Genomic DNA, 55,852 nt, shown 5'->3' with positions numbered 1-55,852 from the left:
TTCCCAGTCGGCGCGCCGGGACTCCAGCTCGAATCCGGCCAGTCGGCCCATGAGATCGAGCTCGGCCGGCCAGATGTAGCGGTGCGGGCTGCGGAACAGCCGCGCGGTCCCGTCCTCGCCGAACCGGAAGTGGTGGGAGACGAGCCGTTGGCGCACGACGTCGTAGGTGTCCAGGCCGATGTAGCCGGCCTCGGCGGTGAAGACCATCGCCTGCTCCCCGGGGGGAAGCCGCCGCAGGTCGGGGATTCCGAGCTCGACGACGAACCGTCCGCCCGGGACGAGGTGGCGGGCGGCGTTGCGGAAACAGGCGACCTGCCCGTCCTGGGTGAGCAGGTTGGAGATCGTGTTGAAGACGAGGTAGACGAGCTGGAACGCGCCGGGGGCGCGGGCGGTCGCCATGTCGCCGAGGACGACCGGGATGGCCGCGTCGTCGGCCTTGGTGCGCAGCCGGTCGATCATCGGCCGCGAGAGTTCGATGCCGGTGACCGGCACCCCGCGCCGCGCCAGCGGCACGGCCACCCGGCCGGTCCCGATGGCGAACTCCAGTGCCCGCCCGCCGCCGGCGAGTTCGGCGAGGCGGTCCACCGTCGGTTCCAGGACCTCGGGCGCGAACATGCCGACGCCGGGGGTGTCGTAGTTCCGGGCGGCCTCGGCGTTCCAGATCTCGTCCTGTCGCATGCGGCCTACGATCGCCGAAGCGCGCGGCGGTGTCGACGGATTTACGAGGCCGCGCACCGTGCTCCCGCGGTGGCGCCCACGCGCAACGGGCGCGGCGCGCGCCCGGCCCACACGATGGCGGGCCGCGTGGCACCGCGCTTCCGGCCGTCGGATAGCTTCACTCCGTGCATGCACGCGAACCGGGCGAACGCGGAGCCGGGCCCGGCGACGCCGTCGCCGGTACCTCCGCCGCGCCCCACCCCGCCCAGCGGCGCATCCTGGCCGTCCTGGTCACCGCCCAGATCTTCAGTGGAGCGGGCCTGGCCGCCGGCATCACCGTGGGCGCCCTCCTCGCCCAGGACATGCTCGGGGGAGCGGTCTGGGCCGGGCTGCCCAGCGCCCTGTTCACGGTCGGATCGGCCGCCGCGGCGGCCCTGATCGGCCGTACCTCCCAGCGCACGGGACGCCGCGCCGGCCTGGCCGCCGGATACGCGGTGGGCGCGGCGGGTGCCCTGGGGGTGGTCGCCGCCGCCGCGATCGACGACGCCGTACTGCTGTTCGCCTCGCTGTTCCTCTACGGCGCGGGGACCGCCACCAATCTCCAGGCCCGTTACGCCGGGGCCGACCTGGCCCCGGCCGAGCACCGCGGCCGGGCCCTGAGCACGGTTCTGGTGGCCACCACTCTGGGCGCGGTCGTGGGCCCCAACCTGGTGACCCCGCTGGGCGGTCTCGCCCGGTCCGTGGGCATCCCGCCCCTGGCCGGACCCTTCCTGCTGGCGGCCGCGGCCTACGCCTCGGCGGCGACCGTCCTGTGGCTGCTGCTGCGCCCCGACCCCCTCACCACCGCCCGCTCCCTGGCCGCGACCTCCCGCGGCCCCGTCCCGGCCGCGGCGGACCCCGCCGGGGGCCCGCACACCCGGATGCTCGCCTTGGGCGCGACCGTCATGGTCCTGTCCCAGCTCATCATGGTCGCGATCATGACCGTGACCCCGATCCACATGACCGGCCACGGGCACTCGGTGGGCGCGGCCGGCCTGGTCATCGCCGTCCATGTCGGGGCGATGTACCTGCCCTCCCCGCTCAGCGGCATCCTGGTCGACCGGGTCGGGCGGCTGCCCGTGGCGGCCGCGTCGGGGCTGACCCTGCTGGCCGCCGGGCTCGTGGCCGCCCTGGCCCCGCCCCACTCGGTGGCGCTGCTGGCGCTGGCCCTGGCGCTGCTGGGCCTGGGATGGAGCTTCGGCCTGGTGTCGGGGACCGCGATCATCACCGACGCCGTCCCCCTGGCCACCCGCGCGCGGACCCAGGGGCTGGTGGACGTGGCCATCTCCATCGCCGGCGCCGGCGGCGGCCTGGCCTCCGGAATGGTCGTGGCCGCGGGCGGCTACTCCGTCCTCTCGGCGGCCGGCGGCGTGCTCGCCCTGGCCGTCCTCCCGGCCATCGCCTGGTCGGCCCGCCCGGGCCGGGGCTAGGCCCTGTTTTTTGGATCATTCCGGGCTCGCGACCACCAGACGCCGCCTCGCTGCGCCGATTACGCTCGAACAGCCAACCAGGCTGAACTTCGCGAATCGTCTTGCGACGCGACGCCTGGACGGCCGCTCGCTTATCCGAAAGCATCCAAAAAACAGGGCCTAGGTGACGCTGATGGCGCCGGTCAGCACCGCGAAGGCGATGTAGGCCAGGGAGACCGGGACACCCCAGCGGAGGGCGTGCTTCTGGAAGTCGCCGAGTTCGGCTTTGACCAGGCCGAGGAGTACCCACAGGGGCGCGGAGGTGGGGCCCATCATGTGCAGGATCTGCCCGATGGCGCCGGCGCGGGCGATCTCGGTGGCGTCGATGCCGTAGTGGGCGGCGGATTCGGCGAGGACGGGGACGACGCCGAACCAGTAGGCGTCGTTGGACATGAAGAAGCCGAGCGGCAGCGCGAGCACGGCGGTGAACAGCGGGATCAGGTTGCCCATGGAGTCGGGCACGATGGCCAGCGCCGCGTCGGCCATGGCCTTGATCATGCCGGCGTCGGTCATGACGCCGGTGAAGACCCCGGCGGCCAGGACGAGGATCATGACGGGGACGGCGTTGGCCGCCTGCCGCTTGATGAGCTCCTGCTGGTCGCCGATCGCCCGGACGTTGACGAGCAGGGCCACAACGAAGGCGATCATGAACAGCACGACGAGCTCGGCGACCTGGAGGATCAGCAGCACCATCAGCAGGAGGGTGAGCGCGGCGTTGAACCACATGCGCCAGTCGGAGCGGACGGCGGCGAGCGCCTGCCCGGAGGCGACCTCCTCCTGGTAGGCGGCGAGGGCTTCGGGGTCGATCTCGCGGCGCTCGCGCCGGCCGAGGATGTAGGCGACGGCGATGATGGCCAGCGAGGTCAGGGCCATCGGGCCGATCATGTGCACGAAGTATTCGGTGGCGTCGAGGTGGAGGACGCTGATGCCGCGGGTCGCGGCGCCGCCCCAGGGGGTGGTGCCGGAGACGGCGCCCAGGGACATGGTCGCGATGGTGGCGATGACCAGCGGGTTCATCCCGAGCCGGCGGTAGATGGGCAGGAACGCCGAGCAGATGATCATGTAGCTGGTGGTGCCGTCGCCGTCGAGGGCGACCAGCAGCGCGAGGACGGCGGTGCCCACGCAGATGCGGACGGGGTCGCCTTTGGACGCCTTGATGATGAGCCGGGATATCGGGTCGAAGAGTTCGGCCTCCATCATCAGGCCGAAGTAGAGGACGGCGAAGAGCAGCAGCGCGGCCGTGGGCGCGACGGTCTCCAGGCCGCTCAGGATCATGTCGCCGAGGTCGGTGCCCCTGCCCGCGATCAGGGCGGCGGCTATGGGCGTGATCATGATGGCGGTGAAGGCGGAGAGGTACTTCCGCATGACGAGCAGCATGAAGCTGCCCAGCGTGGCGAATCCGAGGACGGCGAGCATCGTTGTTCGTTCCTTCAGGGCAGGGCGGAGCGACCGCGGGTCGGGCGGTGGCCGAATGCTGCGCGTGAACAGCGCGGGGGACCGGCGGGTGCTCCGCGTTCCATCGGGCGGGCAGGGGCGGTCATGGGCGGATGCGGGGCCCGGGTGGGCGGGGCCGCTCGACGGGGCAGGGCGACGGCCGGCCCGGGTATCGGTCGGCGACGGGGGCGTTGGGCAGTGACGGCGTAGGACGCCGGGACGGGACGGGATTTCGCCCCCGGGTCTGCGGGGTTAACAACCGGTTTACCGGACGACCGGTAGGAAACTAGACTTCCGGTCGACTCGTCAATACCGAATCGAGGGATTTCATGGCCGAACTCTCCAGGATCACCGTCGAGCCGCGGGAACCGCTCGCCTCCGAGGTGTCGCGGCGGCTGATCGACTACCTGATGTCCGGATCGGTGCGGCCCGGCGAGCGCATCCCCTCGGAACGGCAGCTCACGGAGATGCTCGGCGTCAACCGGCCCACCGTGCGCGAGGCGATCAAATCGCTCGGGTTCCTCGGGCTGCTGGAGATCAGGCAGAGCAGCGGGACCTACTTCCGCGGCACGGACTCCGACGTGCTCTACCGCCTCTTCGAGCTCGGCCTGGTGCTGGGCGAGCGCGGAGCCCGCGACATGCTCCAGGCCCGCACCGAGCTGGAGGTGGTCGTGGCGGGCCTGGCCGCCCAAGAGCGCACCGGGGCCGGAGTGGAGGCGCTGCGCGCCCGGCTCCGGGAGATGCGGGAGTGCCCGGACGACGAGTTCGCCGAGGCCGACACCGCCTTCCACGCCGCCCTCGCCGATCTGGCGGGCAACACGGTGCTGCGCGACATGCTCAAGGGGATGCGGGCCATGATCCAGCGGGGCTGGGTGGAGCGCACGGGTGCGGTCCGCTCCCGGGAGCTGGCCTACGCCGACCACGTCCCGATCTTCGAAGCGGTGGAGGCGGGCGACGCGGAGGCGGCCCGCACCGCGATGACCCGGCACATGGAGGGCGCGTCGCGGCGCCTGAAGGAGGCGCTGGACCAGCGCGGCGACGTGTAGCGGGGCCGGCCGGGGCGGCCCGTCCCCTCAGGCCAATCCGGTTTACCGGTTGACCAGTTCGCCGAATCTCTCTACAGTGACGGCGCGGCCGCGAACGCCTCGCCGCCGCGGCACTCGGACCCGCTCCGCCCCCTGGCCCGCACCCCGGGCCACGGGGGTGCGCGGCGGCTCCGGGAGCCGACCGCCCTGGTCCCGTCTACCGGAAGAGGGAAGAGCCCGGTGATCGAGACGCATCCGCTGATCGCCATGGTCCATGCCGTGCCGACGGGGGCCCGTGTCGCGCAGGACGCCTTCGCGCAGGAGTTCCCCGAGGCCCGCCTGTGGAACCTGCTGGACGACCGCCTCCTGGACGACGCCCGCGCGGCCGGGGGCATCGACGGCGCGCTGCGGCGCAGAATGCTCCGGCTGATCGCCCACGCCGTCGACGGAGGCGCCCGAGGCGTGCTGCTGACCTGCTCCTCCTACGGGGAGGTGGCCGACGCCGCCCGCACGCTGTGGGACGTCCCCATCCTCAAAGCCGACGAGGCCATGTTCCGCGCCGCGCTGGCCGGGCGCCACGACCGGATCGCCGTGGTCGCCTCCACCCCCGTCGCCGTCCCGGCCGCCGTCGCCCAACTGCGCGCCCTCGCGACCGGGGCGGAGCCCGGCCACCCGATACGCATCGCAACGGCGCTCAGCGAGGAGGCGGCCGACGCCGGCGACCCGGGCGAGGCCGCCCGGCACCTCGCCGACGCCCTGAGCGACGCCGGCATCGCCGACGCCCCGGCGGTCCTGCTGGCGCAGTACTCGCTGGCCCCGGCCGGCCCCGCACTCGCCGAGCTGCTGGGCGTGCCGGTGCTGGACGGCGCCCGGGCCGCGGCCCGCGAACTGCGCGGCCGGTTCGCCGGCGGTCCCCCCGCGACGCCGGCGACCGCCCCATGACCGCGCCGCTGCCGTGGCCGCTGGCCTACACCGCCTCCTCCGACGACTGCCGGGCACCGGTTCCGCTGGGCTTCCAGGCTCCGCTCGCCGACGCCGCGCGCCGGCTCGCCGGGCTGGGCTACGACGGGCTGGAGGTGCAGGTGCGCGACCCCCGCGCGGGGGACGCCGGCACCATCGGCCGGACGGTGGCGGACACCGGCCTGCGGGTGCTGGCCGTCGCCACCGGCCCCGTCGCCGCACAGGACGGCCTGACCCTCGCCGATCCGGAGCAGGGCGTCCGCCGCCGCGCCCTGGACCGCCTGCTGCGCGCGGCCGACGTCGCGGGAGCCCTCGGCGTCCCGCTCACGCTCGGCCAGACCCGCGGCACCTTCGCCCCCGGGCTCGCGGACCGGCAGCGCGCCTGGGTGGAGCAGGCCGTGTGCCGCCTGGCCGAGGAGACCGCCGCGACCGGCGGCGGCCTGCTGCTGGAGCCGCAGTGCCGGGACGCCACCTCGCTCTGGCACACCCCTGAAGAGGCCCTCGCCGCGGCCCGCCGGATGGGCGCGGCGGCCGGGCTGGTCCTGGACACCCACCACCTCGAACGCGAGGGGATCGACCCGCTGGCGGCCGTCACCGGCCACGCGCGCTCCGCCGGGTGCCTCCAGCTCGCCGCACCCGCCGTCCGGGGGCCGCTGGCACCCGGCGACGCCCGGCTCCCACCGCTCCTGCACGCCCTGAAGGACGGCGGATTCACCGGCTGGCTGACGCTGGAGCACACCCAGGACGGCGGCAGCCCGCGGGCCGCCGCCCGCTCCCGCGCCGCGCTGCACCACGCCGCGGCCGCCCTGACATGACCGCGTCCCGCGGCCGTCCCAACGGGTCCGCGCCGCCGGCCGGACCCACCGGAAAGGAACAGACACCCATGAGCACCACCTACCGCCTCGGCGTCCTGGAGGGCGACGGAATCGGCCCCGAGATCGTGCCCGCGTCCGTCGAGATCACCACCGCGGCCGCCACCGCCGCCGGCGTCGCCATCGACTGGGTCACCCTGCCGCTCGGCGCCGACGCCATCGCCTCCCACGGCACCCCCACGCCCGGGGAGACCACGCGGGCCCTCGCCGGCCTGGACGGCTGGTTCCTCGGCCCGCACGACTCGGTCGCCTACCCGGAGCCGCACCGCTCCGCGCTCAACCCGTCGGGCACCCTGCGCAAGCACTTCGCGCTCTTCGCCAACATCCGCCCCGCGAAGAGCTTCCCCGGAGCCGAGGCGGTGTGCCGGAACGCGGACCTGGTCATCGTCCGGGAGAACACCGAGGGCTTCTACGCCGACCGCAACACCTACGCCGGCACCGGCGAGTTCAGCCCCGTGGAAGGCGTCGCCATCGCCATGGGCATCATCACCCGGGAGGCCACCGAGCGCGTCGCACGCGTCGCCTTCGACCTCGCGCGCTCCCGCCGCAAGAAGCTGACCATCGTCCACAAGGCCAACGTCCTCAAGCTCACCACGGGCCTGTTCCGCTCGGTCTGCCAGGAGGTCGCCCGCGAGTACCCCGACGTCGCGGTCGACGACTTCCACATCGACGCCATGACGGTCCACCTGGTGCGCCGCGCCCAGGACTTCGACGTCATCGTCACCGAGAACATGTTCGGCGACATCCTGTCCGACCTCGCGGGCGAGATCAGCGGCTCACTTGGCACCGCGCCCTCCATCAACGCCTCCGCCGACACCGCCATGGCCCAGGCGGCGCACGGCTCGGCACCCGACATCGCCGGCCGCGACGTCGCCAACCCGGTCGCCATGATCCTCTCCGGCGCGATGCTCTTCGAATGGCTCGCCGCCCGCCACGAGGACCCGGCGCTGGCCGCCGTCGCGCGCGGCATCGAGAAGGGCGTCGCCGACGTCATCGCCGCCGGCACCTCGACCCGCGACCTGGGCGGCTCGGCCTCCACCACCGAGTTCACCGCCGCCGTGGTCGAGGCCGTCCGGCCGGGCCGCTGACCCGGCCGGCCCGCCCCGTACGCACCGCACCCCGCACGCCCGAGGAGGGCCCCGCCATGACACTGCGCATCGGCTGCATCGCCGACGACTTCACCGGCGGCACCGATGCCGCCGCGGCCTTCCGGCGTGCGGGCCTGCGCACCGCCCTGGTCTTCGGCGTCCCCGGATCCGACACCGCGCTGCCGGCCGGCTGCGACGCCGCCGTGGTCGCCCTCAAATCGCGATCGGCCCCGGTCCGGGAGGCGGTCGCCGACTCCCTGGCCACCCAGCGGTGGCTGCGGACCCGCGGCGCCGCGCAGATCTACCTCAAGTACTGCTCCACCTTCGACTCCACGCCCGAGGGCAACATCGGCCCGGTCACCGACGCCCTCCTGGACGCGGCCGGCGCGCGCACCACCCTCGCGTGCCCGGCCTCGCCGCCCAACGGGCGCACCGTCTACAAGGGGCACCTGTTCGTCCACGACGAGCCGCTGTCCGAATCCCCGCTGCGCCACCACCCGCTCAACCCGATGACGGACTCCTCGCTGCCCCGCCTGCTGTCGGCCCAGACCCGGCACCGGGTCGGCCGGATCGATCTGGCCACCGTCCGCGGGGGCGCCGACGGCGTCCGCGACGCGTTGCGCGCCGGGGAGCGCGACGGGGTGCGGCACCTCATCGCCGACGCGCTGACCGACGACGACCTCGCCGTGCTCGGCGAGGCGGCCCGCGGCCTGCCCGTCGTGACCGGCGCCGCCGGCCTGGCGGAGGGCCTCGGCCGCGCCTGCCCCCTGGCCGGCGCGGCCGGCCCCGAGGACCTGCCGCCGCGCGGGCGCGCGGCGGTCCTCGCGGGCAGCTGCTCGGCCCGCACCCTGGAGCAGATCGCCCGGTTCTACGCCGCCGGGCTGCCGTCCCTGCACGTCGACGTCCTGGCGGCCGCCGCCGGACGCGACGTCATCGGCGACGCCCTGGCCTGGTATGACGTCCAGGACCCCGGGGTCCCGGTGCTCGTCTACGCCTCCGCCTCGCCCGAGGAACTCGCCGCCGTGCAACGGCAGCTGGGCGTGGCCGAAGCCGCCGCCCACGTGGAAGAGCTCCTCGGCGGCCTCGCCGTGCGCCTCGTCGAACGCGGCGTGCGCCGCCTGCTCGTCGCCGGGGGAGAGACCTCCGGGGCCGTCACCACGGCCCTGGGCGTCCGCGCCGTCCTCGTGGGCGACGAGGCCGACCCCGGCGTGCCCTGGACCCACGCGTCGACCCCGGCGGGCGGCCTCGCCCTCATGCTGAAGTCCGGGAACTTCGGCGCACCCGACCTGTTCGTCCGCGCCCTGCGCACCACCGAGGCAGAGGAGCCCGTGTGAGCACCTATACCGACGAGCCGGCCGCCCGCGCCCTGATCGTGCGCACCGCCCGGTCCCTGTTCCAGCGCGGCCTGACCCACGGCTCCACCGGGAACATCTCCGTGCGCCTGGCCGACGGCGGCCTGCTGCTCACCCCCACCGGTTCCAGCCTCGGCACAGTAACCGAAGGCGAACTGTCCCGCGCCGGCGTCGACGGCCGCCACATCGGCGGCCCGCGCCCCACGAAGGAGGCGTTCCTGCACGCCGCCTTCTACCGCGCCCGGCCCGCGGCCCACGCGGTGGTCCACCTGCACTCGACCTATGCCGCGGCGCTGTCCTGCCGCGCCGACCTCGACCCGGGCGACGTCCTGCCCCCGCTGACCGCGTACTACGCCATGCGTGTCGGCACCCTGCCGCTGCTGCCCTACCACGCGCCGGGCGACACGGGCCTGGCGGAACGCGCCGAGCAGGCCGCCGGCGCCCACCACGCGGTCCTGCTCGCCAACCACGGCCCCGTGGTGGCGGGCCCCACCCTCCAGCAGGCCGTCGACGCGGTCGAGGAGCTCGAAGAGACCGCCAGGCTGTTCTTCGTCCTGCAGGGCCATGCCACCCGCCCCCTCACCCCGGAGCAGGCCGCCGCGCTCGCGCCGGCGCGGTCCTGACCGCCGGGACGCGCGCCCCGGGGGCCGGCCCGGCCGCCGGGGCGCGCGTACGCGGGGTCACACGGAGCGCTCCGCCACGCGCTCGACCTTGCCGACCAGGAACACGTAGGACAGGATCCCCGCGACGGTGATCACGGTCATGTAGGCGAAGCCCGGCGTGAAGCTCTCGTCGGTGACGATCAGGCCGATCACGATCGGCGTCGCGATCGACGACAGGTTGCCGATGAAGTTGAACATCCCGCCGGTGAGCCCGAGCAACCGCTGCGGGGCCAGCGCGGACACCAGCGACCAGGTGATCGACGCGAGGCCGTTGCCGAAGAAGGCCACCGACAGGACCACGATGACCAGCGCGGTGGAATCGGTGAAGCCCGCGGCCACCATGACCGTGCTCAGCAGCAGCCCGACGATGATCGGCCCCTTGCGGGCGGCGCCGAGCGGGACGCCGCGGCGCAGCAGGAAGTCCGACACCACACCGGAGGTCAGCACGCCGATCAGCGCGGCGATGAACGGCAGCGACGCCAGGAACCCGGACTGGATGTAGTCCATACCGCGGTAGTCGACCAGGTAGGTCGGGAACCAGGTGAGGAAGAACCAGAGCGTCGAGGTCAGGCAGAACTGGCCGATGTAGATGCCCCACAGCTTGCGGCGGCCCAGCACGGTGGCCACGTCGGAGCGCGTGATCCGCGCCCGTTCCGGCTGCTCGCGCTCCAGGTCCACCAGCCCGCCGCCGGAGCGGATCAGCTCCACCTCGGCGTCGTTGGCCTTGGACGCCCGCGGCTCCCGGTACCAGGCGTACCAGACCACCGCCCACAGGATGCCGACCAGGCCGGTCGCGATGAAGACCCAGTGCCAGGAGAGCACCGCCTGCAGCCAGGACAGCACCGGCGTGAGCAGGGCGAGGCCGATGAACTGGCCGGAGGTGTAGAAGCCGATGGCGGTGGCGCGCTCCCGTTCCGGGAACCACACGGTGGCGACCTTGCTGTTGATCGGGTAGGCGGGTGCCTCGAACACCCCCACCAGCAGCCGCAGCACGATCAGCGCCACGAAGCCGCCGACGACGCCCATGAAGAAGGTCGCCGCCGACCACAGGATCAGGCACACCGGGTACAGCACTCGCGGCGGCACCCGGTCGACCAGCCAGCCGCCCGGGATCTGCAGCGCCGCGTAGGTCCAGCCGAAGGCCGACAGCAGCAGGCCCTGCTGCGCCGTTGTCAGGTCGAGTTCGCGCGCGATCGCGGGCATCGCGATCGACAGGTTCGACCGGTCCAGGTAGTTGATCACGACGGTGACGAACAGCATCACCGCGATGAGGATGCGGAAGCGGGACGCCTGCGCGGCGAGGCCGGCGCGGGCCGGAGGTGTCGGGGTCATCGCTCGCTCACCATTCCGCGAAGGAGCCGTCGTCGTGCCGCCACACCGGGTTGCGCCAGCGGTGGCCCTCTGCGGCGCGTTCGGCGACGTACTCCTCGTTGATCTCGATGCCGAGGCCGGGGCCGTCGGGGATGGCGACCTGGCCGTCGCGGTAGGCGAACACCGACGGGTCCGCCAGGTAGTCGAGCAGGTCGTTGCTCGTGTTGTAGTGGATGCCCAGGCTCTGTTCCTGGATCGTCGCGTTGTAGCAGCCCGCGTCGATCTGCAGGCAGGCCGCCAGCGCGATCGGCCCGAGCGGGCAGTGCAGCGCCAGGCCCACGTCGTAGGCCTCGGCCATGTGCGCGATCTTGCGCGCCTCGGTGATGCCGCCGCAGTGCGACGGGTCGGGCTGGATGATGTCCACCGCCCCGGACGCCAGCACCGACGTGAAGTCCCACCGTGAGTACAGCCGCTCGCCGAGCGCGATGGGGATGGGCGAGGAGCGCAGCACGTCGGCGAAGCCGTCGACGTGCTCGGACAGCACCGGCTCCTCGACGAACATCAGCCGGTACGGCTCCAGTTCGCGGAGCAGGACCTTGGCCATCGGCTTGTGCACGCGGCCGTGGAAGTCCACGCCGATGCCGATGTCGGGGCCCACCGCCTGGCGCACGGCGTCCACGTTGGCGATGCAGCGGTCGACCTTGTCCCAGGTGTCGAGGTAGGACAGCTCCTCGGTGCCGTTCATCTTCACCGCGGTGAAGCCGCGGTCCACCACCTCGCGCGCGGCGCGCGCGGTCTCCGCGGGCCGGTCGCCGCCGATCCAGGAGTACACCTTGATCCGGTCGCGCACGCGCCCGCCGAGCAGTTCGTGCACCGGGACGCCGAGGGCCTTGCCCTTGATGTCCCACAGGGCCTGGTCGATGCCCGCCAGCGCGCTCATGTGGATGCCGCCGCCGCGGTAGAACCCGCCGCGGTAGAGCACCGTCCACAGGTCCTCGATACGCGAGGGGTCCTGCCCGATCAGGTAGTCGGAGAGCTCCTCCACCGTGGCGGCCACCGAAGCCGCCCGGCCCTCCAGAACGGGCTCGCCCCACCCGGTGATGCCCGCGTCGGTCTCGATCTTCAGGAACGACCAGCGCGGCGGCACCTGGTACGTCGTCATTGACGTGATCTTCATCGTTTCCCATCTCCTGCGACGGTCTCGTCCGTTGTTCCGCCGGTGGCCTCCTGCCAGATCCGGCCGAATTCGCGGGCGCGGGCACCGACCGCCTCGGCGGTGTCGCCCGGCCGGTAGAGGCCGGAGCCCAGCCCCGCCCCCGCGGCGCCGGCGGCGGCCCACGCGGCCAGGTTCGCCTGGTCGACGCCGCCGACCGGCAGCAGTTCGACGTCCTTGGGGAGTACGGCGCGCCAGGCCGCCATCCCCCCGATGCCGACGGCGTCGGCCGGGAAGAGCTTGAGGTGGCGGGCGCCCGAGGCGATGGCGGCGAACGCCTCGCTCGGGGTGGCCACGCCCGGGTACGGCGTCAGGCCGGCGTCGACGGCGGCGGTGATCACCGCGCGGTCGGTGTTGGGCGCCACGATGATCCGGGCGCCGGCCTCACGGGCGCGCCCGACGTCTTCCGTGGTCAGCACGGTGCCCGCGCCGATGACGCACCGGTCGCCGAGCGCGTCGGCGAGCAGCCGCACGCTGGCGAACGGGTCGGGGGAGTTCAGCGGCACCTCGATGGCGGTGACGCCCGCCCCGGCGAGGGCGTGGCCGATGCCCACGACCTCGGCAGGGGTGACGCCGCGCAGGATCGCGATCAACCCGGTCACGGTTTCGGTGTCCTTTCCAGACGTTCCTTGTCCTGTGGGCGGAGCAGCCCGGCCGCCGCGGCGATGCGCCACAGCCCCCGGGCGGTGACCTCCTCGGTCAGCACGGCGGCCTCGACGCCCCGGTCGGCGAGCGCGGCGGCGTAGCGCCGGCACAGGTCGGCCGTGCCGCACAGCACCACCCGGGTGTCCGATGCCGACGACAGGTTCGCGACCTCGTCGCCGATGAGCACCCCGGAGAGGTAGTCGGGCAGCGAGCCCGGTTCCAGCGCGCCGTCGAGCACGAGCGGGCGCGCGCCGAACAGTTCCGCGGCCAGCCCCCGGGACCGCCGTCCGGCGGCGAGCCCGCGGGCGAACGCGGCGTCGTCGCGGACGGGTTCCGCGGCCGTCCGGGCGAGGATGCCGTGCGCGGTGAGCAGGCCGTACAACTCTCCCGACATCGCGGTGGCGAAGCCCGTCACCGCGCCGCCGTCGATGCGGACCCATTTGCTGTGCGTACCGGGCAGGACCACGGTGAACGGTTCGCCGGGGTCGCCGAGCACGTCGAGGATGCCGACGAGTTGCGTCTCCTCGCCGCGGATCACGTCGCCCGGCGTGTCGCCCGAGGGGAGCCGCAGCCCCGGGACCAGGTGGAGCACGCCGTCGCGGTGGGTGACGGGGACGAGCGCCGTGAAGTCCAGGGTCGTCGGCACGGTGTGGTAGCCGGTGTCGACCCAGCCCTGCGCGCTGCCCACCATGCCGCAGGCGATGGCGGGCAGCCCGGGGTGCGTGGTGAGCCAGTCGCCGCACGCCCGCCGGAAGGCCGCCTCGTAGGCGGCGGCCCGCGCACGCGGGTCGCGGGTGTCGATGCCCTCGGTGGTGGCGAGTAATCCGCTGTCGGGCCTGCGGGCGTCCAGGACGCGGCCGCGCGTGTCGAGCAGCCAGGCGCGCTGCGCGGATGTCCCCCAGTCGAGTGCGATCAGGCCGGGATCGGTGTCCGTCATAACGCGATACTGTGCGCTCCGTTTCCCAATAATGCGAACACTGTCCCTATATGTAGGATGTGCGTGTGGTCGACGCAGCTGTGCCGCCCGGCACCCAGACGCTCGCCCGCGGCCTCGCGGTGATCCGCGCCGTCGCCGGCGGAGCGACCGACCTGCGCACGGTGGTGGAGCGCACCGGCCTCGGGCGCAGCACCGCGCACCGGCTCGTCCAGCTGCTGGTGCGCGAGAGCTACCTGCGCAGCGGGCGGGGCGGCTACACGCTCGGGCCCACGCTGATCGAACTGGGCTTCCAGGCGCTGCACGGCAACCCGCTGCCGGTGGTGGCCCGGCCGGTGCTGGAGGAACTGTCCGCGCAGCTGCGCGACACGGTGCACCTGGCGGTGCGCGACGGCGCCTCGGTGCTGTACCTGGACAAGCTGCCCGGTTCCCGCGGCGCGGAGATGCGCTCACGCATCGGGCACCGGATGCCCCTGACCCGCACGGGTGTCGGGATGGCGCTGCTGCTGGACGCCGAGCCCGACTGGCCGGCGCGGTACCGGGCGGACGCCCCCGTGGAACCCGACCGGGTCCACCCCGACCACCTGGAGGCGTTCCTGGCGCGGATGCGCGAATACGCGGAATCCGGTGTGGCGATGGACCTGGAGGACAACGAGCCGGGTATCCGCTGCGTGGCCGCGCCGATCCGCGACGCGGTGGGCGCCATCGCCGGGGCCATCAGCGTGTCCGCGACACGCCCCTACATGCCCGCCGCGCGGATGCGCGGCCTGGCCGGCGTCGTCGCCCGCGCGGCCCAGCAGATCTCGGCCGGCCTGGGACACCGGGGAGACTGACCCCGCCCGGGTGCGTGCGCCCCGCGGGCTGCGCGGCCGGACCGCGCCGGGCGCGCCCGCGCAGCGCTCGGCGGCGCGCCTGGTGGCCATGCGGGCCGCCTGACCGGCCTGCCGGGTCGGCGGCGGCCTCATGGGCCTGGCCGTGGCCGCGCTGCCGCCCGGTCCCGTCGAGGGACTGGAGTCCGCCCTGTGCGCCCTGTTCGCGGTCCTGACCCTGGACGCGCTGCGCACCCGGGCCGACGCGCCCTCGCTGCCGCCGGCGGAGGCCGCCCTGAGCGGGGTCATCGCCGACGCCCCTCAGCACACCGCCGGCCCTCCTGGCCGTAGCGGCCACGGCAACCGCCCACCCGGCCCTGGGCCGGCGCACCGTCATCAGCGTCGCCACCGGCACCGCGGTCAGCGTCGCCCTCGCCGACCCCGGGTGACCGGCGAGGAGGGAGGGCTCGCCCCGGCCGCCCGGGTGGGAGCGATCGGAGCGGGTGGCCGGTCGTTCGGCGGGGCGCGGGGGTGGCGGGGCGGGACCTGGGGCGGTCATGCCGTGGTGTCGACGATGATCTTGCCGCGGACGCCCCCGGATTCGAGGGCGCGGTGGGCGCCGGCGACGTCGGAGAGCGGGAAGACCCGGTCCACCAGTGGGCGCAGGTCACCGGCCTCCACCAGGCGGGTCAGCTCCTCGAACAGGTCACGGCGCGGGTCTCCGCTGAAGAACCGCACCCGGCGGGGGCCGAATACGGCCGAGCCCGCGATGTAGGCCAGCGAGCGCAGGATGCGGTCGTTGTCGAAGGACACCGTGACCATCCGCCCGCCCGGGGTCAGCCGGGCCCGGTAGGCGGACAGGTCGGTTCCGACCGTGTCCAGCACGACGTCGAAGCGGCCCAGGTCCGCTGGGAGCGTGGTCCGGTAGTCGAAGGCCTCGTCCGCTCCCAGTTCGCGCGCCAGCTCCAGGTGCCCGGCGCGGGCCAGGCCGGTGACGTGCGCGCCATACGCCCTGCCGAGCTGCACACCGGCCGTGCCCACGCCGCCCGTGGCGCCGCGCACCAGCAGGCGTTCCCCGGGTCGTAGGCGCGCCTTGTCGCGTAAGGCGGTGATGACCGTCGTCGCCGTGGGGAGGGACGCCGCCTGCACGGGGTCGAGCCCGGCCGGAACCGGGGCGAACCGGTCCGACGGCACGGCGACGTATTCGGCCATGCTGCCGAAGGCGCGCGGCAGCGCGCCCCACACACGTTCCCCGACCACCGCGCCGCGGACGTTCCCGCCGACAGCGGCCACCTCGCCGACGAAGTCGATGCCGATCGCCTTGGGAAAGCGCCCCATGACCACATCGCCCAGGACGCCGAGATCGCCCGCACGGCCCGTGAGCTCCCCACCGTTGACACTGGCGGCCAGCACCCTGATCAGGGCGCGGTCCGCGCCGTGTGCGGGGACGGGCCGCCGCCCCTCGTAGATCACCTCCGGCGGACCGTACCGGTCGAACAGCGCCGCGCGCATCTCTCGTGCCACCTGTGCTCCTCCTCCGCTCGCGGTGTCGCGGACCGGGATCCGGTCGACGCCCTGTGAACGGTAACCAGCGAAACGGGCGGTACCGCCCACTTATCGCTAATGTGAGACGCATGCCCGGTGATCCCTATCGGATGGCGGCCGGCCCGTCCGGTGCCCCCGCCCGCCTGCGCGCCGACGCCCGCCGCAACCGCGAGCGCATCCTCGGCGCGGCCCGCGTCGTGTTCGCCGACCGCGGGATCGACGCGCCCATGGCCACCATCGCCCGTCGGGCGGGGGTGGGTACCGCCACCCTCTACCGCCGCTTCCCCACCCGCGAAGCGCTCATCGTCGAAGCGTTCGCCGAGCAGGCCGCCGCCTGCGCCGGCGTCGTCGAACGGGCGCTGACCGACCCCGATCCCTGGCGCGCGTTCGCCGGCACCATCGAGCGGGTGACCGCGATGCAGGTCGCCGACCGCGGCTTCAGCAGCGCCGTCCTGCGCGCCTACCCCCGCATCGTCGGCCTGGCGGACCGGCGTACCTCCGCCGAGGACGCGATCGCCCGGCTGATCGGGCGGGCCAAGGCCGCCGGGTACCTGCGCGCCGACTTCGACCGCGCCGATCTGACCCTGGTGTTCATGGCCGTCCACGGCGTGCACACCGACCGGATCGAGGACACGGCGGCCGCCGTCCGGCGCCTGGTCGCCCACCTGCTGCGGTCGTTCCGGGCCGATGCGGTGCCGCCCTCGCCCCTGCCGCCGGCCCCGCCGTTGGCCAAGTACCCCGCGGAGCTGTAGCACGACCCGAGGCGCCCTGTCCCGGCGGCGGTGCGGGCGGCCCGGATGGTCATGCCGACGCGGGTGTGAGGCGGCGGCGGGTGTTGGCGAGGTGGATCCGCATGGCGGCCCGGGCCGCGTCGGCGTCGCCCGCGAGGACGGACGCCAGGATGTCCTCGTGCTCGGAGCGCACCTTGGCGACGTGGGCGGCGTCGGTGCGCGAGTGCTCGCCGGCCATGCGCGCGCGCACCACAAGGGCGACCCCGGGCCCGAGCGTGTCGAGCAGATCGCGGTAGAAGCGGTTGCCGGTGGCCGCGGCGACGGCGCGGTGGAAGCGGAAGTCGGCTTCGACGACCTCGTTCGGCTCGGCCGCCGCCAGCGCCGCGGCGGCCGACCGCAGCGCCGCCAGGTCGCCGGGCCGCGCCGCACGCGCGGCCAGCGCCGCGGCCTCGCATTCGACCCCCATCCGGAAGTCGAGCAGCGCCACCGCGTCGGCCGCTCCGGCGACCTCACCGAGGCCGACCCGGAAAGGGGCGGTGTCCGGGAGCGCGAGGACGTAGGAGCCGCGACCGTGGTGGGTCTCCACCAGCCCTTCGGCCTGGAGCCGCGACACCGCTTCGCGGACGACCGTGCGGGAGACCCCGTAGTCCTCCATCAGGCGCGGCTCGGAGGGCAGCCGGCTCCCGGGCGGCAGCTCCCCCGAGAGGATCCGGCTGCGGATCCGGCCGACGACTTCCTGGTAACGCGGACGGCGCTTCACGGGCCCCCATCCTGCACTTGTACGATGAGTTTGTCACTCATCCGATGAGTTGGGAGTGGGCGTGTCGTCGAGAAAGTTCCCCCGTTGGTCGGACGTCCGCCCCTTCCTCGCGCGCCCGCCGCGCGTCGGCGACCGCGTCGACCGCCGGCTCGCGCGGTGCCTGACCATCGCCGACCTCGAGGCGAAGGCGCGCCGGCGCGTGCCGCCCGCCGTGTGGGACTACGTGCACAGCGGTGCCGAAGCCGAGGCGAGCCTGCGGCGCAACCGCGAGGCGTTCGAGCGGGTCGAGTGGTGTCCCACGGCGTTCGAGCAGGTCGGGGAGCCGGACCTGTCGACCGAGGTCCTCGGCCGGCCGGCGGCCATGCCGGTCGTGCTCGCCCCCACCGGCTACACGCGGATGAGCCACCACACCGGTGAGTCCGCCGTGGTGCGGGCGGCCGAGCGGGCCGGGGTCCCCTACGCGCTGTCGACCTACGCCACGACCTCGATCCCCGATGTCGCCGCGGCGGCGCCGGGCGCCCGCCGCTGGTTCCAGCTGTACCTGATGAAGGACCGCGCGGTCTCGCGCGAGCACCTCCGCCAGGCGCGGGAGTGCGGCTACGAGGCCGTCCAGCTCACGATCGACACGTCGATGACCGGCCAGAAGCTGAAGGACGAGCGCAACGGCTTCGGCGTGCCGCCGCGGCTGTCGACCGGGACCCTCATCGGCATGGCGACGCACCCCCGGTGGGTGGCCGACATCCTCACCACCGAGCCGCTCTCGTTCGCGACGTTTCCCGCGGGCTCGCCGCACGCGCGGTGGGGGGTGTCCAACCGGGTGCGCGAGCAGGCGATCCGTCCCTCGGATGTGGCCTGGGTCAAGGCGGAGTTCGGCGGGCCCGTGCTGGTCAAGGGCGTGGTCTCGGTGCGGGACGCGGTCGCGGCCGCCGATGCGGGCGCCGACGCGGTGGTGCTGTCCAACCACGGCGGGCGCCAGCTCGACCGCACCGCCGCCCCGCTGGAACTGCTGCCGGCCGTCGCCGACGCCGTGGGCGACCGCGTGGAGGTGCACCTGGACTCCGGGGTCCGCAGCGGAGCCGACGCCGCCGCGGCTCTGGCACTGGGCGCCCGGGCCGTGATGATCGGCCGGCCCTACCTCTACGGGCTCATGGCGGGCGGCGGGCGCGGCGTCGACAGGTGCCTGGAGATCATCCGCTCCGACCTGACGCGGACGCTGAGCCTCCTCGGCGCCCGGTCGGTTTCGGGGCTCACGCCCGCGCACGTCCGCCTGCGCGACGCGCCCTGACCGCATCGGGTGCCACGGGTGTGCGCGCTCCGGCGGCGGTCGCCGCCTCGTACCGGGTGCGGCCGGGGCCGGCCGCGGCGGCATCGGCCGGGCACAGTAGCGGGGCGGCGGGGTCACGTATCCGGAGGCCGCGACCGCCTCCGGCTGTGGCGCGCGCCATGGCGGAACGGTTTGACTGTGCCGTAGCGGCATGGTCTGAACTGGTGTGCGCGCCGGCGCGCACGCGCCGGCGGACCGGGTTTGCGGGAGCGGTAGGTCATGGCGTGGAGTACCCATCAACTCGCCGAGCTCGCCGGCACGAGTGTGCGGGCGGTGCGGCACTATCACGAGGTCGGCCTGCTCGCCGAGCCCGAGCGGCGGCCCAACGGCTACAAGTGCTACGAAACGGCACACCTGGTGCGCGTACTGCGGATCAGGCGCCTGACCGATCTCGGATTCTCCCTGCCGCAGATCGCCGAAATGGGAGACGCCGACGAGCCCCCCGAGAAGGCGCTCCGGAACCTGGACGAGGAGCTGTCCGCGACCGTCGAGCGGTTGCGGCGGGTGCGTCGTGAGCTCGACCTGATCCTGGAGCAGGAGTCACCGACCGATCTGCCGCCCGCCCCGGCGCCGCCGGTGCGGGCGGCGACCGGCGCCTGACGGCACGGACCCCGCGTGCTGCGTCGCCGCCGCACGCGGACCTACGCGTTCGCGTCCACGTTCTCCACTCCCTTGCGGTGCAGGCGATAGGCCAGGCCGACCGATATGAGCGCCGCGGCGGCGAAGCCGAGGAAGATCGGGCTCTCCAGCGCCGACATCGGGGAGATCGCGACCGTCTGGCGCAGCGAGAGCTCCAGCATCGGGCCGAGGATGAAGCCCATCACGAACGGTGCGACCGGCAGGCCCCGCTTGGCCATCGCCCATCCCGCGACGCCCGCGACGAGGCACACGACGATGTCGAACGCGCTGTTGCGCGCGGTGTAGGCGCCGATGCCGCAGCAGACGATGATGATCGGGCCCAGCACGCCGTAGGGCACGCGCGCGATCTTGGCCCACACCCCGGCCAGCGGCAGGTTGAGCACGAGCAGGATCACGTTGGCCACGAAGAAGCTCGCGATGACGGCGGCGGTGATGTCGCTGTCGGCGGTGAACATCGTCGGGCCGGGCACCACGCCGTAGACCATGAGCGCGGCCATGATCAGCGCCATCGTGGGGCCCGTCGGGATGCCGAGGCTGAACAGCGGGACGAACCCGCTCATCGCCGTGGCGTTGTTGGCGGCCTCGGGTCCGCTGATGCCCTCGACCGCGCCCGTGCCGAACCGGGGGCCGCCCTTGCGCTCGGCGCGCCGGCGTTCGGCGGCGTAGCTGAGGAAGGTCGTGGTGGAGGGCAGCATCCCGGGGATGAGCCCGAGCAGGAACCCGGTGACCGTGCCGCGGGCCGCGGCCCCGGTGCTGCGGCGGAACTCGCCGCGGGTGGGCAGGAAGCCGCCCACCTTGGCGCGGTGCGCCGCGGGCGTGCCGTTCTCGAGCGTGCGGAGCACTTCGGCGATGCCGAACAGCCCGATCATCACGGGCACGATGTCGAGCCCCTGCATGAGTTCGATCGAGCCGAAGGTCATGCGTTGCTGGCTGCTGGTGAGGTCGAGGCCCACCGAGGCGACCAGCATCCCGGTCACGGCCATACCGACGCCGCGCACGATCGAGCCCGAGGAAAGGCCCGCGATCGCGGTGAGGCTGAACAGCACCAGCCCCAGCATCTCCGGCGGGCCGAACTCCAGCGCGAATCCGGCGATGTGCGGCCCGATCAGCCAGACCCCGACGGTGCCGGCGATCCCGGCCACGAAGGACGCACCCGCGGCGATGGCGAGCGCCGTGCCCGCCCTGCCCCGCTGGGTCATCGGGTAGCCCTCGATCGCGGCGGGCAGTGACGACACTTCGCCGGGGATCTTCAGCAGGATGGCGCTCGTCGAGCCGCCGTACATGGCGCCGTAGTAGATGGCGGCCAGCACCACGATCGCCGCCGCGGGGCCGAGGTAGACGGTGAGCGGGAACAGGATCGCGATCGCCGACACGGGGCCGAGGCCGGGCATGACCCCGACCATGGTCCCGGCGAGGCAGCCGAGGAAGGCCAGCAGGAGGACCTCTGGCTGGAGCACCTCGGCGAAACCGCCGAGCAGTTCGGATAGACCCATGTGGACGCCTCCCTCAGAACCCGAGGATCCCGGTGGGCAGGACCACTCCCGAGAGTCCGAGCACCGCGACCAGAACGGCGTTGATCGCGGCCGTGTAGGCGACGGACCGGACCCAGCCGTAGCGCGAGATCGCGCGCAGGAACACGAAGACCACGATCACGTGGGCGAGGACGTGGCCGAGCGTGCCGAGCAGCACCGCGTAGGCGGCGACCAGCAGCAGGCAGACGGCCATGTCGCGGCGCGGGGTCGCCGGGCGCGGCGCATCGCCGCCGGGATCGTCGTGGACGGCGCCGCCGCCACCGGCGGCGGGACGTTCGGCATAGACGCTCGTCACGGCGAGGACCGCGCCGAGGACGAGGACGTACCAGCCCGCCATGTCGGCCTGCGCGGCGGGATCGACGGTGAGCAGCAACCGCAGCCCCTCCTCGATCGACAGCCCGGCGAGCAGCAGGAGTACGAGCATCGGGGCGTAGGCGCCCAGTCTGCGGGCGGACGCGGCCCGTGCGGTCGTCGCGGCCATGTGGCCTCCATGGTGATGGTGGAAGGGGATGTCGGGGTCGGGTCAGCCCGCCACACCGATCTGCTCCGACAGCGAGGCGAAGCGGTCCTTCTCGCTGTGGATCTCGGCGCGCAGGTCCTCTCCGGTGAGCACGGCGGGCGATAGCCCCACCGCGTCGAGCCGGTCGGCGACGGCCCGGTCCTCGGCGATGGCGGTGACGGCATCGGCGAGCCGGGTGGAGAGTCCGGCGGGCAGGCCGGGCGGCGCGGAGACGCCCACCCAGTACTGCATGTCCAGCTCGGGGTGGCCGAGTTCGGCGGTGGTGGGGACGCCCGCGAGCGCGCCGACCGGCTGGTCGCCGGTGAGCGCGATGGGCCTGAGCTCGCCGCTCTCGCTGAGGCTGAACGCCGAACTCGCCCCGCCGACGCCGAAGGCGATGTCGCCGGAGGCGACCGCGCGCATCACCTCCCCGGAGCTGCGGAACGGGACCCGCTGGACCCGGGCGGCATCGATGCCGTTGGCGGCGAGGAACTGGAGAGTGGCGTAGTCGCTGGTGCTGCTGCCGCCGATCCAGCCGACCGTGAAGTTCTCGGGGTCGGCCTTCGCCGCGGCGACCACCCCGGCGAAGTCCCGGTAGGGCGCGTCGCCGCCGACGACATAGACGTGCGGGCCTTCGGCGAACCTGGCGACGAACTCCCGGTCGTCCCAGTCGTAGGGCACGTAGGGCAGCGAGCCCTGGATGGAGCTGGATCCGGCGCCGTCGGCGAGCAGCGTGTAGCCGTCGGCCTCGGCCGACCGTACCGAGCTGACGCCGATGATCTGGTCGGCGCCGGGTTTGTTGATCACGTTGACGGGGGTGCCGAGCTCGTCGGAGAGCGCCTCGGCCGCCGCCCGCGCGGCGATGTCGGTGGAGCCCCCGGCGGCGAAGGGCACGACGTAGTCGATCGGGCGGCTCGGGTAGCTCTGCGCCGTCTCGGCCGGCGCAGAGCACGATGCCAGCAGCACCGCGGCGCACAGCGCGGCGCCCGCGCCCAGGAGGGCTCCGGCTCGCACCGCGCTCACCCCCCGTCCCGCGCGCGGCGCGCGCGGGCGGTGGCCTCGGCGTCGACCGCGCCGCTGTCGGTGAGGACCACGCCGTAGTCCCGCCGTGCGCTGCCCGCACCGACCCTCCCCTGCGCGACGTCGCGTGCGACGAGTTCGGCGGGCCGGGCGAACGGGTCGCCGTATCCGCCCGATCCGGGGCTCTCGACGCGTACGACATCGCCGTGGGCCAGGTCGACGCCGGACACGCGGCCCCCGGCCAGCGTGTGCTCGTCCCCGGTACCGGGACGCAGGATGAACCTGCCGGTCGAGCCGTCCTTGCCGCCGGCGAGCCCGCGCGGCGGGAAGGTCTGCCGGTCGGCGTGTGCGGAGAAGTCGGCCCGCGCGGACAGCACGCGGATGTCGCGCCGCACGCCGAGCCCGCCGCGGTGCTCGCCCGCGCCGCCCGAGTCCGCGATCAGCTCATAGGTGTCGACCCGCAACGGGTACTCCAGCTCCAGCGCCTCGATGGGCAGGTTGGAGGAGTTGGTGACGTGCACCTGCACCGCGTCGAGCCCGTCGCGGTCGGACCGGGCGCCCGCGCCGCCCGCGATCACCTCGGGGTAGACGAAGAACTCCTCGCCGGGCCCGGCGAACGTGACGTAGGTGATCGAGCTGTGGGAACCCGCGGGCACGCGGCAGGGCACGGCTTCGGCGAGTGCGGCGAGCAGCACGTCGGCCACGCGCTGGCAGGCGTCGGTGCGGGCGGCGACGGCGGCGGGCGGGCGCGGGTTGACGATGCTGCCGAGCGGAGCCTCGATGCGCACGGCGTCGAAGAAGCCGCCGTTGGCCGGGATGCCGGGGTCGAGAACGGCCTTGAGCGCGTAGTAGACCGTCGCTTCGAGCGCCGAGCGCACGACGTTGATCGCGACATCGGCCTGACGGCCGGTTCCGGCGAAGTCGACGGAGAGGTCCTCGCCGGCGACGGTGATCGCGGCCTGGATGAGGATCGGCTCCTGGCCGGGCGCGTCGCTGTCGAGCCGGTCGGCGGCCGTGTAGGTGCCGTCGGGGATCGCGGCGACGGCGACCTCGAGCTTGCGGCGGGCGTAGTCGAGCAGGTGCCCGCACGCGGCGTCGATGACGGTGCCGCCGTACTTGCCGTGGAGCTCGGCGAACCGCTGCCCGCCCGTGTGCACGGCGGCGAGCTGGGCCAGCAGGTCGCCCCTGCGCTCCTCGGGCAGCCGCGAGTTGAGGGTGATGAAGGCCAGCACCTCCTCGTTCAGGGCGCCGCCGATCATGAAGCGCACCAGGGGGATGCGCAGGCCCTCTTGGAAGATGCTCGTGGAGTCGCCGGAGTTGCTGCCGGGCACGTGCCCGCCGACGTCGGAGTGGTGGGCGATGGTGGCGCTGAAGCCGATGAGCCCGCCCTCGTGGAACACCGGTGCCACCACGGTGATGTCGGGCAGGTGCGTACCGCCGCCCGTGTAGGGGTCGTTGGTGATGTAGACGTCGCCGGGGCGCAGCCGCGTGGCGCCGTCCCGGTCGAGGAGCGCCTGCACCAGGCCCTTCATCGAGCCCATGTGGATGGGGATGTGCTCGGCCTGGGCCACGAGCCGGCCCTGCGCGTCGAACAGGGCGGTGGAGCAGTCGACGCGCTCCTTGATGTTCGTGGAGTAGCTGGCGCGGCGCAGCACGGCGCCCATCTCCTCGGCGATCGACAGCATGGCGTTGCCGATCACCTGCACGCTCACCTGGTCCACAACGTTGTCAGTCATGCGCGACCACCTCGATCAGCAGGTTTCCGAATTCGTCGACGGCGGCGGACCACCCGGGGGGCACGACGGTGGTCGAGTCGAGCTGCTCCACGATCGCCGGTCCGGCGAAGGCGTTGCCCGCCTTGAGCGCGGCGCGGTCGAGCACCGGTGTCGGCAGCGCGCCGTGCCCGTCGCCGAAGTCGACGTCGCGGCGGCCGAGCAGCGCGTGCGGCTTCGGCTCGGCCGGCCCGGCCGCGACCCGGGGCATGGCGGGCTTGGCCACCTCGCCGTGCGCGATGGCCCGGAGGTTCACCAGCTGCACCGGCGAGTCCGGGTTCGCGAAGCCGTAGGCCTTCTCGTGCCGGGCGTGGAAGTCGGCGATCACCGAGGCGAGCGCGGACGCGTCGAGCTCCGCCGACGGCAGCGGGATGCGCAGTTCGAAGTTCTGCCGCGGGTAGCGCGCGTCGGCGAGGACCGTGACCTCGTGCCGCTGCGCGGTGCGGGCCTCCCCGGCCAGCCAGTCCCGGCCCTCGGCGACGAGCCCGGCGACGGCCTCGTTGAGCGCGGGCAGCGTCTCCGGCTCGGCGCGGCGCAGGAACGACCTGGTGAACTCGCTGCGCGCGTCGCTCACCAGCAGGCCGAGCGCGCACAGCGTTCCGGGGTTCGGCGGGACCAGCAGCCGGGTCATGCCGACCTCGGCGGCCACCTCGGCCGCGTGCAGGGGCCCGGCGCCGCCGTAGGCGATGAGCACGTATTCGCGCGGGTCCTCGCCGGCCTCCACCGACACCTTGCGCACGGCGCGCGCCATGTGCGAGTTGGCCAGCCTGCCGATGCCGCGGGCCGCCTCGACGACGCCCGTGCCCAGCCCCTCGGCGACGGTGGCGACGGCGCGTTCGGCGGCCGCGCGGTCGATCGGCATGGCCCCGCCGAGCGCGCTCTCGGGGTTCTGCCTGCCCCGCACCACGTTGGCGTCGGTGGCGGTGGGCCGGGTGCCGCCGAGGCCGTAGGCGGCCGGGCCCGGCCGGGCGCCGGCGCTCTCCGGGCCGACGCGCAGGCCCCCCGCGTCGTCGACGGAGGCGATGCTGCCGCCGCCGGCGCCGATCGTGTGCACGTCCACCGACGGCACGCGGATCGGGTAGCCGCCGAGGCCGCGCTCATTGGCCGACGCGGGCCGCCCGCCGCGGATGAGGCAGACATCGGTGGAGGTGCCGCCCATGTCGAAGGTGATGAGGTCGCCGATCCCGGCGAGGCCGGCGAGGTAGCTCGCGCCGACCACCCCCGCGCTCGGCCCCGACAGCAGCGTCGTCACGGGACGCTCGGCCACCGCGTCGGTGGAGGCGAGCCCGCCGTTGGACTGGATCACGCGCGGCCCGACGGGCAGCCCGGCCTCGGCGACGCGCTCGCCGAGCCGGCGGATGTAGCGGGAGACCACCGGCCCGATGAACGAGTTGATGACCGCGGTGGAGAACCGCTCGTACTCGCGGAACTCCGGGGCCACGCGGCTGGAGCGGGAGACGAACACGTCCGGGAGCCGGCGCGCGAGGGCCTCCTCGACGCGGGTCTCGTGCGCGGGGTCGCGGTAGCTGTGCAGGAAGCAGATCGCGACGGACTCGGCCCCGGAGCCCGCCAGTTCGGCGGCGACGCGCTCGATCTCGGCGTCGGTCAGTTCCACGACGGCCTCGCCGGAGGCCGCGAGCCGCTCGGCGACGCTGAAGGTCAGGTCGCGCGGCACGAGCACGGGCGGCTTGTCGGCGAACAGGTCGTAGAGGTGCGGCCTACGCTGGCGGGCGATCTCCAGCACGTCGTGCAGGCCGCCGGTCACCAGCAGCGCGGTGGTCGCGCCCTTGAGCTCCAGCAGCGCGTTGGTCGCGACGGTGGTGCCGTGGCCGAGGTAGGTGACGTCCTGCGGCGCGCGCCCCGCGTCGCCGAGCACGCCGCGGATGCCGTCGGCGACGGCGATGGACTGGTCGTGGCCGGTGGAGGGGAGCTTGAAGATGTGGAACCGGCCGCTGCCGGTGTCCAGGGCGGTCACGTCGGTGAACGTGCCGCCGACGTCGACTCCGATGCGGATCATGCGGTCTCCTGGAAGGTCCGGTCGAGCGCGAGGCCGGCGGGCAGGGGCTCCCCGCCGCGCGCGAGCAGCGCGTCGACGGCGAGGGAGGCGAGCACGGGCGAGAGTTTGAAGCCGTGCCCGGAGAAGCCGCTCATCGCGACCACGCGCTCGAAGCCGGGCGGCGTGCCGATGAGGCCGTGGTTGTCGGGGGTGTAGCCCTCGATGAACGCCGCGGCCCCGGCGGCACGGGGCTCCAGCCCGCGCAGCAGCCCGCCGACGGCCGTCTCGACGCGCCGGGTGTAGTCGCCGGGGACACAACCGTCGAACGCGGAGGGGTCGGGCACGACCTCTTTGGGGACGTGCAGGTTGACCTTCACCAGCCCGTCGCCGACGGCCGGGAAGAACGACAGCTCGGCCTCCGGGCCGCTGCGCCGGATTCCGACCGGGAACCGCTCGGGCGCGTACGCGGCGGCGTCGGTGGCGCGGAACCAGTGCAGCACCACCCGGCGGACCTCGTAGCGGCCGCGCACGCCGGCCAGCAGCTCGGCGGTCCACGGCCCACCGCACACGAGGACGCGGCCCGCCGTCAGGACGCCGTGTCCGGTGTGCACGCGGACACGGCCGCCGGTCTCGTCGAGCCCGGTGCAGCGGACACCGGTCCGCACGTCGGCGCCGAGGCGGCGCGCGAGCCCGGCCGCGGCGCGGATGGCGGCCGACGGCGGCAGCAGCCCGCCCTGCGGGTCGAGCACGCCGACGTCGCCGGGCCGCAGCACGTGCTGCGGGTACCGGGCGGCGAGCCGGTCGTGGTCGAGGTACTCGTGCGGCAGGCCGAACTCGGCGGCGCTGCGGAGCACCTCGGCGACATCGGGGTGGTCGGGAGCGCCGATGCTGAGCGCGCCGGTGGGCAGCAGCAGTCGTTGACCGGTCGCCTCGGCGAGCTCGCCCCACAGCCGTCCCGCACGGCGCAGGAACGGCACGTACCAGGCGCCCTCCTTGTAGGCGACACGGAAGATCCGGGTCCGCCCGCCCGCGGCGCCGTACTCGTGGCCGAGTTCGCCGTGCTGCTCGATCCCGATCACCCGGAGCCCTTCACGGGCCAGGTGCCACAGCGCCATGCTGCCCATCGTGCCGACGCCGATGACGACGACGTCGGCATCGAGTACGGGAGCGCGAGTCCGGCTGGGCGACCGATCCGGCATGTCCACCTCCAGGAGGAACGAACCCGATAATGCGAGGTAATGTAGGCATCACGACAAGATTGGGTCAAGGGTGAAATGAAAACTTCAAAAAGCGAGGGGGCGGACCCCCCGCTGCACGAACGCGTGGCCGCACTCGCCGAAGGCATGTCGGCGAGCGAGCGGAGGGTCGCCGAGTTCATGGCCGACCGCCCCCAGGTCGTCGTGGCGTGCTCGGCCGGCGAATTGGGCGCCCGCACCGGCACGAGCGACGCCACCGTGGTGCGTACCGCGCGGGCGCTGGGGTACAAGGGGTTCCGCGAGCTCAAGCGCAGCATGCTCGACGTGCTGACCCGCCAGCGCGACCTCGCGGCCACCATGGACGACCGGCTCGACCGGGTGTCCGCGGAGGACGACGAGGCGATCCGGGTCATCGACGACACCATCGCGCTGCTCGGCCAGCTGCGCCGGGGGCTGGACACCGCGTCGTGGCAGCGGGCCGTCGAGGCGCTCATCGCCGCACCGGCCGTGCTGGCCTACGGCATCGGACCCGCGGAGAGCCTCGCCGACTACCTGTGCCTGTCGCTCAAGCGCATCGGCGTACGCGCGCGAGGCGGCGGCCTCACCGGATTCCGGCTCGCCGACGAGCTGCTGGAGCTGCGTGCGGACGACGTGGTGGTCGTGTTCGCGCCGGTCCGGCAGTTCCGTGAGCTCTCGGTGGTCATCGAGCACGCCGACGCCGTGGGCGCCAAGGTCGTCGTCGTCACCGAGAGCCTCGGCATGGCACTGGCGTCGAAGGTGCACGCCGTGCTGTCCACCCCGCAGTCGACGACCACCGCCGCCAACGAGGTGACCGCGGGGCTCGTCCTGGCCCACGCGCTCACCCTGAGCGTCGCCTCGGCGACACGGGAGACCGCGGTGGACACGCTGCGGCTGGTCAACCGGCTGCGTGCGAGCGTCGTCGGCGCCGAGCTGGACGTCACCCCACTGCCCACCGAGTAGGAGGAGCACCGACGTGAAGATCGTGGTCATCGGCGCCGGCGTCATCGGCAGCGCCGCCGCCTACGCCCTCGCCCGCGCCGGTGCGCAGGTCGTGGTGTGCGAGGCCCGCTACCCCGGCGCCGGAGCGTCGGGGGAGTCCTACGCCTGGGTCAACGCGAACCGGAAGAGCCCCTACGACTACTTCGCACTGAACCTGGCCGGGCTGCGCGCCCACGACACCTGGCACCGCGAGCTCGCCGAGGACGCGGGGCCGCTGCGCCAGTGGTTGTGGCGGACCGGCCACTATGAGTGGAGCACCGGTACCGGCCACGCCCAGGTGCTCACGGACAAACTCGCCCGCATGGCCGGGTGGGGCTATCCGGCCGACGTCCTGGACCGCCGCGAAGCACTCCGGCGGGAGCCCGCCCTGCGCCTGGCCCCGGACGTCGGGCACGTCGTGTCCTATCCCCAGGAGTCGATCTGCGTCCCGGAGGCGATGATCGCGACCCTGCTGCGTGCCGCGGAGGGGATGGGGGCGCAGGTCCGCGCTCCGGCCGAGGTGGTCGGGGCCGAACCCCGCGGCACCGGCGCACGGGCGCACCTGGCCGACGGATCGGCCATCGACGCGGACGTGATCGTCGGCTGCGCCGGCCGGTGGACCGACCGGGTGGCGGCCACGGCCGGAAGCCGGGTACCGATGGCGCCGGCCGACGCGGCCGGCCAGCCCGCCATCGGCCTGCTGGCCTACACCCGGCCGCGCGCCCTGTATCCGACCCGCCTGCTCACCACCAGCAGGCTGAACGTGCGGCCCCGGCCGGACGGCGGACTCGTCCTGCACGCACTGGACCTGGACCGCGGGATCGACCCGAACCGGCCGGCGAGCACCACCGGTCCCGAGGCGCGGGAGCTGCTGCGCCGGCTCGACGAGGTGCTCGTGCTCCCGGGACCGGAACGGATCGACAGGATGCAGATCGGCCGGCGCGCGATCCCCGCCGACGGACGGACCGTGGCCGGCTTCGTCGGCGACGGGCGCTGGCTCTACGCGATCGCGACCCACAGTGGCGTCACCCTCGCCCCCGTGCTCGCCGAGCACTGCGCCGCCGAGGTGGTCGCCGGGAACACCGTCGACCAGTTGGCGCCGTTCCGCCCGGACCGCTTCGCCGACTGGAACGGTCTCCCGGAGACCCCCCGCGCGCTCGTCCCCGGCGACCAGTAGCCGTCCGCGCCGACGGGGTACGGCAGGCTCCGCGGACGTGCGGTCGCCCCCGCTCCCACTGCGGCTGAGATCGCGGTGGCCTGCGGTGGGAGCGGGGGCCTTCGCCATTCGTCATCGCCCGGTGGCCGATCGTTGGCCGTCGGCTGGGCCGACGTTCAGTCGTCTCGAGAAGGGTTGCTCTCCGCCGGTCCCTCGCGGCCGGCCACGTCCCCCGATACATCGGAGAGCCCTGCATGGTGAAGACGTATTCGCGACACGCGCAGACGCCTCGTACCCCGCGGACGCGCCGCTGCCTCCGTACCGCGCTGACGGCCGCGATCGCCGCCGCCCTCGCCGGTTCGATGACGGCGGTGGCCGTCCCGGCCGCCGCACAGCAGCCGGACAACGGCGGCGACGACCCCTACCGCGGCGAGGTGGAGGTCGTCCGCACTCCGGGAGGCGCCCCGGACGACTCGGTGCTCACCGGCCGGGTGTTCGTCGACGCCGACCGGAACAGCGCGCGCGACGGCGGCGAGCGCGGCCTGGCCGGCGTCATGGTCACCAACGGCCGCGACGTGGTGCGGACCGACAGAGCGGGCCGGTACCGGCTGCCCGCGTTCGACAACATGACCGTGTCGATCACCCAGCCGTCCGGATACCAGGTGCCGCTGGACGAGCACAACATCCCGCAGTTCCACTACAACCACCTGCCCGAGGGGTCCCCGGAGCTGCGCTACGGGGGCATCGAGCCGACCGGCCCGCTGCCCTCCGCGGTCAACTTCCCGGTGGTCGAGAGCGAGGCGACCGCCGCCGACGCGCAGAACTGCGTCATCGCCGGCGACCTGCAGACCACCGACCGCCAGGAGATCGAGTACGCGCGCGCCGGCGCCATCGACGACCTGTCCGAGCGCGACGACTACTCGGGCTGCGGCGCGCTGTTCGTCGGCGATATCGCCAACGACGACCTGTCGCTCTACCCCGACATCAAGGACCTGCTCAGCGAGGTCAACGGTCCGGTCCGCCTCCTGCCGGGCAACCACGACCTCGACTACGACGCCCCGAGCGCCGAGCACTCCTTCGACACCTTCCGCGCCCAGCTGGCGCCGGAGTACTACTCCTACGACGTCGGCGACGTGCACGTCGTGGCGCTGAACACCGTCGACTACCCGTGCACCGCGGCCGAGGACAGCCCCGAGGGCATCGAGGAGCACTGCGCCGACCCCGAGGGCGACCCGGCGTACAACGGGCGGATGGACGACGACCAGCTCACGTGGCTGGAGCGCGACCTGGACAACGTGGACCGGGACAAGCTCGTCGTCGTCGCCGGCCACATCGGCCTGCTCAACTACGCCGACGAGGGGTCCCCGGTGCACCAGGTCGACCAGGTCGAGCGCGTGCACGAGCTGCTGGAGGGCCGGGAGGCCGTGGCGGTGTCCGGCCACAGCCACAGCGTCGAGAACCTCAAGACCGGTGACGACGCCGAGGGCTGGCGCGACCTCTTCGGGGTCGAGGGCCTGCCGTTCCCGCACATCACCGCGGGCGCGATCTCGGGCGACTGGTACTCGGGCGAGGTCGGCGAGGACGGCTACCCGACGGCGATCGGCCGCGACGGCGGACGCCCCGGCGTGGTGACGCTGGACATCGACGGCAGCGGGTTCCAGGAGCGCTACACCGTCACCGGCGAGGACGACGGGGTGCAGACGCAGCTGGGCGTCAACAGCCCCACCTACCGCGAGTGGTTCCACGAGCGCCAGGAGTGGAACGACGATCCCGCCGGCGAGGCGCCCGAGCTGGAGGACCCCCTGGTGGTCGACCGGGAGGACCTGTCGGGCGGGAGCTGGCTGACGACCAACTTCTTCTTCGGCTCCACCGGCTCCACGGTCGAGGTCGCCATCGACGGCGGCTCCGCCGGGGAGGCCGAGCGCACCCAGCGGCTGGAGGGCGAGGCGGTCAACGTCGGCGCCGAGTACTCCGACCCGTACGCGGTCTCCCAGCAGCTGGTCCACGGCGGCAGCCTCGCCGACCGGACGATGCACCTGTGGCGGTTCGACCTGCCCGGTGACCTCGACGCCGGCACGCACACCGCCGAGGTGACCGCGACCGACTCCTACGGCCGCGAGTTCACCGACACCCTTGAGTTCGAGGTCGTCGAACAGCGGTAGGGCCCCGGATACGACGGGGGCCGGGGGACGGCCGCAACCGCCCCCCGGCCCCCGCCGCGCGTTTCCCCCTAGCGCTGTCCGGAGGGGACGGGGTCATCCGACGGCTCGGCGGCCGGTGCGGTGTCCCCGGCCGTCGCCGCACCCCCGTCCGCCGTGCGCAGGTGGCGCTGTTCCAGGGCGGAGCCCTCCACGTCCACGTCGGGCAGGATGCGGTCGAGCCACCGCGGCAGCCACCAGGCGGCGTCGCCGGCCAGGCGCATGAGGGCGGGGATCAGCAGCATCCGCACGACGAAGGCGTCCAGTAGCACACCGAAGGCGAGCGCGAAGCCCATCGAGCTGATCATCATCGTCTCGGAGAAGATGAAACCGCCGAACACGCTGATCATGATGATCGCCGCCGCGGTCACCACGGACCGGCCGGCGCGGAACCCCTGTGCGACGGCGTCGCGTGCCGACGCCCCGTGGACGTAGGCCTCGCGCATGCCCGTGCCGATGAAGAGCATGTAGTCCATCGCCAGGCCGAACAGGATGCCGGCCAGGAGCGTGGGCAGGAAGTTCAGCACCGGCCCGGGGGTCTCCAGGCCGATGAGCCCGCCCAGCCAGCCCCACTGGTAGACGGCCACCACGCCGCCCAGGGCGGCGAAGTAGGACAGGATGAACCCCAGCGTGGCCACGACCGGCACGTAGAGCGAGCGGAACACCAGCAGCAGGATGACCAGCGACAGGCCGACGACCACCGTGAGGTAGACCGGCAGCGCGCTGCTGAGGGTCTCGGAGATGTCGATGTTGCCGCTGGCCATGCCCGCCACGCCGAGCGGGCCGGTGCCGTGGATGGGCTCCATGTCGCGGAAGGTGTGCACCAGGTCGGTGGTCTGGGGGCTCGACGGCCCCTGCTCCGGGAGGACCTGGTAGATGGCGAGCGTGTGGTCGTCGGAGATGTCGATGGGCGCCACCGCCGCGACACCGTCGCGGTCGTACAGCTCCTCGGCGACCTGGAACCGGTAGTCGGCCGCCTTGGCCTCGGCGGTCTCCTCGGTCGGGCCGCCGGGCAGCTGCGCCGTGACGAGCAGCGGGCCGTTCTGCCCCTCCCCGAAGTCCTCCGTGATGGCCGCGTAGGCGCGGTGCTGGGTGGACTCGAGCGGCTCGGACGACCCGTCGGGCATTCCGACCCGCAGGTCCAGGGCGGGCAGGGCGATGACGCCGAGGGCGAGCACCGCGACGGCGGCGCGGCCCCGCGCCGCCCCGGCCGACATCGCCTTGGGGCCGCCGGCCCGCGCCCCGGCGGCGCCGTCGCCCGCGCCGCCGGCCCCGGGCGCCCCGCGCTCCCGGCGGGCCAGGATGCGCGCCCCGACCAGGGACAGCAGGGCCGGGACGAGGGTGACCGCGATCAGCACGGCGACGGCGATCGCGATGGCGCCCACCGTGCCCATGAGGCCGAGGAAGCCGATGCCGGTCAGGTTCAGGCCCAGCAGCGCGACGAGGACGGTCGCCCCCGCGAAGACCACGGCGTTGCCCGCGGTCCCGTTGGCCAGGCCGATGGACTCGCCGATCTCGACGCCCTGCTTGAGCTGGCGGCGGTGCCGGTTGACGATGAACAGCGCGTAGTCGATGCCGACCGCCAGGCCCAGCATCAGCCCCAGGATCGGGGTCACCGAGGCCATCTCCAGGACCCCGGACAGCGACATCGCGGTGAGGGTGGCGAGGCCGACGCCGACCAGCGCCGTCAGGATCGGCAGGCCGGCCCCGATCAGGGTGCGCAGCATGACCACCAGGACGACCGCGGCGACGATGAGGCCGATCACCTCGGCGACGCTGACCAGGGTGGGCATGCTCATGGCGATGTCGTTGGCGAAGTCCACCGTGGTGCCCGCCACGGGGTCGTCGGCGAAGATCGCCATCACCGCCTCGCGGGTCTCCTGGGGGACCTCCTCCTGGCTCTGGGTGAAGGCGATGGTGACCAGAGCGGTGCCGCCGTCCTCGGAGACCATGCGGATCCCCTCGGACATCTCCATCAGGTCGGCGCCCTGGTCGAGTTCCCGGCCGGCGTCGTCCAGCTCCTCCGCGGCCAGGTCGATCTCGGCCTGCTGCGCGTCCAGCCCCTCCTCCAGCTGGTCGAGCATGCCGGCGGCCTCGGCCTGCTCGCGGCCGGAGTCGAGTTCGGCCTGGCCCTCCTCCAACTGCGTGCGGGCGTCCTCGATCTCGGCGCGGCCCTCGTCGAGCCGTTCGGCCTGCTCGGCCCGTTCGGCCTCGGTGGCGAACGGGTCGACGGCGTCCTCGACTCCGTCGGCCTCGGCCGCCCGCGCGGTGCGGTCGGCGATGGCCTCCTGCTGTTCCTCGGTGAAGGCCGAGCCGTCCTCGGTCCGGTAGACGACGGTGCCCGCACCGCCGCCCATGCCGGGGAACTCCTGCTTCAGCGTCTGGTTCACCTGGTCGGTGGGGGTGCCGGGGATGGAGAAGCTCTCCTTGAGCTCCCCGGCGAAGAGGGCGTACACGGTGCCGGCCGCGACAAGGAGGGCCAGCCACACCGCGATAACGGTCTTGGCGCGACGCGCTGACGCGCGCCCGAGCCGGTAAAGGAGTTCAGCCATGGGTTCCTGCAAATGTGGGGAGGGGGAGCGCGCCGTGCGCTCAGGACGTTGCCGGCGCGACGGACCCGTATCCGTCGCGGTTCACGGCGATCATTCGATCCAGGAAGTCGGTCCAGACCCGGCGGGAGTCCTCTGTGTCGACCCCGCCGGTGGCCTGTTCCCAGTGCTGGACCACGACCGCACCGCCGCTGACGAGCGCGCCGCACATGAGGTCGACCACGAGCGGGTCGGCGCCCGGATGGCGGCGCAGCACGATCGACGCCAGGCGGGCGCTCACGTCGTTGATCGCGTGTTCGAACAGCCCCGACCGGCTCGGGGTGAGCTCGCGCCCCTCCCGGTGGAGGAGGCGCTTGAGCCGGGTGATGGGGGTGACCAGGTCGGTCTCGCGCAGCGCGGCGGCGAACTCGTCGAACATGCCCCGCGTCCGGCCGTCGGCCGCCGCGGTCATGTTGGCCTCGATGCCGTCGACGATCGTCTCCAGCATTTCGCCGAACACCTCGAGGACGATGTCGTCCATGGAGCCGAAGTGGTTGAACACCGTCCGTCGCGACACGTCGGCCCGTTCGGCCAGCTGGTCGACGGTGAAGTGCGTGCCCTCCAACTCGCCCACCAGGGCCGACGCGGCGTCGATGATCGCGCGGCGGTGCCGTGCCTTGAGCGCGTCACGCCGATCGCCCGCGGGCGGTTTGCGCTGATCGTTCACATTGTCACGGTACGCACTTCGGTGCACTGGGTGCAACGATGCAACAAGTGCACCGGATCACATCACACCGGGATCGCGGCGGTGACCGCCGATCCCGGTTTCAGGCGGCCAGGAGGAACCCGGCGCCGGTGGCGCCCAAGGAGCCGATGCAGATGACGGACTCGGGCCAGGAGCCGGTGGAGAACCGCATCCACGCGGGCATCCCCAGCATCGCCCAGCGGCGGCCCCGCACCTGGAAGGGCCAGGCCAGCGGGACCGCGCTGCGGGTGAGCGCGTCGCCGAGGCTGTGGACGACCATCCCCACGGCCACGGACAGGCCGATATAGGGGCCGGTGTGGGCCCCGTGGCCGATCAGCAGCGCGGTGATCAGCGCGGCGCTCAGCGAGACCGACAGCCACTCGGCCAGGCCGCGCCGCACCGAGCGGGGGACCGGCCGCATGAGCCGGCGCCCCCGGCGCGAGGCGGTCACCCATGAGGTGAGCAGGCGGCGCACCTTTCCCTTCGGCAGGGCCTGGCCGAGGCCGCGCAGCGCCAGCGACAGCGTGAACCACACGATCACCGCCATCCCCGGGGGCCACATCGCGGCCGCGCCCGCCACGAGCCCCAGCGCGAGGGCGAAGGCGGGGGTGTGGAACAGGTAGCGGTGGGTGCCGGCGCCGCGGGTGTCCTGCGGCGTGCGGGTGCGGCGGTAGACCCAGGCGGACAGGGACTGGGCGCCCGCGGCGGCGATGCCGGTGAGCGGCCCCTGGGAACGGGCGGCCGTGGAACCGGGCTGGTCGATGTCGGGCAGCAGCGCGGCGCCGGCGCCGATGAGCGCGCCGGTGGCCAGGACCCAGGTGTCGGCGTGCATCCCGGTCAGCGGGGCGGTGGCCAGGGTGGTGGCCACCCCGGCGGCGGCGCCGGTGGCGGCGTGGCTGGGGGCCATCACGGCCGCTCGCCCCCCGCTGTATCCGGGAGAGCCGGGGAGGGCCTGCGCACGGCGGCGTTCTCCGCCGGGCGTACGCACCGTAGGAGCGTGATCATCGGTGTGTAAGGGGGCGTGGGCGGCACTGAAGAGCCTCCGGGGGGACGGGCTCTCAAGAATGGCGCAGGGCGAGGACATCTACGCGCAGGCGGTCGGGGGACAGGGGGCGCGCCGGCGCGTGCCCGCCCGAGCCCTTCCGGGCCGCCGCCCCGCCCGTCCCCGGGGGCGCCCGCCGGGTTCCGGGGGTGGTGGACGGGCGTACCGGCGGGCGGTCCCGCTGTAGGTCGCAGCTCCGCCGGCGGACAGGTCGGCCGCGAGGTCAGTCCGGGCGCCGGCGGAACTGCTGGAGCTCGCGGTTGACGGCCCAGGCATCGGCGACCGGCCCGATGTGGCCGAGCTTGTCGGGGTTGATCACCGTGCGGACCGCCTGGATCCGCCCGTCCCGCACATCGAGGACCAGGGTGTACAGGACCCTGCCGTCCCGGTCGCGGAAGATCGCGCCGGGCTGGCCGTTGACGTCGCGCGGCTCGAACGCCACGTCGATCCGGGCCAGCCGGGACGCGACCCGGCCCAGGACCCGGGCGACGTTCACCGCCCCCACGACGGCCTTGGCCAGCTGCGGGGCCTTGCCGCCGCCGTCCGAGGCCAGCCGCACATCGGCGGCCAGCAGGTTCTGCAGGCCGCCCACGTCGCCGTCCTTCAGCGCGTCGAAGAACCGGGTCGCCAGCTCCCGCCGTTGCCGGCGGTCGGCCGTGAAGCGCGGCCGCCCGGCCACGACGTGCCGCCGTGCCCGCACCAGCAACTGCCGGCAGGCCGCCTCCGACCGGTCCACCGCGGCGGCGATCTCGTCGAACCCGAACCCGAACACCTCGCGCAGCACGAACACCGCGCGCTCCAGCGGACTCAGCCGCTCCAGCAACAGCAGCGCCGCCACCGAGATCGAGTCGGCCAGCTCCACCGACCGCGCCGGATCCTGGTACGGATCGCTCAGCAGCGGCTCGGGAAACCACGGGCCCGTGTACTCCTCCCGCCGCACGCGGGCGGATCGCAGCACGTCGATGGAGATCCGGGTCACCGTGGCCGACAGGAACGCCTTGGTCGACACCGGCCGGGTCGGCGAGCCGTCGAAGCGCAGCCAGGTCTCCTGCACCGCGTCCTCGGCCTCACCCACGCTGCCCAGGATCCGGTAGGCGATCGAGAACAGCAGCGGCCGCAGCTCCTCGAACTCCTCGACCTCGCCCACGCCGGATCCCCTTTCCTCGCAGCCCGCACCCGGCCGTGCCGGTCGGCGCGGGCGTCCTCCAATGATCGACCGGGGGCCGGCGGGGCCCCGGGGCCCCGCCGGCCGGAGCGGCGCTCGCGGGCCCGTGGCCGGGCCCCGGGCCGTTCGCGCAAGCCGTTCAGTGGAACCGCCCGGGCTGGTAGCCGCCGGTCGCCGGCTGCCGGGTGATGATGTTCAGCCGGTTGGCCGTGTTCATGAAGGACACCAGCATGACGAGGGCGGTGAGCTGTTCGCCGGCGTAGTGCTCGGCGGCGCGCGCCCACACGTCGTCGCCCACCCCGCCGGCGGCGTCCGCGACCCGGGTTCCCTCCTCCGCCAGCTCGAGTGCGGCGCGCTCGGCCCCGGTGAAGACCGTGGCCTCCCGCCACGCCGCGACCAGGTTCAGCCGAACGGAGGTCTCCCCGGCCGCGGCGGCCTCCTTGGTGTGCATGTCGATGCAGACGGCGCAGCCGTTGATCTGGCTCACGCGTAGCGACACCAGCTCCTGGGTCGTGGCCGGCAGCGGCGATTCCTTGATCGCCCGGCCGGCGGACATGAGGTACTTGAACGCCTTGCCCGCCGTCGCGTCGGCGGAGTAGTCCAGTCGCGCGTCCATGGTGTGCTCCTTGGCTGTCGTCGGTGCCTACTCCCCCTGAGACGAGACAGCCCGGCGCCGTGTGACACGGACGTGTGTGACCCCCGTGCCGATGAGGAAGAGTTCGCCGGCGAACTCGGTGTCGCGGCGGGGCGGGGCGGACGCCGCCGGGCGGCGTCCGATCAGAAGCCCGTCCAGAGCGTCTCGACGTCGAGCACGCGGTTGCTCCGCAAGGTGAGGACCCTCTCCACGCCGGCGAGGGCGCCGGAGAGGAGCAGGGTGAAGTTCAGCCATGTGGGCAGGTCGACCGGCGAGGTGAACGATCCGGTGAGGGCGGCGATCTTCGGGATCCCGGTGACCATTTCGAGCGCCTGGGGAACGGCCAGGACGAGGTTGACGACGAGGATGCCGATCGCCAGCCACCCGATCGCCCGGCTCAGCCGGGGACGGCGGCGGTGCAGTCGGCCGCGCAGGTCCTCCAGGCTGCCGGACACGGGCCCGAGGCGCCTCTCCGAGCCGTCGTCGAGGACCAGGTGCATCCGCCGGATCCCGTACAGGGAGATATCGACGTCGATCACGCCGCCGGGGACGGGGAAGGAGACCGGCGGGTCGCCCTTCGCCTGCCGCAGCCCGTCGGCGTACAACTCGGCGGCCCCCTCGTCCCGGCTCACGTCGACGTCGACCGTGTAGCGGACCCGGCCGCCGTCCGGGCCGCGGTGCTCGATCGTGTAGAGCGTGCGGTGGAGTACTTCGTGGCGCCGGAACGGACGCAGGCGCCTGCCATCCGCCGCGCCGGAGTCGGAGTTCACACCACACCTCGGCGCCGCGGCGCGGCCGAGGCCGTCGTGCCGTTCCCGTCGGTGAGAACGTCCATGGTTCCCCTCAGTGATTCGCTCGCGTGTCCCCAAGACGGGGATTGAATGGCCGAGGAAACACCGTGCCGCTGCGGCACACTCAAGATCCGGTCACTGTGAGGCGGACCACGGCGGCGCCGGCGCCGGGGTCTCCGCTCCGATGGGCCCCGCTGCCACGCGTGTGACCCCCCGTTCCCGGGCAGGGGGTTCACGCGTCGCGACGTCGGCCGATCCCGGTGGGGGCGGCGGACTCCGCACGCGCGGAGCCCTGAGGGTACGGTTCCTCCGGAACGGCGTGGGCGAGGACGAGCTTGAGCAGCAGTACCGCGGGCAACCAGGCGAAGCCCTCGGGGCTCGGCACCGATGGGGCGATCATCACCCCGGCGAGGTCGAACACGACGACCGCGCCCACCAGGTACTTCCACCACGGCCATCCCAGGTCCCAGGTGGTCCAGCCCAGGACCGCGGCACCGAGCAGGCCCGCCAGGCAGGCCAGCGCGCGCTCTGCGGCAGTGGCCCCGGTCCCGAAGAACCAGCTCGGCCGCGGGGCGGATGACGCCGTCATGACGCGGTCCCCCCGTCCGGCTGGACGTGGCCGCCGCGCAGCCCCGCGTCGTACACGGCGAGGGTTTCCGAGGTCCACCGCGACATGCCCTCCACCGACAGCGGGTCGACGCCGAGCACGTCGGTGAGGTGGTCCCGCAGGAGCAGTACGGACAGGTCGTTGACCAGCAAGAATGCCGCGCGCACCGGTGCGTCCGCTCCGGGTTCCGCCACCCCCGCCGCGACCATGGCCTGGAGGGTTTCCGTGCTCATCTCGAATAGCCGTCGGAAGACGCGCCGCCCCGCGTCACCGTGGCTCTGCAACAGGCGGCGCAGGTAGAGGGGGATCGGCGAATCGGGCCTCATGTGTCGCAGCAGCGCCTCGGCCGGAAGGGCGGACTCGGGGCCGCGCCCGGAGGGGGGTCGTCCCGCAAGTTCGCCGAGCATGGCCTCGAGTGTGTGCAGCACGTGTTCGTCGACGGCGTCGCGCAGCCCGTTCTTCGACCCGAAGTGGTGGATGACCAGCCCGGGAGATACGCCCGCCGCGGAGGCGATCCGGCGAACCGGCACCGCGTCCGGGCCGTCCGCCGCGAACAGCCGTAACGCCTCGTCGCGGATGATCGCCCGGGTGTTTCGATCGTCGCCGATTGAACGCATGTTCATGATATTAAACGATTGTTCAATCCCGCGTATCCGGGGACCTGCGGGACGAAGGGCCGGGCCCGCTACGGCAGGACGGAGCGGACCGCGTCGGGGGTGCGTCCCACCACGGTGGTGCCGTCGTCCGCGGTGATGATCGGCCGCTGGATCAGAATCGGATGGGCCGCCAGGGCTTCGAGCCACTGGGCGCGCCGGCTGTCGTCCCGCGGCCACGCGTCCATTCCGAGTTCGCCCGCCACGCGCTCGCCGGTGCGGGCGATGTCCCACGGCTCCAGCCCCAGGCGCCGCAGCACATCCTCGAGCTCGCCGACGGTCGGCGGCTCGTCCAGGTAGCGCCGGACCGTGTAGTCGGCGCCCTCGGCGTCGAGGAGGGACAGCGCGGAGCGGCATTTGGAGCAGGCGGGGTTGATCCAGATCTCCACGGCGTGGCCTTTCGGTTCGGAACGGGGCGGTTCAGGCGTCCGGGAGCCCCGCGGGCCTGACGATCCACCGCGCGGACGGCGCCGGTGTACGGGGCGGGGCCGCCGCGGTCGCATGTGCGGCGGCCGCGCACGTCCGCGGTCGCCCGTGCGGCCGCCGTACACGTGCGGCCCGACGAGGGTATCGGCCTCCGTCAGAACGGCGTGCCCGATCCCGGTCCCGGGGTCCTGCGGCCCGCACCCCTACCGTTCGCCTGACCGTCATGGAGAAGGGGTGGCCGGTACCACTCTTCCGCCCCACCATCGTCGAAGACGGGCGGGTCCCGGGCGGCGCCGGCGGATGCGTCGGCGGCGCCACCGCCCGTGGACAACGGAATCACCGACCTACGGCGGACGGTCTCCACGCGACCCTCGACATGGGGTCGACGCCCGGCCGCGGGAGCGGAGGACCGACATGACGAACACCCCTGACCCGATATACCGGGCGGCGCCCGAAGCCAGTAAGCACCGGTTGTTCCCCTTCGCCGAGGAGATCTCCCGGGAACTGGGGCCCCGCGACGACGACCGGGACGCCCAGCTCGCCGCGGCCCGGCGGTCGGTCGCGCACCGGCGCAACCGCCGCGCCACCGTCGCCGCCGCCGCGGTGGCCGTTGCCGCCGGAGCGGTGCCGGCCTGGGAGGCCGCCGCGGACGGGTCCTGGCTGGCGCCCTGGCTCCCGGCCGCCCTCCTGGCCGCGGCGCTCATCACGACCGGACTGCTCGGCGTCCGCACCCGGCGCCTGGGCAACGCGGTCCGGGCCGCCGATGCGACCATCGGCATCCCCCTGCCGCCCAAGCACATCGACGCGGCCATGGACGGCATCGTCACCCTGCTCGTGGTGATCGACAGGGTCCCGGAACTGCCCGGACCGGTCCGCACCCGGCTCTACTCCGTGATCGGCGGAGCGCAGTACGACTACCTCGTGAAGCTCATCGCCGGCGCCCGGCGGGTGCGGGAGGCGTGGGCGACCGGCGATGAACAGCGCTGGCTGGCGCAGAGCGCCCGGTTCGTCGACCTGTGCGAAGAGATCGACGCGTTCGGCGACCGTGTGGCGGCGACGCTGCGCGACCTGCCGGACTGACGGAGCCGGCGGTCGCACCGCCGGCGGTCCCCTCACGGCCTTCCTCCCACGACGACCGGGCGGTCCGCCGAGGGCGTGCGCCGCGGTCAGTCGTGAGGACTGAGGCCCGCCACGGTCAGCCGGAACAACCGCTCGGCCCGGGGCGCGGGATCGGGCTCGTGCTCGGTGGCCAGGGCGATGCCGACGATCAGCGTGATGAGATCGGTGAAAGTGACCTCCGACGCCACCGCGCCGTCCCGCACCGCGCGGTGGAGCAGTGGGGCTCCCGCCTCTTCGAGCGCGGCGGTGCAGCCGTTGTCGTGCGGCGAGTCGGGGCCGGCGCCGTCGGAGGCCAGCGCGGCCGCCAGCCCCCGGATGGAGGCGCAATAGGCGACGACCTCACTCAGCCAGTCCAGCAGTGCGCTGCGGCCGTCGCCCGGGCGGCCCGCCAATTCGCGGGCGCGGGCGCACAGGGCGTCGATCCGCTTGTGCGAGACCGCCTCCAGCAGGGCGCGCCGCGTGGGGAAGTGCCGGCGGACGGTCGCGGATCCGACCCCCGCTGTGCGGGCGATCTGCTCCAGGGACGCGTCGGCGCCCTGGGTGGCGACCTCCTCCTCGGCCACGGCGAGGATGCGCGCGTAGTTGCGCCGGGCGTCCGCGCGCTGTTGGGCGGGCACGGCGTCACCTCCGGTGTTGTTAAATGGCGGGCCCCGCCGTATTGTACCGTGAGAAAAGCGGCGGGCCCCGCCGTTTATGTCGAGCGCACCCCCTAGGAGCATCATGCCCACCGATTCCGCACCCGTCCTGGTCACCGGCGCCACCGGTAGACAGGGCGGGGCCACGGCACGCGCCCTGCTCGCGGCGGGCGTCGCCGTCCGCGCCCTGGTCCGCGACCCCGCCTCCGCCCGCGCCGAGGCGGTCGAGGCACTCGGCGCGGAACTGGTCACCGGCGACCTCCACGACCGCGACTCGGTGGTCCGGGCCGCTCAGGGGGCGCGCGCCGTCTTCTCCGTGCAGATGCCCGCCATGTCCGGGGATGCCATCGACTTCGACGGAGAGGTCGCCCAAGGCGTCAACCTCGTGGAGGGCGCGAAGGCCGCCGGGGTCCCGCAGTTCGTGCACACATCCGTCAGCGGCGCCGGCGGGCACACCGAGACCCCCGGCTGGGTCGCCGGCCGCTGGGACGGGCTGGAACGCTCGCTCGGCGCCAAGGCCGCGATCCAGGACCGGGTCCGCGCGGTCGGCTTCCCGCACTGGACGATCCTCAAGCCGGGCTTCTTCATGGAGAACTTCCTCCCCGACATGGCCTTCCTCTTCCCGCGGGGTATCGAGGGGGGCCTGGTGAGCGTCGTCAAGCCGGGCACCCGGCTGTCCCTCGCAGCGGTGGACGACATCGGGGCCGCGGCCGCCGCGGCCGTCGCCGCACCGGAGCGGTTCCACGGGGTCGAACTGGAGCTGGCGAGCGACTACCTGTCGATGGCGGAGATCGCCGATGTCCTCTCCGGTGTTCTGGGCACGCCGCTGTCGGCGCCGGACATGACCGAGGAGGCCGCATTCGCCGCGGGAATGCCCGCGATGGGCGCCTCGCACGACTGGATCAACGTCGCCGGACAGCCGGCCCGCCCGCAGTACGCCAGGGACCTGGGCATCCCGCTCACCGGCTTCGAGCAGTGGGCGCGGCGGCACCTGCGGACCGCGGCCTGACCGGGTTCTGATCGGGCCGGGAGGTCGGCCGCGCGAGCAGGCCGGTGCGGCGCCGGTGCCGTCCCGCGCGGACAAGGGCTCAAGCTCCGGGGGCACCGGCGGCCGGCGGCTCGCCGGCCGCTGTCCGGCGGGGGTGGCGGGGCCGGGCGGGGGCACTCGATCAGCCGTCCGCCGTGGACGAGCGCGCCGGTGGCCCCGCAAGGGCCGGGGCCACCGGCCCCGGGTCAGGAGCAGCTGTCGCTGTAGGCGGTCAGCGCCGCCTCGACGGTCGCGTGGGTCTCTTCGGCGTCGGCGAACCCGTCCAGCTCGACCTCCTTGCGCCCATCGGGGAGGTCCTTGTAGACGCGGAAGAACGACTCGATGCGGTCCCGCTCGATCTCCGGGAGGTCGCCGATGTCGGCGATGCCGGCGTAGGTGGGGTCGACGTCGTCGACGGGGACCGCGACGACCTTGTCGTCCTGCTCGCCGCCGTCGACCATCCGCAGGGTGCCGACGGGCCGGATCCGCACCACGGCCCCGGGCACCAGCGGCTCGCGGCTGAACACCAGGACGTCCAGCGGGTCTCCGTCGCCCGCGAGGGTCCGCGGCAGGGTGCCGTAGTTGGCCGGGTAGGTGACGGGCATGGACTGGAAGCGGTCGGCGACGAGCTGACCGGTATCGGCGTCGATCTCGTACTTGGTGAAGCCGCCCTGCGCGATCTCGACGACGGCGGCCACCCCCTCCTCGGCGGCGTCGCCCGGTGCGGGCTGGGGGTACCCGAAGGGGTGCGTGTAGCCGCCGGGCTCGGCCGCGAAGCAGCCGTCGGCCGGCTCGGCGGGCGCCGAGCCGGGGGAGGCGGCGATCGCGCTGGAGATGCCCCAGAACAGCGCGGCCGCGACCGGGACGGAGGCGACGGCGGCGATGGTGCGGACGGAGGGTCGGGCCACGGGAGGACACGTCCTTAGAGAAAGGGGATGAAAGGGATGAATCAGGCAAACGGGGTTTCGGTCGGCGATGTTTCCGCCATGCGATGAACGCGGGAGCAACGCCACCGGTCGACCCCCTTTCCCCCGCCCGAACAACACCCCGGACACCACCCGTACGCAGGAGCGGGGCACGGCCAACGGTCGCCGCGCCTGCCCGCCGTGCCCTCAGCGGCCGCCCACGGAGGCCGGCGCGGCCGTGGGCGCGGCCCGGCCGGGGTACCGGTGGGGCGGTGGAAGGGACCGGGTCCGTGATCCCGGGCGGGCGCCGTTCCCGGGGTGGGCAGCGCCGATCGCGGGGTTGGGATCACCGCGATCGCCGCGATCCCAACCCCGCGATCGCGGTGATCGGTGTCAACCCCGGCGGCGGCGTACCGCCGCGGACCGAGCTCTCTCGATCCGGCTCGATCCGTCCCGGCGGGCCGGGCCGCCGGCCGGCGCGGTCCCGGCACGCTCAGCCGACCGAGGGCGGTCCCATCCATGCGGTCGCCCTGGTTCCTGTGCGGCGCGGCCGGACCTGGTAACGGAGGCGGCCCCTTCGTCCGGTGGTGCGGGGGCGCTTTGGCCGGGCCGGGGAACGGAGCCGTGGGGGTGTCCGGGAGGGGCGGCGGTGGCGAACCGTCCGCGTGCCGTTGTCGACCGTCCGGCGCGCCGCGGTGTCAGCGCGCGCCGTGACCGCGGCCCCGCCGCGGGCGCGGGGGAGCGTGGAAGACGCGCAGCCGCTGCGCGATCTTGGCGAAGGTGACCTCAGGGCCGGCGTCGAAGGTCTCCCCGTCGCAGGCCAAGCGCAGCCGCCCGTGCGGGGAGGACACGGTCAGCGCGGGCACGCGCCACTGCGTGTAAGCGGTTCCCAGCCCCCAGTGCCCGAGCAGCATGTCCAGGACCACGCGCGTGCGCGAGTACCGCTTGTGCGCCCGGAGCACCCGGATGTCGAGCAGGCCGTCCTCCAGCCGTGTCCGCTTGCTGGGGATCAGCGCACGGGTGTGGTGCTTCCCATTGCCCACGAACGCCCACCGGATCGGCATCCGGCGGCCGTTGACGACCACATCGGTGGGCTCGGCCCTGCGCAGCGCGTACCAGGCGGCGACCGCGAAGGCGGACCACCGGCCCATGCGCCGGCGCAGCCGCTCGCGGTGGTCGAACACCGCGGGGTAGGCGCCGAGGGACGCGGTGTTGAGGAAGAGCCGGCCGTCGGCCGTGCCCACGTCCACCGCCCCGACCGTCCCTGTGCGGTAGGCGGCCACCGACTCCTCCGCCGACCCCAGCCCCAGGGTGGAGGCGAAATTGTCCAGGCTGCCGCCCGGGATGACCAGCAGCGGACGGTCATGGCGCAGCGCCGCCTGCGCCGCCGCGTTGACCGTCCCGTCACCGCCCGCTACGGCGAGGACGTGGCAGCGGCCGGCGGCGTCGTCCATGAGCGCGGCCAAGTCGTCGCCGGTGCCGAACTCCACCACCTCGGAGCGCGGCAGGCCGGCGCGGATCCGCTCGGCCATACCCGGCCCGCCCAGCGCGGAAGGGCCGTCACCGGAGCGCGGGTTGACGACGGCCACCACCCCGCGCCCCTCCGGGTCGAACTCCTCGGCGGGAACGGGAGCGGTCCGCGGCCCGCCGCCGCGCCGCACCGACAGTGTTCGGACTGCGTCCATGGCCTCCACCCCTGCACGTTCGGTATGGGTTCCCCTTCCTTACCCTCCAGCTGGGCGCCAACCGTCCGCGCCCGCGCGGTACCGCGAGATCACCCGCGACACAGCGGGCCGTGGGACCGTCGTCCGACGCTGGGGAGCGGGGCGGTCCCCGCCCGAGCCCAGGCCGCGGGCGCCGGTCCCGGCCCCGGTCCGGGGCCGGCGTCACCGACCCGCCGATACCGATCGACCACGGATCCCCCGACGACCCTCGGACGGCCGCCCCCGAACGGTGGCGTCGCGCGCGGGCCCTGCGGTCGGAACCCCGCCCTGCGCGCCGGGCGGGCGAACCGCAGTCGGCTTCGGACGGCGGCCCGCCACCCCGGCGGACGTCCCCCGGGCGCGGCCGCCCGGGCCCGGGCGGCCGGTCCCGCTGGGTCGCCGGGTGACGGGTGGGGTTCGCGCAGGGCCGCGGTGGCCTGATCCGGCCGTATCCGGGGGCCGCCCGGTCGCCGCACGGGCGCGCACAAGGGCGTGGAGGCGGTGGTCGCCGACGATCCGGGATACGCGGAGCCTTCGATGCCCGCGACGCTCGTAATCTGGCGTTCCCTTCCCTGCCGTGCGAAGGAGGCGGGAATGCAGATCCTGGAATCGAGCATCGTCGGGCTGCGATCGGCGGTCATCCCGCTCCGGCGGCGCGGATCCCCCATGCGGATCCTGCTGTTCCCGATGGTGCACGTCGCCGAGCCCGCCTTCTACCAGGACGTCGGAGCACGCCTCCTCGACTGCCACATCGTCGTCGCCGAGGGCATCCGCGGGGAGTCCACCCCGGTCTCCTTCCTGACCATGGCCTACCGGTGCACCCCGCACAACAGGAGGCTCGGGCTGATCGTGCAGAAACTCGACGTGGACGCCCTGCCGGTTCCGGTCATCCGCCCGGACATGACCGGCCCGGATTTCACGAAGGGCTGGCGGCGGCTCCCCCTGAGGGAGCGCGCGTGGGTGGCGCTGCTGGTCCCCATCGTCGCCGCCATCAGCCTCCTCGCGGGCAGCCGCGCACACGTCGGCGACCTGCTCGCCCTCGACCACGATCCGCCGACCGCCGCCGAAGAGGCGGCGGAGCGCCTCCCGGAGCTGCACGCGCTGGTGCGCACGCGACGGGAGGCGTTGCTGGTCGAGGCCCTGTCGGCGCTCCACGCGGAGCACGGCCACGAGCCGATCGACGTCGCCGTGGTCTACGGCGCCGCCCACATGCCCGCGGTCGTCACGGCGATGGCGGCCCGCCACGGCTACCTGCCGCGGCAGGCCGAATGGCTGACCGTCTTCGAGTACTAGCCGGCTCGTCGGCCTTCGGGCGGGCGCGCACCCGCCGCCCGGCCGGTGCGCAAGCGCCCGCGAGGCGGGTCACCGCGTCACCACCGCACCGGCACCTCGCTCAGGCCGCCGACCTCCAGCCCGCGGATCTGTCGCAGCTCGTGGACCGGCACCGCCAGGTCGAGGTCCGGCAGGGTGCGCAGCAGGACCTCCAGGACGACCTGGAGCTCGATGCGGGCCAGGGACTGCCCCAGGCACGCATGCGGCCCGGCGCCGAAGGCCAGGTGGGGGTTGGGGCTGCGGTCCAGGTCCAGGCGGTCGGGGTCGGCGAAGACCTGTTCGTCGCGGTTGGCGGAGGACAGGCCGCAGAAGACGGTGGTGCCGCCCGGCAGCGTCTCCCCGCCGATGCGCACGTCCTCGCCGATGTAGCGCCGGATGCCGAAGCCGCCGAGGTTGGCGTCGAAGCGCAGCACTTCGTCTACCGCCCGGCGCACCAGGGACGGATCGGCCAGCAGGCGCTCCCAGCGGGTGCGGTCGGCCAAGAGCATCGCGACCATCTTGCCGATCATGTTCGCCGTGGTCTCGTGCCCGGCGACCAGCAGCGCCATGCCGATGCCGCGCAGTTCGTCATCGGACAGCCCGTCGGCCTCCGCCCGGCTCTGCGTGATCAGCATGCTGAGCACGTCCTCGCCCGGGTCGGCGCGCTTGGCGGCGATGAGCCCGGACATGTACGCCGCGAACTCGCCGTGTGCCGCCGCGGTCTGCCGCCTGGAGAAGCGGGTGACGTTCAGGAACGCGTCGGACCAGTGGGAGAAGCGGTCCCGCTCGTCGGGCGGAGCGCCGAGGAGGTCGCAGATCACATGGACCGGGAGCGGGAACGCGAGCGCGGCCTTGAGGTCGGCGGGCCGTCCGCTCGCGACCATGCCGCCGACGAGGGACTCGGTGATGTCCACGATGACGGGGCGCAGCTCGGTCATGCGCTTGGCGGTGAAGTACCGGACGACCCGGCGCCGCCAGCGGAGGTGGGCCTCTCCCGTCAGGGGCAGGCCCAGCGACAGGGTGCCATCGGCTGATGACCCGCCGGCTTCCTCGGGTGCGAGCCGGGCGCTCGCGTCCTCGGCCGTCGGGTGGGCGAAGCGGGGGTCGGACAGGAGGGCCTTGACGTCGTCGTAGCGGGTGAGGAGCGCGCCCGAATCGCCGCTGGGGAGCTCGACGGTGGCCACGGGACACCGCTCGCGCAGCCGCTTCCACGCGTCCGGCGCGTCCAGGGGGCCGCGGGCGGGCAGGGGCAGGCGGACGGCCTGGTCGTCGTGGCTCATCCGGCGCCTCCGGGTGCGGCGGGGCGGGATTCGCGCTGGCAGAGGGGCGGAGTGCGCTGCGGAGTGTCGATCATTTATAGCTAAATTAGCCGCCGGTGCGAGCGGGATCAAGCGACGCGGGCGGGGCCGCCGGCACGACGATGTACTTGATGCGGTGGTAGTCCCGGCAGAGCAGGGGGACGCAGCCCAGCAGCATCAGGCTGGTGATCACCCATGTGCCCCGGAAGTCCATGGTCGTGGTGATGACCTCGATGCCGGCGATGATCGGCAGGTAGACGCAGGCGCCCAGGAGGGCGGTGGGCGGCACCAGGAGCAGGAACGCCGCACCCATCTGGCAGATCCCGATGAACTCGTAGAGGAACCCGGAATGGTGCAGGGCGTCGAAGAGGCGGGCGGCGTCGCCGGAGGAGGGGTCCATCCGGGTGAAGGGCGTATCGAGGACCTTGGTGAGCCCCGAGGGGATGAACCCCCAGGGCCGGCAGGACGCGGACCGTCCAGGTGAAGTAGTGCAGGGCCCGGATGCCGCGGACCGAGGCGTGCAGCCGGTCGAGGCGGGCGAGCAGTGCGTGCATCGGGCCCCTCTGGTCGCCGCGCCGACGGTCGCCGACGGTGCGCGGCCACGCTACGGGGGCGGGGGTCCGCGCCGCCTCCTCCTCCGGGGGGACGCGCACCGCCCCTTTCGTCGGTGCCGGCGTGCCGGACGGCGGTGTGCGTGCGGGGTGCGGGGCCGGGACGCCGGTGCGGGCGCCCCGGCGGGGGACCGATGCGGCTATCCCGGGCCGAGGAGGAACTTCCTGGTCTCGTCGCCCGGGGGGTCGGGCGGGCCCTCGTCGTCCTCGTCGAGGAGGCCCTGTTCGTGGGCTTCGAGGTGCTGGGCCGCCGGGGGCGGATAGGGGTCGTGGTCGCTGTCGCGGGGCGTCTCGGGGCCGTCGAAGCCGACGCGCGCGACCCTGATCACCCGGGCGACCCGGTAGTGCCGGTTCAGCACCGACACCGCGTCGACGAGGCCCTCCGCCTCACAGGAGGCGAGCGCCGCGCCATAGGCGGCGCGCTCCTCGGTCGTGGTGCCGGCGTTCCACTCCTCGTCGCTGCGGCTCCGGTGGGCGAGGTGCAGGCGCAGGTCCTCGCGCGCCTCATCGGGGGTGGTGCAGTTGGAGCCGAAGGGGCGCCAGGCGCGTGCGCCGCCGCGGCGCATCAGCAGTTGGAAGTCGGGCGGCAGGATGATGACGTCGGGGTAGGCCATGTGCCGGACCAGGGCGTCCTCGGTGACCTCCCGCGGGATCGGGCCGCCGGCCGGGACCAGCTCGCTCAGCTCGGCCTTGAGCGCCGCCGCGTCCGCATCGGTCTCGGCATCGCTGGTGAGGTCGATGCCGTACTGGCGGGCGCTGCGCTCCGATTCACCCGGCGGCGGGTCGCAGGTCAGGGGAGGCGGGTCGGTGGCTCGGGGCCAGTCGGGCTCGTCCCTGGTGAAGCGGACGTAGCGCTCGATGCGCACCACCCGGTAGCGGTGCCCGAGGACCAGGAGTTCGTCGTGGCGCTCCCAGTCCAGGAGGTTGGCCGCGTCGGCGAAGTCGCGCTTGCGTCCGGGGTCGGGTTCGAGCTCGTGGGTCTGCTTGAGGAAGTGGTGGGCCAGCGCGTCGCGGCCCTCCTGCGGGCTCGGGCCGGCGTAGGCGCGGGTGAGCCACCGGTCGCCGACCTCCTGGGCGGGCTGGTAGAGGGGGAAGAGCATGCGCAGATCGGTCCGGGTGCTCCGGTGTCGGGCGGCGCGGGTGTCGGGGATGCGCGGTCTGCGGTGCGCAGAGGGCTCGTCGCGGTCGTCCATGGGCCCCATACTTGTCGCTCGCAGGGCCCTCTGTCAGGCGGTTCGCGTGCTCCCGCGAATGGGAGTGCACGAAAGCCGTCCCATGCCGCCCGGCTATTCGGCGATTCGCGGACATCGGGTACGTAAAATCTACTTTGTAAAGGTGGCGCCGGCGGTGTCCGGCCGGACACCGCCACTACAGCGGGGCCGGCCGCCACCGGCCCGCCGGCTCACCCGCCGTGGACCGTGAGCGCGCCGCTCGCGGTGACCGGGCGGCCGTCCAGCAGCGGGGACAGGAAGTCCAGGGCCGCCCGCTGGTCCTCGGTGTCGCCGCCCTCGTGGCCGTTGTAGGGCCACACGACCATGTCGCGGTCGGCGCCGTAGGCGTTGCGCGCGGCGAAGACCGTCGAGGGCGGGCAGGTCGCGTCCATCAGGGCGGTCGTGAACAGCGCCGGGACCCGGGCGCGCGCGGCGAAGTGCACGCCGTCGATGTGGGCGAGGGTGCGCAGGGCCGCGGGCGCCTTCAGGCGGTGCACCCGCAGATAACGGGGGATCTCGGCGTAGGGCGTGGCGTCGGTGATGGTGACGGCCCGCGCGATGTCGCACAGGAACGGAACGAGGGAGACGATCCCGGCGACGTCGCCGACGAGCGTCCCGGCCGCCAGCGCCAGCGCGCCGCCCTGCGACCGGCCCAGGACCGCCACGCGTGCCGGATCGACCGCGTCCAGCGCCCGCGCGGCCTCGACCGCGCGCACGGCATCGGTGATCACCCGCCGGTAGTAGTAGGTGCCGGGGTCCTCGATGCCGCGCGTCATGAATCCGGGGTGGGACGACGCGCTTCCGACGGGGTCGGCGGTGTCGCCCGGCCGTCCCGCGCCGCCCTGGCCGCGCACGTCCATCGTGAGGTGGGCGAAGCCCGCGCTCGCCCAGAACAGGCCGTCGACCGCCGAACCGCGTCCGCTGCCGTAGCCGGGGAACTCCACCACAGCGGGCAGTGGGGCCTCCGCCCCGTGCGGCAGCCGCAGCCACGCCTTGATCGGGGCGCCGTCGAATCCGGCGAAGGTGACGTCGTGGACGTCCAGCGTTCGCAGGCCGGTCGCCGCCGGGTGTGTGCGCACGTCCAGGGGGTGGGTGCGGGCCTCGGCCAGCGTCGTGGTCCAGAAGTCCTCGAAGCCCGGTGGGCAAACGCCTTCCGAGCGGAACTCGCGGAGCCGGTCGAGGGGAAGGTCGACGAACAAGGGGCAGCCCTTCTCATGGGGGACCTCGTGGGGACGGTCCCGCCGGGGGAGACCCCGGCCGGACCCTCCCGATCAAGGAGGTACCACGCCATCACGGGATATCGCCACCTTTGCGGTGTTCGCGGCGGATCACCCGGTTCCCGCGACATGGTCGCGGTACTCGGTGCCCGGAAGGGCGGCGAACTCGGTGCGCCGGTACTCGATCTGCTCCGCGAGCGCCATCCGCCAGGACTCCGGCGTCGCCCGCTGCCAGCGGCGCACACCGGCGTTCCCCATGGCCAGGAGGGGAAGGAACGGGGCGATGTCCACGCGTTCGATCCCGAGCGCGTCGGCGGCGGACTCCCCCTGCATGACCCGGGTCAGCGCGGCGAGGAGGGTGTCGACGGTGGCGCGCGGCAGCGACAGCGACTCCTCCATCGGCCCGGCGAGCGCGTCCAGCAGCGCGCGGACCAGCGATCGCGCGGCGTCGTCGGGCCCGGCGTTGGTGGCGTCGACGGCCTCGAGGAGCGCGGCCGCCGACGCGTGGTCGTGGACGTCCCGGTAGAAGCGGGGGTCCACGCCGATCAGGGCGGCGACATGGTGCCAATAGCGGTAGAGGTCGCGTTCGTCGTCGCCGCTCAGCCGGATCCCCACGCGTTCCAGCGCGCGGAACGGCACGACCGTGAAGTCCAGCCACGTGCGGGCGGTGTCGACCTGGTTGATGGGCACGCCCCACGTGCCGGTGTCCCATCCGCGGCTGAGGGCGCGGGCGCGCACCCGGGCGTGCAGCAGCCGCACCTGCACGGAGTCGCGGTAGCCGGGGGCGCCGCACAGGAGCCCGCCGGGGGCGACGGCGTTGGCCCGCCACAGGCCGGTCTCGCCGAGGCGGCGCGCGGCGCCGTCGGTGAGTCTGCCGGTGCCGATGAGGACCCGCGCGATCCCGGGGGCGCTGTAGGTGTGCACGAGCGATGCCAGCGCGAAGCCGATCCGGCTCCAGAACGGGTCGACGGTGATGCTGGGGACGTCGCCGCGTTCCAGCAGCCCGGTGTCGGCGTCGGCGATCGACCGCTCCGCTTCGCCCAAGAGCGCGGCCACGGCGGGCGGTGGATCGGTGACGGCGCCGAGGCCGTCGGCCAGCCCGGTGCTCAGGGCGGTGCGCGCGGCGGCGCCGTGCTCGGCGAACTCGGCGATCACCGCGTCGGCGACGGGGTCGCCCCGGCGCAGCCCGTCGGCGAGCAGCGCGAGGCGTTCGCGTCCGTGTCGCTCGCGCACGTCGGCGGCGTTGATGAGGCGCCGTGGGGGTGCGGACAGTGCGGAATCGATCGACATTTCAGCCTCCATCACGGATTTCCGGCACGAAGCCTATCCACCGCCCGGAGCCTCCGGTCGCCCGTGGACGGTGCGGGCGTCCTCGACGTAGAGGCGGAGGAACGCCGGCAGCGGGGGCCATGCGGGGTCGGCGTCGAAGAGCAGCACGATCGCGTCGCCGATCCGGACCTCGGCGTGCCCGACGCGCCCGCGGGCATCGGTGACGCGCGCCACTTCTTCGGCGTCGAACGCGTTCTTCGGGTAGTCGATGACGGCGGCGGTGTCGCGCGAGATGATCCACGGCGTCACGGTGGTGTAGCCCTCTGGGATCGCCGTGACGGCCATGCGCGCCTCCTTCGGTACGGGTACGGGGGCCGGTCGCGACGGTAGGCGCGGAATAGGTCCGATCCCGTCCTGATCGAGGCGGGCACCGTCTCCGCCGAGGCGGAGGCGGGCCCGTGGCGGGCGTTCCCGGCGCGACAGGGCGCATAGACTGCGGGCATGCACCCCGGCGATGCAACGGCACCTGCGAATCCTTCGCACGAGCACCCGCCCGACGCCGCACAGCTCGCTGTGGCCGCCAACGTGTTCCAGCTGCTGTCCGACCCCACCCGGCTGCACCTGCTGTGGATCCTCGCCCACCGCGAGGCCGACGTCACGCAGCTGACCGAGGCGTGCGGGGTGTCGCGCACCGCGGTCTCCCAGCATCTGGCCAAGCTGCGGCTGGCCTCGCTGGTGGAGTCGCGCAAGCGGTCGCGGCACGCCATCTACCGGTTGCGCGACGGCCACCTGCGCCGGCTGGTCGTGGAGGCGCTCAGCCACGCCGACCACGTGGTGACCGGCGAACCGCCGCACGCCTGACCGCTCCGGAGCGCCTGACCGGTCGCGCCCGCGTGACCGGCCCCGCTCTGCCGGGGCGGGCCCGCGCCGGCAGGTGCGGCGCGGGCCCGCAGGTCACTCCTCCTCTTCCTCCTCCGGCTCCTCCTCGGGTTCCTCCTGCTCGTCGGAGTCGGTGAACGCGTCGATGGCCTCGGAGGCGAGGTAGCCGGCGGCCAGGCCGCCGGCGGCGCCGAGGGCGACACCGCCGATGGCGCCGAGCATGCCGCCGCCCTCGTCCTCCTGGTGGTGGTAGCCCTGATCGCCGTAGCCGTACCCGCCGCCGTAGCCGCGGTGCTGTGCCAGCGTGCGCTCGATCCACTCGTTGAGCCGGGCCGCCCAGTCGTAGCGGTCGGCGTCGGCGTGCTCGACGCGGAAGCCGCCGTGGCTCTCGGCGCCTTCGGTGAACAGGCCGTCGTGCCGGTCGATGCCGATGACGACGATCAGTCCGTGCGGGTCGGGGACGAACCCGGCCTCGACCTCGCCCACCTCGTGGGCGTAGCGCTCGGCGGGGTGGAAGTCGATCTCCTGCACGAACGGGAACTCCTGGGCCGCGCCCGGCACGTGGCCGGTCTCGACGCTGGTGCTCTTGAGCGCGAATCCGAGACGGGCGAACGCCTCCAAGATGCGGTCCTGGCTGGGGAGGGCGTGCACGTGGATCCGGTCGAGGTCGCCCTTGTCGGCCGAGCCGGCCAGCACGACGTCGGTGCGCAGGCCCAGCACGGCGCCGGGGAGCGTGCCGCCGCCGGCCTCGGTGATCGGGGCCTGCCAGGGGACCTGGTAGCGGAAGGGAACGGAGTGGCGCTCCCCGGCCGCCAGCCGGAACGGCCCGGCCACCGGGATGCGGGCGAACTCAGCCGTGGCGGTCTCGTCCTCCTCCCCGCCGTACTCGGTCTCGACGCGGGAGACCAGTGCGAGGGCGATCTCTTCGATGTCGGCGTCGGAGTCGCCGCCGGCGAGCTCGATGTGCCCCTCGACGAATGAGCCGGGATAGGTGTGCGGGGTCGCGAGCACGGTGTCGATGGTGGGGCCGCCGATTCCGAAGGCCGCCAGCAAGCGTTTGAAGGCCATTCCGTCCTTTCCGTCCCCGTCGCCGGGGGACATGGTGGGTGCGCGCGGCGGGACGCCGTGCGTCCCGTCGTCCCGTTGTCCGGTCGCCCGGTGTACGGGCCCGGCTGCGCGCGGTGTCACCGGCGCAACGGGGAGCGGGGCGGCGCGGTTCCGGGCCCGCCGGCCGATCCGGGGCTCGGGACGTCCGTAATTGGGGCCGTCGGTGCGGGTGCACCCAGGGGTGCCGACGCAGAGCTGGACGCCTCATGCGCGATGGCGCTGTCGGTACAGGTCAGCGTCCCCAGACGGACGAGGAGGCCGCGGGCGGTGGCGCGCGGCGGCGCCTCCTCGAACGAACCTGAACGGATATTGGGGCGGCCCAATCCCGGTGTCGGAGTGCTGACGGGTCCGTAGGGGCGTCGAGGGCCGGCCCGGCGTCCGTTCTGCCGCGGGCCGGTCGCGGTCGGTGCCGCGGCGGTGCCGACCGCGGCCCTTTGCCCACCCGTGGCATCGCCGGGGCGCGGCACGCGGTGGTCCGCGGTGCGCGGTGCCGGAACCCGCTCTCCGCGGGGTTTCCGGCGGGGCCCGGAAAAATGTGCTCAGGACGGAATGACACCCCCCGCCCCGCTGTTGTACGAACCGTTGCCCTAGCACGGCGAAACAGACCGGAGCTTGGGTTTAGGCGTGGATTTCCTTGGAGTCCACAGAGGGCACGGATCCCCGCGCACGCAGGAGATCCCCGCCCCCGGAACCCGACTCCGCGCCGGTTGATCTGCGGGTTTTACGTGCGCCACCCTCGCAATTTACTTGCGCATTGGCTAGCGTGATCCGTGATCGGTTCGTGATCTGACGGTCAATCGCAGACCAGCCACCGATGCCGAACCCAGGGCCCCGACTTCTCCGACGGCCCGGGACCCCGGCCCTTCCCATGCGGGACGGCAGCGCAGTCCAGCGCCGCCCGCCCCGGGTCCACAGCCGACCCGCCCGCACGCCCGGCGCTCCGCTCGGGCGAGACCCCACGGTTCACCCGCCGCACATCCCGCCACGGCACCGCCGTGCCCGGATCGGGCGGATGCGCCGTGCCCCGGGCCACTCTCGGCCCCGCACCCGACCAACGGGGGGACACACCATGACTGCGAACACCACCGCCCTGAACACCGCCGCGCCCGCCACCACCGCCGCCGCCGGCACC

51 protein-coding genes (1 of these 51 cut by a window edge) are annotated in these 55,852 nt (G+C 73.8%); 18 read left to right on the top strand and 33 right to left on the bottom strand.

Annotated elements, in window-relative coordinates; all coding sequences use genetic code 11:
- On the bottom strand, window positions 1–678 hold the 5' portion of the coding sequence (locus ACFO4E_RS07545; RefSeq protein WP_378572324.1) for a class I SAM-dependent methyltransferase. It extends 66 nt beyond the left edge of the window; the window shows 678 of its 744 coding nt (coding positions 1–678); its start codon is at window positions 676–678; its stop codon lies off the left edge, out of view.
- Window positions 679–842: 164 nt separating this feature from the next.
- Here ACFO4E_RS07545 and ACFO4E_RS07540 point away from each other — a divergent pair, with 164 nt between their 5' ends.
- Window positions 843–2,126 (top strand): MFS transporter, encoded by a 1,284-nt coding sequence (locus ACFO4E_RS07540; protein WP_378572323.1) that lies wholly within the window; start codon window positions 843–845, stop codon window positions 2,124–2,126.
- Between the two features lie 159 nt (window positions 2,127–2,285).
- Here ACFO4E_RS07540 and ACFO4E_RS07535 read toward each other — a convergent pair whose 3' ends face one another.
- Window positions 2,286–3,581: a CitMHS family transporter gene (locus ACFO4E_RS07535; RefSeq protein ID WP_378572322.1), complete on the bottom strand. Its 1,296-nt coding sequence runs from the start codon at window positions 3,579–3,581 to the stop codon at window positions 2,286–2,288.
- Window positions 3,582–3,928: 347 nt separating this feature from the next.
- Between ACFO4E_RS07535 and ACFO4E_RS07530 the strand changes: the two genes are divergently transcribed.
- From ACFO4E_RS07530 to otnC, 6 genes are all read left to right on the top strand, one after another.
- A complete protein-coding gene (locus ACFO4E_RS07530) occupies window positions 3,929–4,645 on the top strand; it encodes a FadR/GntR family transcriptional regulator (RefSeq protein WP_378572321.1) in 717 nt (238 codons plus the stop codon).
- Window positions 4,646–4,864: 219 nt separating this feature from the next.
- A complete protein-coding gene (locus ACFO4E_RS07525) occupies window positions 4,865–5,566 on the top strand; it encodes an aspartate/glutamate racemase family protein (protein ID WP_378572320.1) in 702 nt (233 codons plus the stop codon).
- Window positions 5,563–6,399: a sugar phosphate isomerase/epimerase family protein gene (locus tag ACFO4E_RS07520; protein ID WP_378572319.1), complete on the top strand. Its 837-nt coding sequence runs from the start codon at window positions 5,563–5,565 to the stop codon at window positions 6,397–6,399. Before ACFO4E_RS07525 ends, ACFO4E_RS07520 begins: the two co-directional genes overlap by 4 nt.
- A gap of 68 nt (window positions 6,400–6,467) precedes the next feature.
- A complete protein-coding gene (locus ACFO4E_RS07515; RefSeq protein WP_378572318.1) occupies window positions 6,468–7,544 on the top strand; it encodes an isocitrate/isopropylmalate dehydrogenase family protein in 1,077 nt (358 codons plus the stop codon).
- A 56-nt stretch (window positions 7,545–7,600) separates the two neighbouring features.
- On the top strand, window positions 7,601–8,878 hold the full coding sequence (gene otnK / locus ACFO4E_RS07510) for a 3-oxo-tetronate kinase (RefSeq protein WP_378572317.1): 1,278 nt from the start codon (window positions 7,601–7,603) through the stop codon (window positions 8,876–8,878).
- Window positions 8,875–9,519 carry a 3-oxo-tetronate 4-phosphate decarboxylase gene (gene otnC, locus ACFO4E_RS07505; RefSeq protein ID WP_378572316.1) on the top strand — a complete coding sequence of 215 codons (645 nt, stop codon included), beginning with the start codon at window positions 8,875–8,877 and terminating at the stop codon, window positions 9,517–9,519. Before otnK ends, otnC begins: the two co-directional genes overlap by 4 nt.
- 57 nt (window positions 9,520–9,576) lie before the next feature.
- Here the strand turns inward: otnC and ACFO4E_RS07500 are convergent, their stop codons facing one another.
- Genes ACFO4E_RS07500 through ACFO4E_RS07485 form a run of 4 tightly spaced genes read right to left on the bottom strand, consistent with a single transcriptional unit; the run spans window position 9,577 to window position 13,664 of the window.
- Window positions 9,577–10,890, bottom strand: a complete 1,314-nt coding sequence (locus ACFO4E_RS07500; RefSeq protein WP_378572315.1) for an MFS transporter — start codon at window positions 10,888–10,890, stop codon at window positions 9,577–9,579.
- 7 nt (window positions 10,891–10,897) lie between these two features.
- Window positions 10,898–12,031 carry a galactonate dehydratase gene (gene dgoD / locus ACFO4E_RS07495; RefSeq protein ID WP_465263129.1) on the bottom strand — a complete coding sequence of 378 codons (1,134 nt, stop codon included), beginning with the start codon at window positions 12,029–12,031 and terminating at the stop codon, window positions 10,898–10,900.
- 11 nt (window positions 12,032–12,042) lie between these two features.
- Window positions 12,043–12,684: a 2-dehydro-3-deoxy-6-phosphogalactonate aldolase gene (locus ACFO4E_RS07490; RefSeq protein WP_378572313.1), complete on the bottom strand. Its 642-nt coding sequence runs from the start codon at window positions 12,682–12,684 to the stop codon at window positions 12,043–12,045.
- Entirely contained in the window at window positions 12,681–13,664 is a 984-nt protein-coding gene (locus ACFO4E_RS07485; RefSeq protein WP_378572312.1) for a 2-dehydro-3-deoxygalactonokinase, read from the bottom strand. The genes ACFO4E_RS07490 and ACFO4E_RS07485 overlap by 4 nt, the downstream gene beginning before the upstream one ends.
- A 65-nt stretch (window positions 13,665–13,729) precedes the next feature.
- Here ACFO4E_RS07485 and ACFO4E_RS07480 point away from each other — a divergent pair, with 65 nt between their 5' ends.
- Window positions 13,730–14,494, top strand: a complete 765-nt coding sequence (locus ACFO4E_RS07480) for an IclR family transcriptional regulator (protein ID WP_378572311.1) — start codon at window positions 13,730–13,732, stop codon at window positions 14,492–14,494.
- 531 nt (window positions 14,495–15,025) lie between these two features.
- Here ACFO4E_RS07480 and ACFO4E_RS07475 read toward each other — a convergent pair.
- Complete coding sequence (locus tag ACFO4E_RS07475; RefSeq protein WP_378572642.1) at window positions 15,026–15,982, bottom strand: NAD(P)-dependent alcohol dehydrogenase; 957 nt, start codon at window positions 15,980–15,982, stop codon at window positions 15,026–15,028.
- Window positions 15,983–16,104: 122 nt separating this feature from the next.
- Here ACFO4E_RS07475 and ACFO4E_RS07470 point away from each other — a divergent pair, with 122 nt between their 5' ends.
- The gene (locus tag ACFO4E_RS07470; RefSeq protein WP_378572310.1) at window positions 16,105–16,767 is read left to right on the top strand and encodes a TetR/AcrR family transcriptional regulator; all 663 of its coding nucleotides are present in this window, start codon (window positions 16,105–16,107) and stop codon (window positions 16,765–16,767) included.
- 49 nt (window positions 16,768–16,816) lie between these two features.
- On the opposite strand, the gene ACFO4E_RS07465 is transcribed toward ACFO4E_RS07470, so the two are convergent.
- Entirely contained in the window at window positions 16,817–17,506 is a 690-nt protein-coding gene (locus tag ACFO4E_RS07465; RefSeq protein WP_378572309.1) for a FadR/GntR family transcriptional regulator, read from the bottom strand.
- 61 nt (window positions 17,507–17,567) lie between these two features.
- On the opposite strand from ACFO4E_RS07465, the gene ACFO4E_RS07460 reads away from it, so the two are divergent.
- A complete protein-coding gene (locus ACFO4E_RS07460; RefSeq protein WP_378572308.1) occupies window positions 17,568–18,791 on the top strand; it encodes an alpha-hydroxy acid oxidase in 1,224 nt (407 codons plus the stop codon).
- Between the two features lie 258 nt (window positions 18,792–19,049).
- Window positions 19,050–19,430: a helix-turn-helix domain-containing protein gene (locus ACFO4E_RS07455; protein ID WP_378572307.1), complete on the top strand. Its 381-nt coding sequence runs from the start codon at window positions 19,050–19,052 to the stop codon at window positions 19,428–19,430.
- A gap of 41 nt (window positions 19,431–19,471) precedes the next feature.
- Here the strand turns inward: ACFO4E_RS07455 and ACFO4E_RS07450 are convergent, their stop codons facing one another.
- Genes ACFO4E_RS07450 through solA form a run of 6 tightly spaced genes read right to left on the bottom strand, consistent with a single transcriptional unit; the run spans window position 19,472 to window position 27,487 of the window.
- The gene (locus tag ACFO4E_RS07450; RefSeq protein ID WP_378572306.1) at window positions 19,472–20,962 is read right to left on the bottom strand and encodes a tripartite tricarboxylate transporter permease; all 1,491 of its coding nucleotides are present in this window, start codon (window positions 20,960–20,962) and stop codon (window positions 19,472–19,474) included.
- 13 nt (window positions 20,963–20,975) lie between these two features.
- Entirely contained in the window at window positions 20,976–21,482 is a 507-nt protein-coding gene (locus tag ACFO4E_RS07445) for a hypothetical protein (protein WP_378572305.1), read from the bottom strand.
- 42 nt (window positions 21,483–21,524) lie between these two features.
- A complete protein-coding gene (locus ACFO4E_RS07440) occupies window positions 21,525–22,523 on the bottom strand; it encodes a tripartite tricarboxylate transporter substrate binding protein (RefSeq protein ID WP_378572304.1) in 999 nt (332 codons plus the stop codon).
- Window positions 22,520–24,256 (bottom strand): hydantoinase B/oxoprolinase family protein, encoded by a 1,737-nt coding sequence (locus tag ACFO4E_RS07435; protein WP_378572303.1) that lies wholly within the window; start codon window positions 24,254–24,256, stop codon window positions 22,520–22,522. The genes ACFO4E_RS07440 and ACFO4E_RS07435 overlap by 4 nt, the downstream gene beginning before the upstream one ends.
- Complete coding sequence (locus ACFO4E_RS07430; RefSeq protein ID WP_378572302.1) at window positions 24,249–26,309, bottom strand: hydantoinase/oxoprolinase family protein; 2,061 nt, start codon at window positions 26,307–26,309, stop codon at window positions 24,249–24,251. Before ACFO4E_RS07430 ends, ACFO4E_RS07435 begins: the two co-directional genes overlap by 8 nt.
- Window positions 26,306–27,487, bottom strand: coding sequence for an N-methyl-L-tryptophan oxidase (solA, locus tag ACFO4E_RS07425; RefSeq protein WP_378572301.1), 1,182 nt, complete (start codon window positions 27,485–27,487; stop codon window positions 26,306–26,308). Before solA ends, ACFO4E_RS07430 begins: the two co-directional genes overlap by 4 nt.
- Before the next feature lie 75 nt (window positions 27,488–27,562).
- On the opposite strand from solA, the gene ACFO4E_RS07420 reads away from it, so the two are divergent.
- The 3 genes from ACFO4E_RS07420 (at window position 27,563) to ACFO4E_RS07410 (ending at window position 31,801) form a co-directional block, all read left to right on the top strand.
- Window positions 27,563–28,465 carry a MurR/RpiR family transcriptional regulator gene (locus ACFO4E_RS07420; protein WP_378572300.1) on the top strand — a complete coding sequence of 301 codons (903 nt, stop codon included), beginning with the start codon at window positions 27,563–27,565 and terminating at the stop codon, window positions 28,463–28,465.
- A 13-nt stretch (window positions 28,466–28,478) separates the two neighbouring features.
- The gene (locus tag ACFO4E_RS07415) at window positions 28,479–29,660 is read left to right on the top strand and encodes an NAD(P)/FAD-dependent oxidoreductase (RefSeq protein WP_378572299.1); all 1,182 of its coding nucleotides are present in this window, start codon (window positions 28,479–28,481) and stop codon (window positions 29,658–29,660) included.
- A gap of 341 nt (window positions 29,661–30,001) precedes the next feature.
- The gene (locus ACFO4E_RS07410; protein ID WP_378572640.1) at window positions 30,002–31,801 is read left to right on the top strand and encodes a calcineurin-like phosphoesterase C-terminal domain-containing protein; all 1,800 of its coding nucleotides are present in this window, start codon (window positions 30,002–30,004) and stop codon (window positions 31,799–31,801) included.
- Between the two features lie 68 nt (window positions 31,802–31,869).
- Here the strand turns inward: ACFO4E_RS07410 and ACFO4E_RS07405 are convergent, their stop codons facing one another.
- The 9 genes from ACFO4E_RS07405 to ACFO4E_RS07365 all read right to left on the bottom strand — a co-directional run bounded on the left by ACFO4E_RS07405 (window position 31,870) and on the right by ACFO4E_RS07365 (window position 40,391).
- Complete coding sequence (locus tag ACFO4E_RS07405) at window positions 31,870–34,389, bottom strand: MMPL family transporter (protein WP_378572298.1); 2,520 nt, start codon at window positions 34,387–34,389, stop codon at window positions 31,870–31,872.
- A gap of 40 nt (window positions 34,390–34,429) precedes the next feature.
- The gene (locus ACFO4E_RS07400) at window positions 34,430–35,092 is read right to left on the bottom strand and encodes a TetR/AcrR family transcriptional regulator (RefSeq protein ID WP_378572297.1); all 663 of its coding nucleotides are present in this window, start codon (window positions 35,090–35,092) and stop codon (window positions 34,430–34,432) included.
- Window positions 35,093–35,192: 100 nt separating this feature from the next.
- Entirely contained in the window at window positions 35,193–36,017 is an 825-nt protein-coding gene (locus ACFO4E_RS07395; RefSeq protein WP_378572296.1) for a metal-dependent hydrolase, read from the bottom strand.
- A 358-nt stretch (window positions 36,018–36,375) separates the two neighbouring features.
- On the bottom strand, window positions 36,376–37,299 hold the full coding sequence (locus tag ACFO4E_RS07390; protein ID WP_378572295.1) for an RNA polymerase sigma-70 factor: 924 nt from the start codon (window positions 37,297–37,299) through the stop codon (window positions 36,376–36,378).
- A gap of 157 nt (window positions 37,300–37,456) precedes the next feature.
- Window positions 37,457–37,933, bottom strand: coding sequence for a carboxymuconolactone decarboxylase family protein (locus ACFO4E_RS07385; RefSeq protein ID WP_378572294.1), 477 nt, complete (start codon window positions 37,931–37,933; stop codon window positions 37,457–37,459).
- 161 nt (window positions 37,934–38,094) lie between these two features.
- Complete coding sequence (locus ACFO4E_RS07380) at window positions 38,095–38,721, bottom strand: hypothetical protein (RefSeq protein WP_378572293.1); 627 nt, start codon at window positions 38,719–38,721, stop codon at window positions 38,095–38,097.
- Between the two features lie 253 nt (window positions 38,722–38,974).
- Window positions 38,975–39,331 (bottom strand): hypothetical protein, encoded by a 357-nt coding sequence (locus ACFO4E_RS07375; protein ID WP_378572292.1) that lies wholly within the window; start codon window positions 39,329–39,331, stop codon window positions 38,975–38,977.
- Window positions 39,328–39,972 carry a TetR/AcrR family transcriptional regulator gene (locus ACFO4E_RS07370; protein ID WP_378572291.1) on the bottom strand — a complete coding sequence of 215 codons (645 nt, stop codon included), beginning with the start codon at window positions 39,970–39,972 and terminating at the stop codon, window positions 39,328–39,330. Before ACFO4E_RS07370 ends, ACFO4E_RS07375 begins: the two co-directional genes overlap by 4 nt.
- 62 nt (window positions 39,973–40,034) lie before the next feature.
- Window positions 40,035–40,391: an arsenate reductase family protein gene (locus tag ACFO4E_RS07365; RefSeq protein WP_378572290.1), complete on the bottom strand. Its 357-nt coding sequence runs from the start codon at window positions 40,389–40,391 to the stop codon at window positions 40,035–40,037.
- A 451-nt stretch (window positions 40,392–40,842) separates the two neighbouring features.
- Here ACFO4E_RS07365 and ACFO4E_RS07360 point away from each other — a divergent pair, with 451 nt between their 5' ends.
- Window positions 40,843–41,508, top strand: coding sequence for a hypothetical protein (locus ACFO4E_RS07360; protein ID WP_378572289.1), 666 nt, complete (start codon window positions 40,843–40,845; stop codon window positions 41,506–41,508).
- A gap of 86 nt (window positions 41,509–41,594) precedes the next feature.
- Here ACFO4E_RS07360 and ACFO4E_RS07355 read toward each other — a convergent pair whose 3' ends face one another.
- Window positions 41,595–42,164, bottom strand: coding sequence for a TetR/AcrR family transcriptional regulator (locus ACFO4E_RS07355; RefSeq protein WP_378572288.1), 570 nt, complete (start codon window positions 42,162–42,164; stop codon window positions 41,595–41,597).
- Window positions 42,165–42,267: 103 nt separating this feature from the next.
- On the opposite strand from ACFO4E_RS07355, the gene ACFO4E_RS07350 reads away from it, so the two are divergent.
- Entirely contained in the window at window positions 42,268–43,191 is a 924-nt protein-coding gene (locus tag ACFO4E_RS07350) for an NmrA family NAD(P)-binding protein (RefSeq protein ID WP_378572287.1), read from the top strand.
- A gap of 224 nt (window positions 43,192–43,415) precedes the next feature.
- Here ACFO4E_RS07350 and ACFO4E_RS07345 read toward each other — a convergent pair whose 3' ends face one another.
- Window positions 43,416–44,117 (bottom strand): inorganic diphosphatase, encoded by a 702-nt coding sequence (locus tag ACFO4E_RS07345; protein ID WP_378572286.1) that lies wholly within the window; start codon window positions 44,115–44,117, stop codon window positions 43,416–43,418.
- 695 nt (window positions 44,118–44,812) lie between these two features.
- A complete protein-coding gene (locus tag ACFO4E_RS07340) occupies window positions 44,813–45,799 on the bottom strand; it encodes a diacylglycerol/lipid kinase family protein (protein WP_378572285.1) in 987 nt (328 codons plus the stop codon).
- 612 nt (window positions 45,800–46,411) lie between these two features.
- Here ACFO4E_RS07340 and ACFO4E_RS07335 point away from each other — a divergent pair.
- Entirely contained in the window at window positions 46,412–47,110 is a 699-nt protein-coding gene (locus ACFO4E_RS07335; RefSeq protein WP_378572284.1) for a hypothetical protein, read from the top strand.
- A 77-nt stretch (window positions 47,111–47,187) separates the two neighbouring features.
- On the opposite strand, the gene ACFO4E_RS07330 is transcribed toward ACFO4E_RS07335, so the two are convergent.
- The 6 genes from ACFO4E_RS07330 to ACFO4E_RS07305 form a co-directional block, all read right to left on the bottom strand.
- On the bottom strand, window positions 47,188–48,408 hold the full coding sequence (locus ACFO4E_RS07330; RefSeq protein WP_378572283.1) for a cytochrome P450: 1,221 nt from the start codon (window positions 48,406–48,408) through the stop codon (window positions 47,188–47,190).
- A gap of 85 nt (window positions 48,409–48,493) precedes the next feature.
- Window positions 48,494–48,826 (bottom strand): hypothetical protein, encoded by a 333-nt coding sequence (locus tag ACFO4E_RS07325; protein WP_378572282.1) that lies wholly within the window; start codon window positions 48,824–48,826, stop codon window positions 48,494–48,496.
- Window positions 48,827–49,177: 351 nt separating this feature from the next.
- Complete coding sequence (locus ACFO4E_RS07320; protein WP_378572281.1) at window positions 49,178–50,230, bottom strand: DUF5954 family protein; 1,053 nt, start codon at window positions 50,228–50,230, stop codon at window positions 49,178–49,180.
- Window positions 50,231–50,439: 209 nt separating this feature from the next.
- The gene (locus ACFO4E_RS07315) at window positions 50,440–51,447 is read right to left on the bottom strand and encodes an acetylxylan esterase (RefSeq protein WP_378572280.1); all 1,008 of its coding nucleotides are present in this window, start codon (window positions 51,445–51,447) and stop codon (window positions 50,440–50,442) included.
- A 129-nt stretch (window positions 51,448–51,576) separates the two neighbouring features.
- The gene (locus tag ACFO4E_RS07310; protein WP_378572279.1) at window positions 51,577–52,755 is read right to left on the bottom strand and encodes an oxygenase MpaB family protein; all 1,179 of its coding nucleotides are present in this window, start codon (window positions 52,753–52,755) and stop codon (window positions 51,577–51,579) included.
- Window positions 52,756–52,788: 33 nt separating this feature from the next.
- Window positions 52,789–53,079: a VOC family protein gene (locus tag ACFO4E_RS07305; RefSeq protein ID WP_378572278.1), complete on the bottom strand. Its 291-nt coding sequence runs from the start codon at window positions 53,077–53,079 to the stop codon at window positions 52,789–52,791.
- A 156-nt stretch (window positions 53,080–53,235) separates the two neighbouring features.
- On the opposite strand from ACFO4E_RS07305, the gene ACFO4E_RS07300 reads away from it, so the two are divergent.
- Window positions 53,236–53,595, top strand: a complete 360-nt coding sequence (locus tag ACFO4E_RS07300; protein ID WP_378572277.1) for an ArsR/SmtB family transcription factor — start codon at window positions 53,236–53,238, stop codon at window positions 53,593–53,595.
- 93 nt (window positions 53,596–53,688) lie between these two features.
- Here the strand turns inward: ACFO4E_RS07300 and ACFO4E_RS07295 are convergent, their stop codons facing one another.
- Entirely contained in the window at window positions 53,689–54,681 is a 993-nt protein-coding gene (locus tag ACFO4E_RS07295) for a sporulation protein (RefSeq protein ID WP_378572276.1), read from the bottom strand.
- Window positions 54,682–55,852 lie beyond the last annotated feature (1,171 nt).

This window comes from Nocardiopsis mangrovi, from assembly GCF_042653925.1.
Classification (GTDB): Bacteria; Actinomycetota; Actinomycetes; order Streptosporangiales; family Streptosporangiaceae; genus Nocardiopsis_B; species Nocardiopsis_B mangrovi.
This window is presented reverse-complemented; position numbering and strand designations above follow the sequence as displayed.

Bases quoted from the DNA above. Each gene is read 5' to 3' on its own strand.
- ACFO4E_RS07535 (WP_378572322.1), bottom strand. From the start codon at position 3,581: ATGCTCGCCGTCCTCGGATTCGCCACGCTGGGCAGCTTCATGCTGCTC.
- ACFO4E_RS07530 (WP_378572321.1), top strand. From the start codon at position 3,929: ATGGCCGAACTCTCCAGGATCACCGTCGAGCCGCGGGAACCGCTCGCC.
- ACFO4E_RS07520 (WP_378572319.1), top strand. From the start codon at position 5,563: ATGACCGCGCCGCTGCCGTGGCCGCTGGCCTACACCGCCTCCTCCGAC.
- ACFO4E_RS07515 (WP_378572318.1), top strand. From the start codon at position 6,468: ATGAGCACCACCTACCGCCTCGGCGTCCTGGAGGGCGACGGAATCGGC.
- otnK (WP_378572317.1), top strand. From the start codon at position 7,601: ATGACACTGCGCATCGGCTGCATCGCCGACGACTTCACCGGCGGCACC.
- ACFO4E_RS07500 (WP_378572315.1), bottom strand. From the start codon at position 10,890: ATGACCCCGACACCTCCGGCCCGCGCCGGCCTCGCCGCGCAGGCGTCC.
- dgoD (WP_465263129.1), bottom strand. From the start codon at position 12,031: ATGACGACGTACCAGGTGCCGCCGCGCTGGTCGTTCCTGAAGATCGAG.
- ACFO4E_RS07485 (WP_378572312.1), bottom strand. From the start codon at position 13,664: ATGACGGACACCGATCCCGGCCTGATCGCACTCGACTGGGGGACATCC.
- ACFO4E_RS07475 (WP_378572642.1), bottom strand. From the start codon at position 15,982: ATGCGCGCGGCGCTGTTCGACCGGTACGGTCCGCCGGAGGTGATCTAC.
- ACFO4E_RS07470 (WP_378572310.1), top strand. From the start codon at position 16,105: ATGCCCGGTGATCCCTATCGGATGGCGGCCGGCCCGTCCGGTGCCCCC.
- ACFO4E_RS07455 (WP_378572307.1), top strand. From the start codon at position 19,050: ATGGCGTGGAGTACCCATCAACTCGCCGAGCTCGCCGGCACGAGTGTG.
- ACFO4E_RS07450 (WP_378572306.1), bottom strand. From the start codon at position 20,962: ATGGGTCTATCCGAACTGCTCGGCGGTTTCGCCGAGGTGCTCCAGCCA.
- ACFO4E_RS07445 (WP_378572305.1), bottom strand. From the start codon at position 21,482: ATGGCCGCGACGACCGCACGGGCCGCGTCCGCCCGCAGACTGGGCGCC.
- ACFO4E_RS07435 (WP_378572303.1), bottom strand. From the start codon at position 24,256: ATGACTGACAACGTTGTGGACCAGGTGAGCGTGCAGGTGATCGGCAAC.
- ACFO4E_RS07430 (WP_378572302.1), bottom strand. From the start codon at position 26,309: ATGATCCGCATCGGAGTCGACGTCGGCGGCACGTTCACCGACGTGACC.
- solA (WP_378572301.1), bottom strand. From the start codon at position 27,487: ATGCCGGATCGGTCGCCCAGCCGGACTCGCGCTCCCGTACTCGATGCC.
- ACFO4E_RS07420 (WP_378572300.1), top strand. From the start codon at position 27,563: ATGAAAACTTCAAAAAGCGAGGGGGCGGACCCCCCGCTGCACGAACGC.
- ACFO4E_RS07410 (WP_378572640.1), top strand. From the start codon at position 30,002: ATGACGGCGGTGGCCGTCCCGGCCGCCGCACAGCAGCCGGACAACGGC.
- ACFO4E_RS07405 (WP_378572298.1), bottom strand. From the start codon at position 34,389: ATGGCTGAACTCCTTTACCGGCTCGGGCGCGCGTCAGCGCGTCGCGCC.
- ACFO4E_RS07395 (WP_378572296.1), bottom strand. From the start codon at position 36,017: ATGGCCCCCAGCCACGCCGCCACCGGCGCCGCCGCCGGGGTGGCCACC.
- ACFO4E_RS07385 (WP_378572294.1), bottom strand. From the start codon at position 37,933: ATGGACGCGCGACTGGACTACTCCGCCGACGCGACGGCGGGCAAGGCG.
- ACFO4E_RS07375 (WP_378572292.1), bottom strand. From the start codon at position 39,331: ATGACGGCGTCATCCGCCCCGCGGCCGAGCTGGTTCTTCGGGACCGGG.
- ACFO4E_RS07370 (WP_378572291.1), bottom strand. From the start codon at position 39,972: ATGAACATGCGTTCAATCGGCGACGATCGAAACACCCGGGCGATCATC.
- ACFO4E_RS07360 (WP_378572289.1), top strand. From the start codon at position 40,843: ATGACGAACACCCCTGACCCGATATACCGGGCGGCGCCCGAAGCCAGT.
- ACFO4E_RS07350 (WP_378572287.1), top strand. From the start codon at position 42,268: ATGCCCACCGATTCCGCACCCGTCCTGGTCACCGGCGCCACCGGTAGA.
- ACFO4E_RS07340 (WP_378572285.1), bottom strand. From the start codon at position 45,799: ATGGACGCAGTCCGAACACTGTCGGTGCGGCGCGGCGGCGGGCCGCGG.
- ACFO4E_RS07335 (WP_378572284.1), top strand. From the start codon at position 46,412: ATGCAGATCCTGGAATCGAGCATCGTCGGGCTGCGATCGGCGGTCATC.
- ACFO4E_RS07330 (WP_378572283.1), bottom strand. From the start codon at position 48,408: ATGAGCCACGACGACCAGGCCGTCCGCCTGCCCCTGCCCGCCCGCGGC.
- ACFO4E_RS07325 (WP_378572282.1), bottom strand. From the start codon at position 48,826: ATGGACCCCTCCTCCGGCGACGCCGCCCGCCTCTTCGACGCCCTGCAC.
- ACFO4E_RS07320 (WP_378572281.1), bottom strand. From the start codon at position 50,230: ATGGACGACCGCGACGAGCCCTCTGCGCACCGCAGACCGCGCATCCCC.
- ACFO4E_RS07310 (WP_378572279.1), bottom strand. From the start codon at position 52,755: ATGTCGATCGATTCCGCACTGTCCGCACCCCCACGGCGCCTCATCAAC.
- ACFO4E_RS07305 (WP_378572278.1), bottom strand. From the start codon at position 53,079: ATGGCCGTCACGGCGATCCCAGAGGGCTACACCACCGTGACGCCGTGG.
- ACFO4E_RS07300 (WP_378572277.1), top strand. From the start codon at position 53,236: ATGCACCCCGGCGATGCAACGGCACCTGCGAATCCTTCGCACGAGCAC.
- ACFO4E_RS07295 (WP_378572276.1), bottom strand. From the start codon at position 54,681: ATGGCCTTCAAACGCTTGCTGGCGGCCTTCGGAATCGGCGGCCCCACC.